Annotated in this window: 51 protein-coding genes (1 of these 51 cut by a window edge); 23 read left to right on the forward strand and 28 right to left on the reverse strand. The window is 67.1% G+C overall.

What is annotated here, in order from left to right; all coding sequences use genetic code 11:
• Positions 1-98 precede the first annotated feature (98 nt).
• The 4 genes from AZG88_RS42460 to AZG88_RS42475 are packed head-to-tail and all read right to left on the reverse strand — an operon-like array spanning position 99 to position 4,354.
• Positions 99-782: a phosphonatase-like hydrolase gene (locus tag AZG88_RS42460; RefSeq protein WP_061043639.1), complete on the reverse strand. Its 684-nt coding sequence runs from the start codon at positions 780-782 to the stop codon at positions 99-101.
• Positions 783-824: 42 nt separating this feature from the next.
• Complete coding sequence (locus tag AZG88_RS42465) at positions 825-2,531, reverse strand: cobaltochelatase CobT-related protein (protein WP_061043681.1); 1,707 nt, start codon at positions 2,529-2,531, stop codon at positions 825-827.
• A gap of 10 nt (positions 2,532-2,541) precedes the next feature.
• A complete protein-coding gene (locus tag AZG88_RS42470; protein WP_061043640.1) occupies positions 2,542-3,510 on the reverse strand; it encodes an AAA family ATPase in 969 nt (322 codons plus the stop codon).
• Between the two features lie 10 nt (positions 3,511-3,520).
• Positions 3,521-4,354, reverse strand: a complete 834-nt coding sequence (locus AZG88_RS42475) for an IclR family transcriptional regulator (RefSeq protein WP_005265605.1) — start codon at positions 4,352-4,354, stop codon at positions 3,521-3,523.
• Positions 4,355-4,553: 199 nt separating this feature from the next.
• On the opposite strand from AZG88_RS42475, the gene xsc reads away from it, so the two are divergent.
• A complete protein-coding gene (xsc, locus tag AZG88_RS42480; protein WP_005249200.1) occupies positions 4,554-6,362 on the forward strand; it encodes a sulfoacetaldehyde acetyltransferase in 1,809 nt (602 codons plus the stop codon).
• Between the two features lie 162 nt (positions 6,363-6,524).
• Positions 6,525-7,280 carry a sulfite exporter TauE/SafE family protein gene (locus AZG88_RS42485; RefSeq protein WP_061043641.1) on the forward strand — a complete coding sequence of 252 codons (756 nt, stop codon included), beginning with the start codon at positions 6,525-6,527 and terminating at the stop codon, positions 7,278-7,280.
• A 51-nt stretch (positions 7,281-7,331) separates the two neighbouring features.
• Here AZG88_RS42485 and AZG88_RS42490 read toward each other — a convergent pair whose 3' ends face one another.
• The 4 genes from AZG88_RS42490 to AZG88_RS42505 form a co-directional block, all read right to left on the reverse strand.
• Positions 7,332-8,699, reverse strand: a complete 1,368-nt coding sequence (locus tag AZG88_RS42490; RefSeq protein ID WP_061043642.1) for an MFS transporter — start codon at positions 8,697-8,699, stop codon at positions 7,332-7,334.
• A complete protein-coding gene (locus AZG88_RS42495; RefSeq protein WP_025433620.1) occupies positions 8,696-9,967 on the reverse strand; it encodes a hydroxyacid-oxoacid transhydrogenase in 1,272 nt (423 codons plus the stop codon). The genes AZG88_RS42490 and AZG88_RS42495 overlap by 4 nt, the downstream gene beginning before the upstream one ends.
• A gap of 183 nt (positions 9,968-10,150) precedes the next feature.
• Positions 10,151-10,933 carry an IclR family transcriptional regulator gene (locus tag AZG88_RS42500; protein ID WP_143548699.1) on the reverse strand — a complete coding sequence of 261 codons (783 nt, stop codon included), beginning with the start codon at positions 10,931-10,933 and terminating at the stop codon, positions 10,151-10,153.
• 100 nt (positions 10,934-11,033) lie between these two features.
• Positions 11,034-12,215 carry a PucR family transcriptional regulator gene (locus tag AZG88_RS42505; RefSeq protein WP_061043643.1) on the reverse strand — a complete coding sequence of 394 codons (1,182 nt, stop codon included), beginning with the start codon at positions 12,213-12,215 and terminating at the stop codon, positions 11,034-11,036.
• Between the two features lie 179 nt (positions 12,216-12,394).
• Here AZG88_RS42505 and AZG88_RS42510 point away from each other — a divergent pair, with 179 nt between their 5' ends.
• From AZG88_RS42510 to AZG88_RS42520, 3 genes are read left to right on the forward strand one after another with little or no spacing between them, the layout of a single operon-like run.
• Positions 12,395-12,652 carry a DUF3311 domain-containing protein gene (locus AZG88_RS42510; protein WP_061043644.1) on the forward strand — a complete coding sequence of 86 codons (258 nt, stop codon included), beginning with the start codon at positions 12,395-12,397 and terminating at the stop codon, positions 12,650-12,652.
• Positions 12,649-14,145 (forward strand): sodium:solute symporter family protein, encoded by a 1,497-nt coding sequence (locus AZG88_RS42515; protein WP_005249208.1) that lies wholly within the window; start codon positions 12,649-12,651, stop codon positions 14,143-14,145. The genes AZG88_RS42510 and AZG88_RS42515 overlap by 4 nt, the downstream gene beginning before the upstream one ends.
• Entirely contained in the window at positions 14,145-15,752 is a 1,608-nt protein-coding gene (locus AZG88_RS42520; protein ID WP_025433619.1) for an amidohydrolase, read from the forward strand. Before AZG88_RS42515 ends, AZG88_RS42520 begins: the two co-directional genes overlap by 1 nt.
• Positions 15,753-15,795: 43 nt before the next feature.
• On the opposite strand, the gene AZG88_RS42525 is transcribed toward AZG88_RS42520, so the two are convergent.
• The 5 genes from AZG88_RS42525 to ald all read right to left on the reverse strand — a co-directional run bounded on the left by AZG88_RS42525 (position 15,796) and on the right by ald (position 20,679).
• Positions 15,796-16,011: a hypothetical protein gene (locus tag AZG88_RS42525; RefSeq protein WP_005249210.1), complete on the reverse strand. Its 216-nt coding sequence runs from the start codon at positions 16,009-16,011 to the stop codon at positions 15,796-15,798.
• Between the two features lie 22 nt (positions 16,012-16,033).
• Positions 16,034-16,624, reverse strand: a complete 591-nt coding sequence (locus tag AZG88_RS42530; RefSeq protein ID WP_061043645.1) for a dihydrofolate reductase family protein — start codon at positions 16,622-16,624, stop codon at positions 16,034-16,036.
• Between the two features lie 104 nt (positions 16,625-16,728).
• Positions 16,729-17,832, reverse strand: a complete 1,104-nt coding sequence (locus AZG88_RS42535) for a hypothetical protein (RefSeq protein WP_231914399.1) — start codon at positions 17,830-17,832, stop codon at positions 16,729-16,731.
• A gap of 152 nt (positions 17,833-17,984) precedes the next feature.
• A complete protein-coding gene (gene pdxR / locus AZG88_RS42540) occupies positions 17,985-19,454 on the reverse strand; it encodes a MocR-like pyridoxine biosynthesis transcription factor PdxR (protein WP_061043647.1) in 1,470 nt (489 codons plus the stop codon).
• 103 nt (positions 19,455-19,557) lie between these two features.
• Positions 19,558-20,679 carry an alanine dehydrogenase gene (gene ald / locus AZG88_RS42545; protein WP_005249214.1) on the reverse strand — a complete coding sequence of 374 codons (1,122 nt, stop codon included), beginning with the start codon at positions 20,677-20,679 and terminating at the stop codon, positions 19,558-19,560.
• Positions 20,680-20,904: 225 nt separating this feature from the next.
• Here ald and AZG88_RS42550 point away from each other — a divergent pair, with 225 nt between their 5' ends.
• From AZG88_RS42550 to AZG88_RS42560, 3 genes are all read left to right on the forward strand, one after another.
• A complete protein-coding gene (locus AZG88_RS42550; protein ID WP_179443263.1) occupies positions 20,905-22,275 on the forward strand; it encodes an aspartate aminotransferase family protein in 1,371 nt (456 codons plus the stop codon).
• Positions 22,276-22,362: 87 nt separating this feature from the next.
• Positions 22,363-23,391 (forward strand): phosphotransacetylase, encoded by a 1,029-nt coding sequence (locus AZG88_RS42555; RefSeq protein WP_061043648.1) that lies wholly within the window; start codon positions 22,363-22,365, stop codon positions 23,389-23,391.
• Positions 23,392-23,440: 49 nt separating this feature from the next.
• A complete protein-coding gene (locus AZG88_RS42560) occupies positions 23,441-24,172 on the forward strand; it encodes a sulfite exporter TauE/SafE family protein (protein ID WP_005249218.1) in 732 nt (243 codons plus the stop codon).
• 7 nt (positions 24,173-24,179) lie between these two features.
• Here AZG88_RS42560 and AZG88_RS42565 read toward each other — a convergent pair whose 3' ends face one another.
• Positions 24,180-25,085 (reverse strand): LysR family transcriptional regulator, encoded by a 906-nt coding sequence (locus AZG88_RS42565; protein ID WP_005249219.1) that lies wholly within the window; start codon positions 25,083-25,085, stop codon positions 24,180-24,182.
• A 101-nt stretch (positions 25,086-25,186) separates the two neighbouring features.
• On the opposite strand from AZG88_RS42565, the gene AZG88_RS42570 reads away from it, so the two are divergent.
• Positions 25,187-26,239, forward strand: coding sequence for a YeiH family protein (locus tag AZG88_RS42570; RefSeq protein WP_061043683.1), 1,053 nt, complete (start codon positions 25,187-25,189; stop codon positions 26,237-26,239).
• A gap of 123 nt (positions 26,240-26,362) precedes the next feature.
• On the opposite strand, the gene map is transcribed toward AZG88_RS42570, so the two are convergent.
• Complete coding sequence (map, locus tag AZG88_RS42575; protein ID WP_025433618.1) at positions 26,363-27,151, reverse strand: type I methionyl aminopeptidase; 789 nt, start codon at positions 27,149-27,151, stop codon at positions 26,363-26,365.
• 96 nt (positions 27,152-27,247) lie between these two features.
• Between map and AZG88_RS42580 the strand changes: the two genes are divergently transcribed.
• Together AZG88_RS42580 and AZG88_RS42585 are read left to right on the forward strand one after the other, a co-directional pair.
• On the forward strand, positions 27,248-27,514 hold the full coding sequence (locus AZG88_RS42580) for a helix-turn-helix domain-containing protein (RefSeq protein ID WP_005249222.1): 267 nt from the start codon (positions 27,248-27,250) through the stop codon (positions 27,512-27,514).
• A gap of 111 nt (positions 27,515-27,625) precedes the next feature.
• Positions 27,626-28,141: a putative immunity protein gene (locus AZG88_RS42585; RefSeq protein WP_061043649.1), complete on the forward strand. Its 516-nt coding sequence runs from the start codon at positions 27,626-27,628 to the stop codon at positions 28,139-28,141.
• 79 nt (positions 28,142-28,220) lie between these two features.
• Here AZG88_RS42585 and AZG88_RS42590 read toward each other — a convergent pair whose 3' ends face one another.
• Entirely contained in the window at positions 28,221-30,575 is a 2,355-nt protein-coding gene (locus AZG88_RS42590; protein ID WP_061701118.1) for an arylsulfatase, read from the reverse strand.
• A gap of 214 nt (positions 30,576-30,789) precedes the next feature.
• Here AZG88_RS42590 and AZG88_RS42595 point away from each other — a divergent pair, with 214 nt between their 5' ends.
• The 5 genes from AZG88_RS42595 (at position 30,790) to AZG88_RS42615 (ending at position 35,091) form a co-directional block, all read left to right on the forward strand.
• Complete coding sequence (locus AZG88_RS42595) at positions 30,790-31,446, forward strand: hypothetical protein (protein ID WP_061043651.1); 657 nt, start codon at positions 30,790-30,792, stop codon at positions 31,444-31,446.
• A gap of 307 nt (positions 31,447-31,753) precedes the next feature.
• Complete coding sequence (locus tag AZG88_RS42600; RefSeq protein ID WP_061043652.1) at positions 31,754-32,971, forward strand: DUF2254 family protein; 1,218 nt, start codon at positions 31,754-31,756, stop codon at positions 32,969-32,971.
• A 509-nt stretch (positions 32,972-33,480) separates the two neighbouring features.
• Positions 33,481-33,804, forward strand: coding sequence for an ArsR/SmtB family transcription factor (locus AZG88_RS42605; protein ID WP_061043684.1), 324 nt, complete (start codon positions 33,481-33,483; stop codon positions 33,802-33,804).
• A gap of 21 nt (positions 33,805-33,825) precedes the next feature.
• Positions 33,826-34,311 carry an SRPBCC family protein gene (locus AZG88_RS42610; RefSeq protein ID WP_005249225.1) on the forward strand — a complete coding sequence of 162 codons (486 nt, stop codon included), beginning with the start codon at positions 33,826-33,828 and terminating at the stop codon, positions 34,309-34,311.
• A 204-nt stretch (positions 34,312-34,515) separates the two neighbouring features.
• Complete coding sequence (locus AZG88_RS42615) at positions 34,516-35,091, forward strand: dihydrofolate reductase family protein (RefSeq protein WP_061043685.1); 576 nt, start codon at positions 34,516-34,518, stop codon at positions 35,089-35,091.
• Between the two features lie 42 nt (positions 35,092-35,133).
• On the opposite strand, the gene AZG88_RS42620 is transcribed toward AZG88_RS42615, so the two are convergent.
• A complete protein-coding gene (locus AZG88_RS42620; protein WP_061043653.1) occupies positions 35,134-35,628 on the reverse strand; it encodes a pyridoxamine 5'-phosphate oxidase family protein in 495 nt (164 codons plus the stop codon).
• Positions 35,629-35,749: 121 nt separating this feature from the next.
• Positions 35,750-36,043 (reverse strand): hypothetical protein, encoded by a 294-nt coding sequence (locus AZG88_RS42625; RefSeq protein ID WP_061043654.1) that lies wholly within the window; start codon positions 36,041-36,043, stop codon positions 35,750-35,752.
• Positions 36,044-36,107: 64 nt separating this feature from the next.
• On the opposite strand from AZG88_RS42625, the gene AZG88_RS42630 reads away from it, so the two are divergent.
• A complete protein-coding gene (locus tag AZG88_RS42630) occupies positions 36,108-37,070 on the forward strand; it encodes an MBL fold metallo-hydrolase (protein WP_005249229.1) in 963 nt (320 codons plus the stop codon).
• Between the two features lie 36 nt (positions 37,071-37,106).
• Positions 37,107-38,762: an FAD-dependent monooxygenase gene (locus AZG88_RS42635; RefSeq protein WP_061043655.1), complete on the forward strand. Its 1,656-nt coding sequence runs from the start codon at positions 37,107-37,109 to the stop codon at positions 38,760-38,762.
• Here the strand turns inward: AZG88_RS42635 and AZG88_RS42640 are convergent.
• A complete protein-coding gene (locus AZG88_RS42640; RefSeq protein WP_063819623.1) occupies positions 38,756-39,337 on the reverse strand; it encodes a helix-turn-helix domain-containing protein in 582 nt (193 codons plus the stop codon). The genes AZG88_RS42635 and AZG88_RS42640 overlap by 7 nt on opposite strands.
• A 109-nt stretch (positions 39,338-39,446) precedes the next feature.
• Between AZG88_RS42640 and AZG88_RS42645 the strand changes: the two genes are divergently transcribed.
• Both AZG88_RS42645 and AZG88_RS42650 read left to right on the forward strand, forming a co-directional pair.
• On the forward strand, positions 39,447-40,796 hold the full coding sequence (locus AZG88_RS42645) for an NAD(P)/FAD-dependent oxidoreductase (RefSeq protein ID WP_231914400.1): 1,350 nt from the start codon (positions 39,447-39,449) through the stop codon (positions 40,794-40,796).
• Between the two features lie 76 nt (positions 40,797-40,872).
• A complete protein-coding gene (locus tag AZG88_RS42650; protein WP_061043657.1) occupies positions 40,873-42,357 on the forward strand; it encodes a peptide MFS transporter in 1,485 nt (494 codons plus the stop codon).
• Positions 42,358-42,390: 33 nt separating this feature from the next.
• Here the strand turns inward: AZG88_RS42650 and AZG88_RS42655 are convergent, their stop codons facing one another.
• Genes AZG88_RS42655 through AZG88_RS42675 form a run of 5 tightly spaced genes read right to left on the reverse strand, consistent with a single transcriptional unit; the run spans position 42,391 to position 48,257 of the window.
• Positions 42,391-44,478, reverse strand: coding sequence for a heavy metal translocating P-type ATPase (locus tag AZG88_RS42655; protein ID WP_061043658.1), 2,088 nt, complete (start codon positions 44,476-44,478; stop codon positions 42,391-42,393).
• A 36-nt stretch (positions 44,479-44,514) separates the two neighbouring features.
• Positions 44,515-44,835 (reverse strand): metal-sensitive transcriptional regulator, encoded by a 321-nt coding sequence (locus AZG88_RS42660; RefSeq protein ID WP_005249239.1) that lies wholly within the window; start codon positions 44,833-44,835, stop codon positions 44,515-44,517.
• The gene (locus AZG88_RS42665) at positions 44,832-47,102 is read right to left on the reverse strand and encodes a heavy metal translocating P-type ATPase (protein ID WP_061043659.1); all 2,271 of its coding nucleotides are present in this window, start codon (positions 47,100-47,102) and stop codon (positions 44,832-44,834) included. The genes AZG88_RS42660 and AZG88_RS42665 overlap by 4 nt, the downstream gene beginning before the upstream one ends.
• Positions 47,102-48,007 (reverse strand): hypothetical protein, encoded by a 906-nt coding sequence (locus tag AZG88_RS42670; protein WP_061043660.1) that lies wholly within the window; start codon positions 48,005-48,007, stop codon positions 47,102-47,104. The genes AZG88_RS42665 and AZG88_RS42670 overlap by 1 nt, the downstream gene beginning before the upstream one ends.
• A gap of 43 nt (positions 48,008-48,050) precedes the next feature.
• Entirely contained in the window at positions 48,051-48,257 is a 207-nt protein-coding gene (locus AZG88_RS42675) for a heavy-metal-associated domain-containing protein (RefSeq protein WP_061043661.1), read from the reverse strand.
• A gap of 167 nt (positions 48,258-48,424) precedes the next feature.
• On the opposite strand from AZG88_RS42675, the gene AZG88_RS42680 reads away from it, so the two are divergent.
• The 3 genes from AZG88_RS42680 to ggh are packed head-to-tail and all read left to right on the forward strand — an operon-like array spanning position 48,425 to position 52,056.
• Positions 48,425-49,852 (forward strand): amino acid permease, encoded by a 1,428-nt coding sequence (locus tag AZG88_RS42680; RefSeq protein ID WP_082764704.1) that lies wholly within the window; start codon positions 48,425-48,427, stop codon positions 49,850-49,852.
• Positions 49,845-50,672 carry a class I SAM-dependent methyltransferase gene (locus AZG88_RS42685; RefSeq protein ID WP_061043663.1) on the forward strand — a complete coding sequence of 276 codons (828 nt, stop codon included), beginning with the start codon at positions 49,845-49,847 and terminating at the stop codon, positions 50,670-50,672. The genes AZG88_RS42680 and AZG88_RS42685 overlap by 8 nt, the downstream gene beginning before the upstream one ends.
• A 46-nt stretch (positions 50,673-50,718) precedes the next feature.
• The gene (ggh, locus tag AZG88_RS42690; RefSeq protein WP_061043687.1) at positions 50,719-52,056 is read left to right on the forward strand and encodes a glucosylglycerate hydrolase; all 1,338 of its coding nucleotides are present in this window, start codon (positions 50,719-50,721) and stop codon (positions 52,054-52,056) included.
• 53 nt (positions 52,057-52,109) lie between these two features.
• Here ggh and AZG88_RS42695 read toward each other — a convergent pair whose 3' ends face one another.
• The 4 genes from AZG88_RS42695 to AZG88_RS42710 all read right to left on the reverse strand — a co-directional run.
• Positions 52,110-53,798: a flavin monoamine oxidase family protein gene (locus tag AZG88_RS42695; RefSeq protein WP_061043664.1), complete on the reverse strand. Its 1,689-nt coding sequence runs from the start codon at positions 53,796-53,798 to the stop codon at positions 52,110-52,112.
• Entirely contained in the window at positions 53,795-54,595 is an 801-nt protein-coding gene (locus AZG88_RS42700; protein WP_061043665.1) for a carbon-nitrogen hydrolase family protein, read from the reverse strand. Before AZG88_RS42700 ends, AZG88_RS42695 begins: the two co-directional genes overlap by 4 nt.
• On the reverse strand, positions 54,592-56,049 hold the full coding sequence (locus AZG88_RS42705; RefSeq protein ID WP_025433611.1) for an amino acid permease: 1,458 nt from the start codon (positions 56,047-56,049) through the stop codon (positions 54,592-54,594). The genes AZG88_RS42700 and AZG88_RS42705 overlap by 4 nt, the downstream gene beginning before the upstream one ends.
• 93 nt (positions 56,050-56,142) lie before the next feature.
• Positions 56,143-56,719 carry the 3' portion of a helix-turn-helix domain-containing protein gene (locus AZG88_RS42710; protein WP_061043666.1) on the reverse strand. The gene runs 44 nt beyond the window's last position, so 577 of the gene's 621 nt are visible here — the last part of the coding sequence; its start codon lies off the right edge, out of view — the gene reads right to left on this strand; the stop codon is at positions 56,143-56,145.

Below are 56,719 nucleotides of genomic sequence, written 5' to 3' on the forward strand. Positions count from 1 at the left end.
TCGCCGAACGCGGCTGGTGACGTAGGTAATCCCGCTCTTCCGACACCACTGTGGGCCGGTTCTGCTGTCGTGCAGCGGAACCGGCCCACAGTTGTCGTTCAGCCCAGCAGTTCGGGAAGCTTCGCCGCGCTCTCCAGGATGTGCGTGTGGGGCTCCGGGCGCAGCGTCGCCGCGTCGTGCGCGCCGGTCAGGACACCCACCACGTACCGCGCCCCGGCGTTCGTCCCCGCCCGGAGATCGTTCGGGGTGTCACCACCCACCAGCACTTCGTCGACGCTCTGCACTCCGGCGAGTTCCATGGCGCGGAAGATGAGATAGGGCGACGGCCTGCTCATCCGCACCTGGTCGCTCGTGATCACACCGTCGATGTCCCGCCCGATCTCCCACCCGACCTGATCCAGCAGCGGTTCCGCGATCTGGCGTGAATAGCCGGTCTGGAGAACGATTTTGATGCCGCGCTGCCGCAGCACACCGAAGGCGTCGTGAACCCCGGGCAGTGCGGTGGGCGGCGTCTTCCGGTACGCAGCCAGAAGCATTGCGGTGAAATCGGATTCGACGGCGTCCAGAACATTCTTCTCGGCCGGCACGCCGCTCTCCCGCAGCAGTCCCTCGATGGCCTGCCGCTTGCCCGTGCCCTTCCACCGGTCGAACCGATCGTCCGGAATCGGCTCGCCGAGGTGCTTCTCGACGGTGTCGCGCAACGCGACGTACACGGCGCCGCCTTCGTCGACGCTCGTTCCGGCAATGTCCAAGGTGACCAGGGAAACCCCGTGTTCGGTCATGGATGTGACTCCTCACTGTTGAGCCACTGGCAGGTGATGCTGTCAGTGGGCGATCATCGACAGCACGTCGGCAATGACGTCGCTGTTGGTACCGCACGACAGATCGAGCGTCCGGCAGCGGTCGTAGTACGGGCTCAGATCCAGCCCGACTCCCAGTCCGTACACCTCGACGGCCCGCTCGTCCTCGTGTCGCTCGACCACGTCCTGCAGGTGGTGGTCCAGGTAGAACTCGTCGTTGGCCAGCGCGGTGGCGCCGTCCAGGGGGCTTCCGTCCGAGATCACGAACAGGAGCCTCCGGCCCTGGGTGCCCCGCATCCGGGAGCACGCCCAGTCGACGGCCTCACCGTCGACGCCCTCTTTGAACAGGTCGTTCTTCAGCAGTCCCGCGATCGCGGGACGGGCTCGGCGCCAGGTAGTCTCGGCGTCCTTGAACACCAGCTGCCGGACCTCGTTGAGGCGTCCCGGGTTGCGCGGACGGCCGGACCGGAGCCAGTCTCGGCGGGCTCGTCCCCCGTTCCAAGCGGCGGTCGTGAAACCCAGGATCTCGCACCGGGCGTCGGCCAGTTCGAGTGCCCGGGCGAACACGTCGACCAGGACCGCAACCGGTTCGCCGAACTCCTTCATCGAACCGGAGCAGTCGATGAGGAAGGTCACGGTCGTGTCGGTCTGCGGCTCGGTGCGTTCGGCCCGGAAGAGTCTGCGCTCGGTGGGCGAGGTGACGAGCTGGGCGAGCCGGCGACCGTCGAGGTATCCCTCTTCCCGGCCGCCTTCCCATCCGTCGGGGACCGGTTTCGAGAGCAGGGCCTTCAGCTGCCGTCCGAGTTTCCGGACGTTGAGGTGCTGCAGGTCGATGCCGAGATCGAGCCGTCGGCGGTACTCCTGGAGCAGCTCGGGCCGGACGAGGGACGCGATCTGTCGTGTCTCGTCGTAGGCGCGGGTGAACACGCGGTATCCGTCTCCGCCCTCCCCCAGCGCGCGACTGCGCCCCGACACCGCGGTCTGGAAGGCCTCGTCGTCGTCGGGTTCGAAGTCGAACAGGAGGGAGAACGCCGCCCGGCCGTCGCTCCGGTCGTCGGCCGAGACGTCCGTGTCGGTGGGTGACTCCAGGTGACGGCCGATCAGCTCCGCGACTGCCTGTGCGTGGACCCCGAAGTCGTTCTGCGAAAAACGGGTTCGACGCAGCCACGGGAGGTGGCCGCCGAGAACGGAGGCGAGAGCGAACCGGGTCGATTCGATCAGGTCCTCGGTGGCCTCGGGTATCGGCTCGGCGGTGATCCGGGCCCGGCACATCTGCGTCACCGTGAACAGCAGCATCCCGTGCACGGTCTCGGTCAGCCCGGACGCCACGTAGTCCTGTGACCACTGCGTGAAGCGGTGCGAGAGGTTGGCGCGCACGCCACCCCATGCGTCGGCGGCCAGCGACTCGACGCGGAACTGTTCCAGGATCTCGAAGATCAGCCGATCCGCGGTGCCGTCCGGGCACAGGCTGCGATGCAGGACGGGGTCGGTGTGGAGGAGACGCGACGCCATGCCGTCCGCCGCGCCGCGGAAGGACGCGAAGTCGGCACCGTCGAACGACGGGTGCAGGTGCGGGGCGGGCATCGGCACGCGCCGATGTCCGCGGTGGAGTTCCGGTCCGCGAAAGTGCAACTCACTCTGCCCCGCGAGAGCACGGATCGTGCCGGCACAGAGTTCGTGAACCTCCTGCTGACGGCGGACCGACGCGGGGCGCACGGGCAGTTCTGTCATCATTGCCTGCTCAGGCCGTGCTCGTCGCGAGCATCGCCGACCGCTCCAGTTCCGAGTCGAAGCATCGCTGGAAGTACTCGGCGACGACGGGCCGCTCGGCCTCGTCGCACTTGTTGACGAACGACAGCCGGAATGCGAGTGCCGGGTCGTGGAAGATCTCGATGTTCTCGGCCCAGGTGATCACCGTGCGCGGCGACATCAGCGTCGACAGGTCGCCGACTCGAAACCCACTCCGGGTCAGGTCGGCCACGGCCACCATCGACCCGATCAGCTCCCGGCTCAGTGACGGCACCCGCGCGGCCACGATCTCGATTTCCTGTTCCGCGGGGAGGTGATCGAGCGTCGCGACGATGTTCCAGCGATCGATCTGCGCGTGATTGAGCCGCTGCACGCCGTGATACAACCCGTTGAGATTGCCCAGGCCGACGGTGTTGGCCGTGGCGAACAACCGGAAGGCCGGATGCGGAGTCAGGACCCTGTTCTGGTCGAGCAGGGTGAGTTTCCCGTCACGTTCGAGGAGACGCTGGATCACGAACATGACATCGGGGCGGCCGGCGTCGTATTCGTCGAGGATGAGGGCGACGGGTCGCTGCAATGCCCAGGGCAGGATGCCTTCCTGGAATTCGGTGACCTGCTTGCCGTCTCGCAGGACCACCGCGTCCCGGCCTATCAGGTCCAGCCGGCTGAGATGCCCGTCGAGGTTGACCCGCACACACGGCCAGTTGAGCCGCGCCGCGACCTGCTCGATGTGCGTGGACTTGCCGGTGCCGTGCAGACCCTGCACCATCACCCGGCGGTTGCGGTCGAACCCGGCGAGCAGGGCCGTCGTCACCGCGTGATCGAACCGGTACGCGGGGTCGATGTCGGGGACGTGGTCGACGGGTTCGCGGAAGGCGCGCACCGTCAGGTCGGTGTCGATTCCGAACAGCTCGCGTGCGGACAGCACGTGGCTGGGTGCCGCAGTGGTCATTTCGGGCATACGCCCTCCTTCAGTTCAGGTCTGGCGAACCGTCGTCCGTGACCTCGTTCTCGATCTCACCGATGGCGTCGGCCGCCCGCCGCAACGCGGGCAGAAGCTTGAGCGCCTTGTCGGGGGTGAGTCGCATGACCGGGGCCTGGACTGCGATGCAGAGGTTGGAATTGCCTGTGGCACAGGGGACGAGCACCGCAGCGCATACGAGGCCGGGAAGGAACTCTTCGTCGTCGATGGCGTAACCGTCACGGCGGACCTGCTTGAGTTCGGTCTCGATCAGCTCGACGTCGGTGACCGTCTTGGTGGTGTACCTCTCGAGCGGCATCCGCGCGAGAAGTCGCCGTCGCTGGGCAGGGCTCAGCTGCGACAGGATCATCTTGCCGCTGGCCGAGCAGTGTGCGGGCACCCGCGATCCCGCATGGAGTGTAAAGCGAAGGGGCTCGGAGGTTTCCACGCGGTCGAGATACACCACTTCGCTACCCGACAGGGTGGTCACGTTGCAGCTCTCGCCGAGTTCCGCGACGAGGTTTCGGAGGATGGCGTGTCGTGCGCCGTGGTGGGTGTCGTTGAGCAGCAGGTTTTCGGCGAAGCGTCGCAGGCGCACGCCGGTGCCGTAATGCCTGCCGTTGTTCTGCCGGGTGAGGAGTCCGGCGCCCTCGAGTTGCTGGAGCATGCGGTGCAGGGTCGGCTTGGCCATGCCCGTCTCTTCGACGAGCCCCTGCAACGTGAACAGCTGGTCCTTGGACGCGATCATCTCGAGCAGTGCGAACAGGCGGAGCGTCGGTGTGTCTCCGGGTAGCTCCGTAGTCGGGTGTCCGTTCGACTCGTCGATCCGGTGAATCTCACCCACGGTTCCTCCTTGGCCGAAACGGCGACGCATTCGCATCGTGTATCGAAAAATCATACATCTCGTTCCAGTTTTAGGAACATTCATTGACGAAGTGTGTGACGTGGCCTACTGTCGTTGCAGATCACAAAATCACGAACGAAACGTTCCGATTTTTGACATTCTCTGCCGGTTCCGGCGCGCCCCTGAAGGAGGATCACACATGAGCAAGAAGAAGAACGGTGCCGATCGCACCGCTGTCTCCGGTGTACAGAAGATGACACCGTCGGAGGCGTTCGTCGAGACGATGGTCGCCAACGGCGTCACCGACATGTTCGGCATCATGGGATCCGCCTTCATGGATGCGATGGACATCTTCGCTCCCGCCGGGATTCGACTCGTCCCGGTCGTGCACGAGCAGGGCGCGGGGCACATGGCCGACGGGTATGCCCGGGTCAGCGGGCGGCACGGCATGGTGATCGGGCAGAACGGTCCGGGTATCAGCAACTGCGTCACCGCGATTGCCGCAGCGTTCTGGGCGCACAGCCCCGTCGTCATCGTCACTCCCGAGGCCGGCACCATGGGAACGGGCCTGGGCGGCTTCCAGGAAGCCAACCAGTTGCCGATGTTCCAGGAGTTCACCAAGTACCAGGGGCACGTCAACAACCCGAAGCGCATGGCCGAGTTCACCGGCCGCTGCTTCGACCGCGCGATGTCCGAGATGGGCCCGACGCAGCTGAACATTCCGCGCGACTACTTCTACGGTGAGATCGAGACGGAGATCCCGCAGCCCACCCGCCTCGACCGCGGTCCCGGTGGCGAGACGAGCCTGAACGAGGCGGCGGAACTGCTGGCGCAGGCCGAGTTCCCGGTCATCGTGTCCGGCGGCGGCGTGGTGATGGCCGACGGTGTCGAGGAGTGCAAGGCACTCGCCGAGCGTCTCGGCGCCCCCGTCGTCAACAGCTACCTGCACAACGACTCGTTCCCCGCCAGCCACCCGCTGTGGACCGGACCGCTCGGCTACCAGGGTTCCAAGGCCGCGATGAAGCTGATCAGCCAGGCGGACGTGGTGCTCGCCCTCGGTACTCGCCTCGGCCCCTTCGGGACGCTCCCGCAGCACGGCATGGACTACTGGCCGAAGAATGCCAAGATCATCCAGATCGACGCCGACCACAAGATGCTCGGCCTGGTCAAGAAGATCTCCGTCGGAATCTGCGGTGACGCGAAGGCCGCTGCCGTCGCGCTCACCGAGCGGCTCGAGGGCAAGGCCCTCGTCTGCGATGGCAACCGCGCGGCACGCGGCGAGAAGATCGACGCCGAGAAGGCCGCGTGGGAGAAGGAACTCGACGAATGGACGCACGAGCGCGATGCGTTCAGCCTCGACATGATCGCCGAACAGGAAGGCGAGGACGGCAACTGGCTGCACCCGCGTCAGGTGCTGCGCGAGCTGGAGAAGGCGATGCCGGAAGACGTGATGGTGTCCACGGACATCGGCAACATCAACTCCGTCGCCAACAGCTACCTGCGCTTCGAGAAGCCGCGCAGCTTCCTTGCCCCGATGAGCTTCGGTAACTGCGGTTACGCCCTGCCGACCGTCATCGGCGCGAAGGCGGCGGCACCGGAACGGCCCGCCATCGCCTACGCAGGCGATGGCGCCTGGGGCATGAGCCTGGGCGAGATCATGACGGCTGTCCGGCACGACATCCCGGTCACCGCCGTCGTCTTCCACAACCGGCAGTGGGGTGCGGAGAAGAAGAACCAGGTCGACTTCTACAACCGCCGCTTCGTCGCCGGTGAGCTCGAGAGCGAGTCCTTCGCCGGTATCGCACAGGCGATGGGCGCCGAGGGCATCGTCGTGGACAAGCTCGAGGAGGTCGGTCCCGCACTGCAGCGCGCGGTCGCCGCACAGATGAACGAGGGCAAGACGACGGTCATCGAGATCATGTGCACCCGCGAACTCGGCGACCCCTTCCGCCGCGACGCGCTGTCGAAGCCGGTTCGCCTGCTCGACAAGTACAAGGACTACGTGTAGTCCGCTCCCTGCGAGCACGTGGCCCCCGGCGCAGACGCCGGGGGCCACGACCCGTGCGTTCCTGGTACCGACGATTCGACGGGGTCTGGACCTGTCGGTTCGCCGCCACGACCCCCACACTTCTGACGGAGACAACGGCGAACGAAAGCGGTGCAACAGGGTATGGCGGCAACGGTGTGGGATCTGTCGTTGCCTGCCCTCCTCTTCGCGCTCGGCGTGGTGGTGGCCGGCGGTGTCGTCCGCGGTTTCGGTGGGTTCGGTGGCGCGATGGTGTGGGTCGCGGGACTCGTCGTCCTCCTCCCGCCGACGTCGGTGATCCCGACCGTGTTCGTTCTCGAGGTCGTCGCGAGCGCGGCGATGCTGCCCCAGGTGTGGCGGCAGGTGCACTGGAAGTCGTTGCGCTGGTTGTTCGCCGGCACCCTGATCGGTATGCCGCTGGGGATGTGGGCGCTCACACAGCTGTCCGGTGACCTGGTGCGCGTGCTGCTGGGAGTCGCGATCATCGGCTCCGCCGTCGCCATGGCCGCCGTCCCCGACCGGCAGTCGCTACCCGGCCCCGGGGTGACCACCGTGACGGGAGTGGCATCCGGTCTCCTCAACGGCGGCTTCGCCCTCGGTGGCCCGCCCGCCGTCCTGATGTACTTCTCCGCGTCCACCCACGTGGCGGCCGGGCGCGCCTCGCTCGTGGTGTTCTTCCTCGTCATCGACGCGTTCGGCGCCGCGGGGTCGGCTGCCGGTGGTCTCCTCACCGTGCCCGTCCTCGCACAGATCGCCCTGTTCACACCGCTCTGCATGTTCGGCGCCGCCGCGGGGAAATGGCTGTTCGACCGCACCACCGCCCAGCAGGTCCGTCAACGGGTGCTGTGGCTACTCGGCCTCCTCGGCGCCGCCGTCCTCGTGCAGGTGGCGTTGCGGTAGCCCGAGGCCCCGCTCTCGATAGACCGAGGCGGGGCCACAGCAGCTTTGGTGTCAGGTCGGGGATACTTGCGACATGGCGGCGTTGTCAGGGTATGAACTGCCGTCCTGGTCCTCCGTGTAGATGTCCCGGCCGCGGATTGCGAGCGTGCACAGCGTGCTGACCGCGCCCACCGCAACGATGTATCCCATGATCAGTGAGAGTCCTCCGCTCGCCGAGCCGAGGAGGGATGCGAGCACGAGCGGCGTCAGACCGGATGCGACGATTCCCGACAGCTGGTAGACGACGGAGATTCCGCTGTAGCGGACTCGGGTGGGGAAGAGTTCCGCGAACAGCGAGGACTCGGGGGCGTAGACGATCGGATAGAGGACGCCGAGGACCAGCACGATCGTGATGACGATGACAGCGGTGTCTCCGGTGCCGATGAGCACGAAAGCGGGATAGGCTGCAGCCGTGAGAATCACGCTGCCCGCCGCGAACACGTGTCTGCGGTCGTACCGGTCGGCGACCTTTCCGAAGACGGGAATGAAGACGATCATGGTCGCGGCCGCCGCCATCACTGCCAGAAGCAGGGTTTGACGGCTGAGGTGCAGCGTGCCGGTGCCGTAGGCGATCGCAAATACCGCCCACGTATTGAAGGCCACACCCTCGGCCCATCGACTGCCCATTCCCAGCACCATGTTTCGCCGTGACTGCGGGCTCTTGATCAGTTCCAGGGCAGGCACGGTGGCCTTCTCCTCCACCGTCTCGAGCTTGCGGAAGGCCGGGGTCTCCATGACCTTGAGGCGGATGAACAGGCCGACCGCCACCAGGATCGCGCTGAGCATGAAGGCGATCCGCCAACCCCAGTCCAGGAAGGCGGCCTCGGACAGGGTCGAGTTGAGTGCCGCGAAGACACCCGTGCCCAACATCAGGCCGATTGCGAGACCGATCTGCGGCAGGCTTCCGTAGAACCCGCGCTTGCCGCGGGGTGCGTATTCGACGGCCATCAGGACTGCCCCACCCCATTCGCCGCCGATTGCGACTCCTTGTGCGAGCCGGAGCACCACCAGCAGAATCGGCGCGGCGATTCCGATCGTCGCGTACGTGGGGACCAGTCCGATCAGGCAGGTCGCCACACCCATGATCATCATGGTCGCGACCAGGGTCTTCTTCCGGCCGATGCGGTCGCCGATGTGACCGAAGATCAGACCGCCGAACGGCCGGGCCATGAATCCGATCGCGAACGTGGCGAACGCGAGCAATGTGCCGACGATCGGATCCGAACTCGGGAAGAACAGCTTGTCGAACACCAGGCCGGCGGCGATGCCGTAGAGGAAGAAGTCGTACCACTCCACAGTCGTTCCGACGATGCTCGAGGCTACGACGGTACGGATCTCGGACTTCGACGGTCCCTGGTCGGTGTCTCGCGGAGAAGTCACAACGACTCCCGGAATATGTGGGTGAGGGCGTTCCTCGTGACCGGTCGGGGCACGACCGCCAGCTGACGCGTCTGCTTCATCGTGCCATCCACCAGCGTAGCCAGGTGCTCTTCCCCGTAGCCGAAGCTTCGCAATCCCGAGGGCATTTCGATGTCGGCCATCAGCTCGCTCAGTACGTGCGCGAGCGCGTCCGCTCCATCGGTGGCCGTGAACGTCCGGCCGGAGAGGAGCTCGGCGGCCCGCAGGTGCCTGCCGGGGTCGCTCGGGTAGGTCCATCGGAAAACTGCCGCGGCAGTGGCGGATACGGCCTGCCCGTGCGGCACCATGGGCATTCGAGGATAGCCCTCGGCCTGGTAGTTCTCGACGGCGCCGGCGACCGGGTACGCATTGGCGTGGGGCAGGTGGGTACCCGCGTTGCCGAACCCTGTTCCGGCGGAGGTCGAGGCCAGCGCCATCTGGTACCGAGCTTCCAGGTCCCGCCCGTTCATCACCGCGCGTCGCAGGTACTTCCCCACCAACGACAGGGCCTGCTCGCACCAGGTGTCACTGATGGGGTTGGAACCGCAGAAGGCGGGGCGCTTCATCGGGTCTTCGGGCGCAGGTTTGGCGTCGAACCGGACGCTGGTGTAGCTCTCGAGCGCGTGAGAGAGCACATCCATCCCGCTCGCAGCGGTGACCTGAGAGGGCAGCGTGACGGTGGTCAGGGGATCGACTATTGCGAGCGTCGGTCGCAACTTGGGATGACTGACCCCGGCCTTCAAGTGCAGGCCGAGGAAGTCGATGACGCAGATCGTCGTCGATTCCGATCCGGTGCCCGCGGTGGTCGGTATGGCAATCAGGGGTTTGAGGGGAAGCCACGGCGCCTTACCTCCCCCGATGGGCGGGGTCACGTAGTCGAGCAGTTCCCCGGGGTGAGTGGTGAGTAGGTTGACAGCCTTCGCGGTGTCGATCGCGGAACCTCCGCCGACTGCGATGTAGGAGTCCCACTCCCGTTCACGGGCGAAAGAGACGGCCTCCTCGATGCTCTGATCTGTGGGTTCCACTGCGACGCCGTCGAATACGTCCGACTTGATTCCTGCGGCGATCAGCTGATCGCGGATGCGGTCGGGGATCCCGGTGTTTCGAACGCCCGGGTCGGTGATCACCAAACAGGATTCCGATCCCAGTGCGGACAGCTCGGCGCCGACCTCGTCCAAAGCGCCGATACCGAATTTCAATGGGGGTGCCGCCCAGGTGAAGACGCTCTCGTTCTCGTTCGATCGGTACATCGTTGAGACTCCTTCGCTGTCACAATGTAGGGATAGTCCCCACACTGTGAACCGACGATAGGCCAGCAACGTGGATATGTGAAGTGCCTCACAAGAAGAATTCGAGGGATCCAGTACATAGCGGATCGCGACGCTACGGAACGGCGGCCGCACCAAACGCCCGGGCCGTGGGAGGTCCTCGGGTCAGTGAGACATCGCCCGGTTGACCGGGACGAATTGGGATACTTCCTTCGCCGCCTGGACAATGCGGTCTCCGAGCGTCCGTACCCTCGACTTGGGCATTCGGACGGTGGGGACCTGAATCACCAGCGCTGCCTGCGCGTTCCCGTCCGCGTCCAGAATGGGTGCGCCTACGCAACGCACACCCTCGACGTTCTCCTGCTCGTCGATGCTGTACCCGCGGACCCGGATCTCCCGGAGTTGCTCCGAGAGTTCACGGGGAGTACTCAAGCTGTGCGGAGTGACCTTGGCGAGCGTGGCCGGAAGCGACTCGACGTACGTCTCGGCGTGTGGCGAGAACGCCAGGATCGCCTTGCCCGAAGCCGTCGTGTACAGGGGAAACCGGGCGCCCGTGTGCTGCTCGAACCGCAACGGGAGCGTCGACTGCACCCGCATCATCACCACCGATTCCGGCCCCTGACGGATGGAAAGGTTCACGGATTCCTGGGTCTCGGAATTGAGCTGCTCCAGGATGGGTAGCGCCTTGTCCATGCCGAACCCGCGCTGGGCGGCCTGGCCGAGCAGTACCGTTCCACTGCCGAGGTAGTAGCTGTCGGACATCGGATTCCGCGCTACGAGACCCTCGGCGATCAGGGCCCGGATGAGTCTGTTGGCCGTACCGGACGACAACTGGAGTTCTGCCGCGATAGCACTGCCGGTGAGTTCGTCGGGTGAAGATGCGAGCAACTTGAGCACGGCCAGCGCACGTCCGACGGATTGTGTGCCCGCAGGCAGTTCTTCGCTCACCACGCAATCCCATCTTCGTCCGACCTGCCGGCGAGTCGATGTTACCCGCTCGGCCGATGACCGAGGCGCAGATCTTGTCGCAGTTCGGGCCGGTAGACCGCTATTCCCCCGCGGTGTCGGAGGGCGTGTCGCCCGAATCACGCTGGAACAGACTCAGACTCGACACCGACCGCTGCAGGCCGTCGAGAGTCCGGGGATCCCAGCCGGTCAGCTGTTGCCAGCGGTCGAGCCGGTAGGTGATCGAGTTCGCATGCAGGTGGATGTCCCGCCCGGCCGCGCTGATGGAGAACTCGTTGCGGGCGAACGCCAATACCGCCTCGACGAGGTGCGGATGGTCCGCGGCGACGGCGACACCCGGCTCCAGCAGCGTGGCGAGCTCGTCGCGATGATCCGCCAGGGTGGCGGCAACCCATTCGTCGGCGAAGCGGACCACCTCACCGGTAGGCGAGGCCAGATGCAGGACCCGGCGCGCGTCCGTGATGCTCATCGCCGCGCCGGCCAGGCCGGGGCGCCCCAATCCGACTCCGACCGTGGTCCCCGGGTGACCGAGCCGGACCTCGCGGATGATGTCGTCGACCGGTGCGCGCTGGCTCAGGGCGATGATGACGGTGCCGTGCCCGCTGCATTGAGTGGTGCCCGGGATCGTGTCCAGGGTGCGTTGCAGCCGTTCGAGCTGCGCTTCCGACCACTCCTCCGCGGCGACGCACACCGCTTGGAACTCGTGCTGCGCGGTGAAACCCAGCGCCTCAGCCAGCTCGCGCACATCGCGGTGGTCGCCGTCGACCGACCGCACGAGGGCCTCGAAGAACCGGTATCGCACCCCCGCGCGGATGGCCTGTTCGCTTCGGGTCGCATCGGTGTGTCCGACGGCGACCGCGCTGGTGGCGGTGTGGACGAGGTCCCACATCATGCCGCCTGCGCGCAGCAGGTCGGTTGTCGGCTCGGCGGCTGTGGCCACCATCGTGTTCCACAATTCGCGGGACGCGATGTGGTACGTCTCGATGACGTCGGACAGTGGCAATCCCTGCATTGCCCGGCGCCGCCCGAGCTGACGCGAACGCTCGAGGACGTCGTCGGCGAGAGGCTCGCTCTCCGCGAGGGCGCGCAACGTCGCCGCGAGCTGCCGACTGATGTATCCGCGCTGCTCGTCGATCGGTACGGCGGCGTACGACTGCAATTCGGCACGGATCTGACCCACCGCTCGGTCGGTTACCGATTCGATCTCCTCCGAGACCTGCCGGCACAGCCGTTGGATCGTGTCTTCACCCACGGACTCGGGCACCCTCTCCCTCGTTTTTCGCACTCCCGTGAAATTCACGAACCGCCTCGACGTTTTCCGGGATTCGCCCATGGCCCGAGAGGAGTGATTCAGACCACACTAGTGCCAGAGTGCACGTCGACCGGCACCGGACCCAACCCGCGACGCCGGTGGACGCAGTCGGAATAGGAGACAAAACAATCATGTCCAACGAGGCAAAAAGCGCCTTACTCGCGATAGGTGTCCCGTTCGCCGGAGTTCTGGGCGGCATCGTCGCCCTGTCCGGATCCACGGCCACGGTCTTCGGAGTCCCCATCCTGTTCGCGTGGTTGTTCCTGTGGATGCCGCTCACCTCGCTGTGCCTCCATCTCGCCTGGAAGCTCTTCGACCGCAAGGACTTCGAAGCTGCCGAGCGCGCCGAATCGGCCGCTACGAGCGCTCGGATGGGAGACCAGTCATGACCGCGGCCTTCTTCACCCTCGTGCTCGTCCTCGCCCTCGGGGCAGGCGTGCTGTCGCGGCGCGGCAGCAAGAAGGAGATCTCCGACTACCTGGTGGGTGGCCGGTCGTTCGGTCCGCTGCTGGTCTTCATCCTGGGGGCGGGCGAGGCGTACAGCATCGGCACCCTGATCGGGTTCCCCGGCGGCGTGTACGCGCACGGGGCGAGCTACGGCGTCTGGTTCATCGGGTACATCCTGCTGGCCTACCCGATCGGATACTTCTTCGCGCCCTACCTCTGGCGCGCGGGCAAGAGATACGGCGCCATGACCCTGCCCGATGTGGCCGGGCGCCACTTCCGGTCGCGTGGGCTGGAATTGACGATCGCCATCGCTTCGGTCGTATTCCTCATCCCGTGGGGCCAGCTTCAGCTCGCCGGACTGCAGATCGCACTGACCGGTCTGGGTATTTCCATCGACCCCACCGTCGCGGTCTTCGCAGGCGCAGCCCTCGCGCTGCTGTTCCTCATGCTGTCCGGGGTGCGCGCCCCCGCGTTCGTGTCGTACGTCAAGGACACCGCCCTGTTGCTCGGCGCCGTCCTGATCGGACTGGCGGCGGTGATCGAGACCGGTGGCACCGAGAAACTGTTCGCCGCGGCGGCAGCCAGTGGTGGCGGCTCGGCCTCACACTCCACGGTCACCGGGTCGTCACTGACGTTCGTCCTGACGACGATCGTGTTCCAATCGGTCGGGTTCTTCATCTTCCCGATCATCGTGCAGGCCGTGCTCGCGGCGAAGTCCGAGGCGACGATCAAGCGGGTCGCCAAGTTCAATCCCCTGTACATGCTCATGTACCCGTTCCTCGTCGCTGCCGCTTTCGGGGCGATCACGCTGCTGCCCACGAAGCTCGAGGGCACGGAATCCGACCAGGTGCTCCTGCAGTTGTCGCGACAACTGTTGCCCGACTGGCTGACCGGAGTCGTCGCAGGCGGCGCGGCCCTCTGCGCGATCGTGGTGCTGTGCGGCGCGGCCCTCGGAATCGGCGCGATCGTGTCGCGCAACATCATTCCCGGGATCCCGGAATCGCGCCAACGGGTCTGGGTGCGCGGCGTCGTCGTGGCGTACCTCGGGATCTCGCTCCTGCTCACCCTCGCGACACCTCAGCTCCTGCTCACCCTGGTCAACACGGCGTACTACGGCGTCACCCAGGCCGCGGTGGTCTTCGCGACGATGGTCTTCGGATGGAAACTGCGCCCCGCTGCCCTCGCCATGGGCGTGGTGCTCGGCGACGTCGTGGTGCTGTGGCTGTATCTCGACAAGCACGGCCCGGTGTCCGTCTGGCTCGCCGAGCACGGTGTCAATCTCGGCGCGGCCGCCCTGGTCCTCAACATCCTCTTCGTGGTGTCGACGCGGGTGTTCTGGCCACCCACCGATCCCGTTCGCGGCCTTCGCGCCGACGGCCGAACGTCCGGCACCGCCGCGGGATCCGTGGCCGCACGCAGCGAAGTGGGTGCCTGATGTCCAGGACACTGCTCACCGCCGATTCGATCCACACCCAGGACCCGTCGTCGCCGACTGTCGAGGCGCTGGTCATCGACGGAGCCGACGTGATCGCCACCGGCACCAGGAAGGACATGGCGGATCGCGCCGGAGTCGGCGCCCGCCGCCTCGACCTGCCCGGGGCCACGGTGATCCCGGGTCTCATCGAATCGCACATCCACCCCACCTACGCCGGCCTCACCGACGGCTGGGCGGACTGCCGGACACCCCCGTGCCGGTCGATCGCCGACATCCAGCAGGCGTTGCGTGCCTCGGCCGCCGGCAGCGGATGGATCAGGGGGTGGGGTTACGACGATACCCAGATCGCCGAGGGGCGGCATCCGACCCGGACGGATCTCGACGCCGTCAGCACCGACCGTCCGGTCATCGTCCTGCACATCTGCGGGCACTTCGCCGTCGCCAACACCGCCGCACTCGCGGCCGCAGGCATCGACGAATCCACGGTGCCGGTGGACGACCCGCTCTTCCCTCGCGGCGCCGACGGTCGACTGACCGGGATGGCGTGGGAAATCGATGCGGTGGCGAGGCTCACCGCGGCGGTTCCCGCGCTGACCGAGCAGGAGGTCAACGGCGCCTTGCTTCGCAGCCTGCTGTCGGCGCGGTCGCGGGGCATCACCACGATCCACGATCTCGGGGTGGGTCTCTCGGCCGGCGAGCAGGAGCTGACCGCCTACCGCTCGCTGGACGCGTCGGGTGAGCTGCCGGTGCACGTCGTCGGGTTCCTGCGCGGTGACATGGCGCTCGAGGCCCTCGACGACCGGGGAGTCACGTTCGAGCACGCACCGGCGGCCGGCGCACGCTTCCGGCTGGCCGGCGCGAAGTTCTGGGCCGACGGATCGATCCAGGGGCTGTCCGCCGCACTCCGCACGCCGTACGCATGCGACCCCAGCCATCACGGCGACCTGCTCTACCCTCAGGCGCAGCTCGACGAGATGATCCTGCGGGTGCATCGTGCGGGTGGCCAGGTCGCCGTGCACGCCAACGGCGACGCGGCGGTCGGTGCCGCAATCACCTCGCTGAGGAGGGCGCAAGCCACCGACGGACGGGTGGGACGGCACCGCATCGAACACTGCCAGGTGAGCGCACCGAGCGACCTGGCCGCGATCCGGGAAGCCGAACTCGGGGTGAGTTTCTTCGTCAACCACGTCTTCTACTGGGGCGACCGCCACCGCGACCGGTTCCTCGGTGCCGAGCGTGCCGCCGAGATGGATCCCCTCGCCTGCGCCGACGAGCTGGGGCTGCGATTCGGACTGCATTCGGACTGCCCGATCACCCCGATGGATCCGCTGGCGACCATCAGGACCGCGGTCACCAGGATGACGAGGGGCGGCACCGTGCTCGGCGGAAACCAGCGGATCGGAGTGGATCGCGCGATCCGGGCCATGACCATCGACAGCGCGTACCTGGTCCACGACGAGACCCGTGTCGGCACCTTGACGGCCGGCCGTCGTGCGGACCTGGTGGCGCTCGACGGCAGCCTCGGGGATCTCGCGGACGGCACCACCGAAATCCCCCGTCCCACAATGGTCATGATCGACGGAGAGTCGGCGGACATCGCGTCGTAACCACCGGCGATGGCAGCGCTCGAGCGCTGCCATCGCCGGCGGTTCAGGAGGTCGATATCGGTGACGTGGATTCTGATTGCGCTCGGATTGGCGCGGTGCTGGTTTTGTTCTCGAGGGTGAGTGCGGCGACGAGCGATATTGCTGCGGCTGTCGTGATGTAGGCGGCCGGGATGACGGTGTTTCCGGTGGTTTGGACGAGCGCTTGGAGGACCAGGGGGGTGGAGCCGCCCATGAGGGAGATGATGACGCTGATGCCCATGGATACGCCGTTCGCAGTCCGCTCAGATCGGTCGACGGCGAACCCGATAGCGCAGGTGAAGCACCCGGTTGCCCTGAATCACCTCGTCAGGATCCTCCAATAGGTGCTGCGCGTGGACCGACCCGAAGTAGCGCTTGCCGGACCCGAACACGACGGGTACGACGTCCATGCGCACCTCGTCGATCAGGCCCGCGGCAAGCACCTGGCCACCGACGTCGCCAGCGGCGACCTCGACGATGCGGTCACCCGCAAGTTCCTGCGCCTTGGCCACGGCTGCCTCGACGCCGTCGACGAAGTGAAACGGCGCCTCGGGGTCCCAGCCCTCGGGTTCCGGCCGGTGCGTCACGACGACCACGTGGTCGATCCCGCTCGGAGGCTTTCCGTCCCAGCCGTCCGTCATGTCGAAGACGTGGCGGCCGACGAGTGTCGCCCCGATCTGGTCCCAGTACGGCCGGGTGTAGTCGTAGGACGTCTGCGACACCTTCACCTCGCCGCTCTCGTCCAACGGGACGTCACCGCTGGTCAACCAGTCGAACAGCGGTCCGGGCTGGTCGTGCTCGTCCGCGATGAAGCCGTCCACCGACACCGAGCTGTACATGACCACCTTGCCCATGGGGCTCTCCTCTACGTAGGGGTGCCCCAAATTTAGCGTGTCGCGTGGGGATTCCCGCCGGCATCACGTTCGCGGATCCGCCTGCGGCTCAAGGACAGCAGTCCTCAGCGGTGAGTTTCGCCGACCCAGGAAGGATGTCTTCCATTGGTGTCGCACACCCAGGTCCGGGAATCGTCACTGTCGAGGTTGGCGGTGTCGGTGAGCCAGTAGGTGTCGTCGGGCGCCCATCCCGCGATGACACTCGCGCTGTCGGCGTCGACGGCGATCGCGGTGCCCGCCGCGGCGAGGTATCCCGCCACGGTGAGATGGACGCCCTCATACAGTTCGGAGAGCCGCGGCCAGTCGGGAATGACCCATCGTCCTGATCGTCCGGTGGTGCGGTACCAATCGTGTCGTTTCTGCGCGGTGACCTCGACGGGAAACTGTCTGCACAGTTCCGCCCACGCCTGCGCACCGTCGACCTCGTACACGCGAGCGCCGGCGGGGATGTTCATTCGTCGCGTGATGGCGCGCTCCCATCCCATGCTGTCCTCGACGAACCACAAACCGGCCGGGGTCCCGTCTAACAGCCGCCGGGACGAACACCGTGTGGGTGGAGTCGACCACCACCAGCCGGACCAGTTCGCCGACGGATCCGCCGGACGATCGCGTTCTGCTCGCACTTCCTCCGCGGCAGTCCGATCACGGTAGTCACGTAACAGTTCTGCGGTAGTGGAGTCAATGCGATCCGTACCGTCCTCGCTCCAGCCCACCGACCACTGATCGGTCGCAGCGGGCGTCGTCCACCACTTCGCATGCGGGGATCGTGCGATGTGCTCGGCGACCCGTCGAAGCTCACGGCGCACCGGTTCGGCGGCGACGAGGATGTCTTCACCGTCCGGGTCCTGCCAGTAGCGCGCCGCGTCCACCGCGTCGGCGAGAGCCGAACGGAGTGCAACCGCGGTCACCTCGGGAAGCGGCACCTGGGACAGGCGGTGCGCCGCATCGTCTGCGGTGAGGACGGTCCGCCGAGCCTCTTCGGCGCCGGGCCCGAACAGCACGCGTGCGCCTTCGCGACCGGACTCGAGGTGATACGACGCCAGAAATACGGCGTGATCGAACAAGTCACTGCGGAACTCGGAGTGCAGAGTTCGTTCGGCGTCTCTCGCGTAGGCGAGCAGCATCCGACGCCCACGTGGGCCGGCCAACAAGGCTTCTGCGGTAGTCATGTGCTGACCACCCTAGAGCCCCCGAGCCGACGCGCCTCCAAATATGTCGACCGCGGGCCGCGGGCCGTGGGCCACTGCGGCTGCGAGGAAGCCGGCCGAACAGGCCGCCGCCTGGGCGGCAGTATGCGCGCAGGCGCGGGTGTTGTCGGGGTCTACCTGCCAAAGCGGAAACTCGCCTGGCACGCCTGGCCGAGAAGTGCGATGCCTTCTTCGATGGACCGCAGGGGGATCGCGCCGTAGCCGATGCGGAAGTGGTTGCGGGGCGGGACCGGCTGCGTGAAGAAGATGTCGCCCCGTTCGATGAGCACACCGCGGGCTTCCGCCTCGCGCACGAGCACCCGGCAGTCGAGGTTCTCCGGTCCGGTCATCCACAAGCTGACGCCACCGGGCGGATAGGGTTCCTGCGGCCACGGGAGATACTTGTCGACGGCCGCACACAGACGCTCCCATTTGTGTTTCATCTGGGTGCGGTGATGGCGCAGCGCGCGGTGGTACTCCCCACTGTCGATGAGCATGGCCAGGGCCCGTTGCTGGTGACCCGGTGGATGACGGAGCACGTACCGTCGGGCCTTCCGCAGTTCGCGCACCAGGTCCGCAGGTCCGACGAGGTAGCCCAGACGCAGACCGGGGGCCAGGAATTTCGAGAACGTGCCGAGGTACACGGCGTCGCCGCTGGAATCGAGCGCTTTCAGCGCCGGGCTGGGGCTGCCGTGATAGCGGAACTCGCTGTCGTAGTCGTCCTCCACGATCACCGTGCCGGACTCCGCGGCGAGCTGCAGCAGACGCTGACGACGGTCGATGCCGAGCGTCGCGTTGGTCGGATGGTGATGGCTCGGTGTCAGATACATCAGGTCCGTGCCGCGCAGCGTCTCCGGCGGGCGCAGGCCGTGGTCGTCGACGTCGATGCCGTACACCTGGGCGCCGGTGCGCAGGAAGATGTGTCGCGCATCGAGATAGCCGGGATTCTCGATGGCAACCCGATGTTCGGGTCCGAGCAGCACCCGGCCGACGAGATCCAGGCCCTGCTGGGAACCGACGGTCACGAGAACCTCGTCCGCGCTCGCCTCGATGCCGCGGGAGGGCAGCAGATGCTGGCGGATCATGTCGATCAGCATCGGGTCGTCCGCACCGACGCTGTCCTGGAGGCTCGCGTAGGCGTGCGGTTGATACAGCGCGTCGCGGAGACAGCGCACCCACGCGCGGGCGGGGAAGCTGCGGATGTCGATCTGCCCGGCCAGGAACGGGTACGGATAGCTGTGCCAGTCGACGTTCTTCTCGATGTGCGGGACGTCGGCGTCGGGGTAGCGCCGGATGCGGGACGACCAGTCGATGCGCGGGATGGTCGCGCGGGCGTCCGTTGCGAGCGTCTCGATCATGTCGGGATTCACGAACATGCCCGAGCGCTGGTGGCTTTGAACGAGTCCCTCGGCGATCAGTTCCTGATACGCCAGGTTGATCGTGTTCCGGGAGATCGCGAGATCGACCGCGAGTTCACGCGAACTCGGAAGGCGGTGTCGTGGATCGAACAGCCCGTTGGCGATGCCGTGTTCGATCGCCCGTCGAACCTGTCGGTAGAGCGGTTCGGCGGAATTGCGGTCGACCTCGATCAGTGTTCTCGGCACGCATCGCCTCCTGTGGATCCAAGAGTGGCCAGAGGTAGGCCGACCCGGCACGCCGAGAAGTTCTCGAACGAGCACTTCTCAGTATGCCGGGCCGGCGGCGAAATCAAACCAGGTTGAGCGCGTCGTCGACGCTGACCGACTCGATCCCGAGTGCCTCACCGACGGCATCGTTCGTCAGGCGCCCGGCGACGGTGCTGACACCGGCGCGGAGTGCGGCATTCTCCCTGGCCGCGCGGGCGAGGCCCTTCTCGGCGATCTGCAGGGTGTACGGCAAGGTCACGTTGGTGAGTGCGTACGTCGACGTGTGGGGCACCGCTCCCGGCATGTTCGCCACGCAGTAGAACACCGAGTCGTGGACCTTGAACGTGGGCTCCGCGTGGGTGGTGGGACGCGAATCCTCGAAGCAACCGCCCTGGTCGATCGCGATGTCGACGAGGACGCTGCCCGGCTTCATCCGTGAGACCAGCGAGTTCGAGATGATCTTCGGTGCCTTGGCGCCCGGGACGAGCACGGCACCGATGACGAGGTCGGCCTGCATGACTTCCTGCTCGATCGAGTAGGCGTTCGCGGCGAGGGTGCGAATCCGGCCCTGGTACATCCGGTCGGCGGCGCGCAGCTTGTCGACGTTCTTGTCGAACAGGACGACGTCGGCCCAGGTGCCTGCGGCGACGGCGACGGCGTTCATACCCGATACGCCCGCACCGATCACGACGACGCGAGCCGGCAGCACACCGGACACGCCGCCGATCAGTACGCCTCGGCCACCTTCCGGTCGCATGAGTGCCTGCGCACCGACGAGCGGTGCGAGCCGGCCGGCGACCTCACTCATCGGGAACAGCAGGGGCAGCGAACCGTCGGGAAGCTGAACGGTCTCGTACGCAACGGAATTGGTGCCGGCGGCGAGCAATGCCCGGGTGCACTCTTCACCCGCAGCGAGGTGCAGGTAGGTGAACAACGTGAGGTCCGAACGCATCCGGTGGTATTCCTCGGCGATGGGCTCCTTGACCTTGAGCAGCAGTTCCGCGCTCTGCCACACCGCGTCGGCGGAGTCGAGGATCTTCGCGCCGGCGGCACCGTAGGCGTCGTCACCGATCGACGAGCCCTCCCCCGCACCGCGTTCCACGAACACGTCGTGCCCGTGGGCGACCATTTCGTGGACACCGGCGGGAGTGGCCGCCACCCGGTACTCGTGGTTCTTGACTTCCTTGGGGATACCGATCCTCATCTGAGACCTCCGTTAGCTGGGGCTGTTCGCCGCTCCGACCACATGTCGTGGTGCCCGAGCGATTCGATACCGAAGTCTGGATCACTCTGGCATGGGACCAGAAGGACCAGTTGAGCGCCTTCTACGGGGACCAGACTGGACCCATCGAATACCGCTCTTCTGGCCCTGACCTGCGGTCTGCCTCGTCGGTATGTTGTGGATCACAGCCATTCGACAACGAAGGAGATGGTCGTGGACGTCACCGAATTGCGAGCACGGGCCCGCCGGCACCTCGGACCTCATTTCACCCGTAAGGACACCTGGGAAAGCGACTTTCCGGTGTTCGTTCGCGGCGAGGGAAGCTATCTGATCGACACCGAGGGGGACCGTTTCCTCGACGGTCTGGCAGGCCTGTTCTGCGTGAACATCGGTCACGGCCGCGACGACATCGCCAAGGCGGCGAGCGAGCAGATCGGAACGCTGGCGTACGCCTCCAACTGGGGCAGCGCCCACATTCCCGCGATCGAGGCGTCCGCGCTCATCGCCGACCTGGCGCCCGGTGATCTCGGGACGACCTTCTTCGTCAACTCGGGTTCGGAGGCCGTGGAGACGGCCGTCAAGTTCGCCCGGCAGTACCACCGCAGCCAGGGCAACCCGCAGCGCACCAAGATCATCAGCCGCGAGATGGCGTATCACGGAACCACTCTCGGCGCCCTCTCGGTGACACAGCTGCCCAAGATCAAAGACCCGTTCGGACCGCTGCTGCCCGGGGTCCGCTCCGTACCCAACACCCTCGGTTACCTCGGCGACTGCGGCCCGGCGAACGAGCTCGACTGCATCGCCGCGATCGAAGCCGTCATCGAGGAAGAGGGCGCCGAGACCATCGCCGCCGTGTTCGCCGAGCCGGTTCAGAACGGGCGCGGCGCCCTCGTCCCGCCGGACGGATACTGGGCCGCGCTGCGCGCGCTGTGCGACAAGCACGGGATCCTGCTGGTCTCCGACGAGGTGATCTGCTCGTTCGGCCGCCTCGGACACTGGTTCGGGCACGGGCTGACCGGTGTGGTTCCCGACATGATCACGTTCGCGAAGGGCTCCACGTCCGGATACGCGCCGCTCGGCGGCCTGATCGTGCGTGAGCAGCTGGTTCGCGAGCTCTACGACTCCCCCAAGGGCGGCGTGTTCACGCACGGCGCGACGTGGGGCGGACACCCGGTGTCGACGGCGGTGGCGGTCGCGAACATCACCGCGATGCGCGACGAGAACGTGCTGGGCAACGTGTCCGCGCGCGGACCGAAGTTGCGGTCGGCACTCGACTCGCTGATGAGCGCGCACCGCTGCGTCAAGGACGTGCGCGGCACCGGATTCTTCTACGCGATCGAATTGATGGCCGACAGCGACAGCGGCCGCGAATTCACCGAGCAGGAGTCTCTGACGGTGTTGCGCAAGGTGCTTCCGGAGGCGTTCGCCCGCACGAAGGTGATCCTCCGCGGCGACGACCGCGGTGCCACGATGCTGATGATCTCGCCGCCACTCGTCGCCGACGACGAGGTGCTCTCGGAACTGCTCCACGGAATCGACAGCATGCTCACCGACATCGAAAAGGCAATCCAGCCGTAGGGAACGATACGTTCCCCGTTCCAGCGGGTGGCGGTCGTCGAGATCGACGACCGTCACCCCTCTACGTAGTGATGGGAGAGCGAGGCCATGGCCCCGGGCGTCACCGCTGTACCACCCACCGACGCTGCACGACTGAATGATTCGTCGCTGATCGACCACTGGACCGCCACGCTGCGTGGGGAGAATCGCGTCGTCGGTCTCGCGGACGGAGAAGACGAACGCGCGATCCGTGCCGCCCACCATCTGCACCACAAATGTGTCGTTTCCCCGCGGCTGTTCGGGCGGCGGGACGTCATCCGGCGCATCGCCGAGGCCGCGGGTATCCCCCTGACCGAGGAACTCGTCGTCGACCTCGCCGAGGCGGCTGCCGACCCCGCGATCCGCGACGCCGTCGAATCGGGGTTCGCCAAATACCCCGACCGGGTCGAGTCTGCGCTGTCCGACCCGGTGTGCCTCGCCGCGGCGGCACTGCGCGCCGGAGTGGTCGATGCCTGCGTCGCGGGTGCGAGTAGGCCGACGTCCGACGTGCTGCGGGCCGGGCTGCGCATCGTCGGTCTCGCGCCGGGTTCGAGCATCCTGTCGAGCTCGTTTCTGATGTTGCTGTCGGACGGCAGGCAGTTGACGTTCTCCGACTGCGCCGTCGTACCCGACCCCACGGTCGAGGAACTGGTCGACATCGCGCTGGCTGCCAGCGCCACCCACTTTCAGCTCACCGAGCAGACTCCGATCGCGGCGATGCTGTCGTTCAGCACCCAGGGCAGTGCCAGCCACCCGCGGGTGGAGAAGGTCCGCGAGGCCGCGGACCTGGTGCGCGTCCGGGACCCACAATTGCACGTGGACGGTGACCTGCAATTCGATGCCGCGCTGGTCGCCGAGATCGGCGCATCCAAGGCGCCCGGTTCGCGGGTCGCCGGCCGCGCCAATGTGCTGGTCTTCCCCAATCTCGACGCCGGCAACATCGGGTACAAAATTGCCCAGCGGCTCGGGGGTGCAATAGCCTTGGGTCCCATCCTGCAAGGCTTGGCCGCACCGTGGAACGACCTGTCCCGAGGATGCACCGGCAGTGACATCGAACTGATGGCTCTGGTGAGCGCAGTCCAATCCCTGGCCACCTGAACTTCACACCTGCACGGGAACGTGCCGCCCGATCGAGAAGGGAGTCGCGATGACGATGCTCCTCATCGGTGCCCTGTGCATCGGCATCGCGTCCGTCATCGGCGGCGCCACCGGGTTCGGGACGGCACTGATCGCGACACCGGTGATGTTGATGGTCGGATTCGCCGTTCCCGAAGTGGTATTCGTCAATCTGGTGGCAGGACTGATCACGCGGATCGGCGCGGCATATCAGTTGCGGGAACACATCAGCTGGGGGCGGGTGGCACTGCTCGGTGGCGGTAGCCTGCCCGGCGCCTGGCTGGGCGCGGTCACTCTCGGTCTGATGCCGGAGCAGTATCTGAAGCCGGCAGCGGGAGCCGTGGTGATGCTGTGCGGGCTCGCGATGGCACTGCCCACCCGCGCGGACGCCACGCGTGTGCCCTCCACGACCGCGCACGTCCTCACCGGATCGGTCGGTGGCTACCTCGGAACGACGACGTCGCTCAACGGACCGCCACCGGTCCTGTTGCTCATGCGAGCCCGGTTGCCACCGATGGCGTTCATTGCCGATCTCGCAGGCTATTTCATCGTCGCGAACGTCATGGCTCTCGCTGTCCTGTGGTTCCACGACGAGATCACGGAGTCGATGTTCTGGCCGCGCCTCCCGGTGTTCGTCATCGCCGCGCTGATCGGCAACGTCACCGGGCTCGCGATCGCCCGCCGACTGCCGCCGGGGGTGTTTCGTTCCGCGGTCATCGTGCTGGTGATCGCCGCCGGTGCGGCGACCTGCCTTCTCGGATGACAGCCGCTCAGGGCTCGGCACCGACCCGTCGGACCAGACGCACCAGTTCGCCCGCGGGACCGTCGAGCTGACGCGCGCCCCGCCACACGGCCCGCAGCACCCTGTCGAGCTCGAGGCCGTCGACGTCGATCACCTTCAGTTCTCCGGCGCCGACCTGCTCCGCCACCGCGAGGGTACTCATCACCGCGGGGCCGACTCCGGCCAGCACGCTGGTGCGAATCGCGGCGGCGCTGCCCAGCTCGAGAAGCGGTGCCGCCCGGTCGTATTCCTGTAGTGCCACGTCGAGGGTGGTTCGCGTGCCGGATCCCGGCTCGCGGACCAGGAGCGGTGTCAGCGCCAACTCGGCGACGGTCAGCGCCTTCCGTCGCCGCGCCCACGGGTGGGTGGGATGAACGACGACGACCAAGCGGTCACGCGCCACAGTGAGACTCTTCAACGGTCGCGGCACCGTCGGCGATTCGACGAACCCGACGTCGCAGATCCTGCTGTTGATCCGCTCGAACACCTGAGTCGAGTTGTGCACCTGCAGGTGAATGGTCACGTCGGAGTGCAAGCGGCGAAACTGCCCCAGCCATCCCGGCATCAGGTGTTCCGCGACCGTCATGCTCGCACCCACCGTCAACTCGGCGGCGCGTTCCGCGCGCAGTCCCTCGGCCACGTCGAGCAGCCGGCGCGTATCGGAGAGCACCCGGCGTGCCCAGTGCGCGATCACGGTTCCCTGCGGTGTCAGTATCGAGCCCGTCGGGCTGCGCTGCAGCAGTGTCATGCCGAACTGACGCTCGAGTTGCTTGATGGCGCGACTGGCATTCGGCTGCGCCATTCCGGCGAGTCTGGCGGCAGCGCTGAGGCTTCCGTGGTCGTCGACGCCGACGAGCAACTCGAGAACGGGGAACTCGGGCCATCTGCGGGACATGCATCGAGTATATGACCCTGGCGCAAGACATATCACGTTGATATGTGTTCATGTCGAGATGACGGCTACCGGAGACGGCCGCGGTGACGGACCGTGAATCCATGAGTAGTCAACTGAGCGAGAAGTCCGAGGAACAGCGCGTCGAGAGCCCGGCAACGCTGCCGCGACTGCAGACCGCCACGGCCACTCTCCTGCCGGGTCTGGGGCTGTGCGCCGTCGCCACCGCCGTCGCCATGGGTGTCGGCCGGTTCCTTCCGACGGTGAGCCCGCTGCTCATCGCCATCGTGCTCGGCGCCGTGCTGTCGAACGTCGTGCACCTGCCCGAACGCCTGCGCCCGGGCCTGCAGTTCTCCGCCAAGAAGCTGTTGCGGGTGGGCATCGCCCTCCTCGGACTCCAGTTGATGCTGAGCGACATTCTCGGACTGGGCTGGGGCGTCATCGTCGTGGTGGTGTCGATCGTCTGTCTGGGCATCGTGGGAACGATGTTCGTGGGCAAGCTGCTCGGACTCAGCTGGACCCAGCGACTGCTCATCGCCTGCGGATTCTCGATCTGCGGCGCGGCCGCGGTGGCGGCGGTGGACGGTGTCGTGGACGCCGACGAGGAAGAGGTGATCACCGCGGTCGCGCTCGTCGTCATCTTCGGCACGCTCATGATCCCGGCGATCCCACTGCTGTCGCGGGCGCTGGGACTCTCCGACACCGACGCCGGCCTGTGGGCGGGCGGATCCATCCACGAGGTCGCCCAGGTGGTCGCCGCGGGCGGCGCGATCGGTGGTGCCGCATTGGGCGTGGCCGCGGTGGTCAAACTCGCCCGCGTCCTCATGCTCGCCCCGGTCATGGCCGTCCTCAGCGTGCGCCAGCGCAGGCTCGCCGGCACCGACGCCGACGTGAAGCGGCCGCCGCTCGTCCCGCTCTTCGTCCTCGCCTTCCTCGCCTGCGTCGGCCTGCGGTCGTCGGGCCTGCTGCCCACCGGCCTGCTCGCCGAGGCCAAGATCGTGCAGACCGCCCTCCTCACCGCCGCGATGTTCGCCCTCGGCGCCGGCGTCCAGATCGCCACGATCAAGAAGGTCGGCGCACGACCCTTCGTGCTCGCAGGCATCTCCACCGTCTGGGTCGCGTCGATCGCCCTGGTCGGTGTCCTGCTCGCGGGGTGATACCGCTACCCACCCCCTTCGCCCCCGTCGCCTCCCCCGCCGCGACGAACGGGACGCTCGTTGCGTCGGATCGAACGAGCGCCCCGTTCGTTCGGCGGGGGCCGTCGTCCGGGGGCCTGGCCATCACAGTGCAGTTGCAGCGACCTGTTCCCGGCGCGTCAGCACGAGCGGCGCGCCGTCGGTGATTGCGATGGTGTGCTCGCTGTGCGAGGTGCGCGATCCATCCGCGGAGCGGATGGTCCACCCGTCGGGGTCGTAGACGATCTTGTCAGTACCGGCGGCGAACCACGGTTCGAGGGCGAGGGTCAGCCCCGGGCGCAGTGTGAGTCCTCGGCCCGCACGTCCTGTGTTCGATACGTGCGGATCTTCGTGCATGGTCCGCCCGAGCCCGTGACCACCGAATTCGGTGTTGACCGGGTACCCGTACTCGGCGGCGACCGCGCCGATCGCCGCAGACACATCGCCCAGCCGGTTGCCGGGTACCGCGGCGGCGATTCCGGCTGTCAGGGCCTTTTCGGTGGCTGCGATGAGGCGCTCGTCCTCGGGTCGTGGATTGCCGACGATGATGCTGCGGGCACAATCGGCGACCCACCCGTCGATGGAGACTGCGATGTCCATGGTCAGCAGGTCCCCGTCCTGCAGCACGTAGTCGTGCGGCAGGCCGTGGAGTACCGCGTCGTTGACCGACAGGCAGATGACGTTGCGGAACGGTCCGCGCCCGAATGACGGCGCATAGTCCCAGTAGCACGAGGTGGCGCCGCGCTGGGCGATCAACTGCCGGGCTCGGTCTTCGAGCTCGAGCAGATTCACGCCCGGTTCGGCGCGGTGTTCGAGATCGTCGAGCAACTCGGCGATGAATGTGCCGGTGACGTCCATCGCGGCGACCTCGCGGGGTGTTTTCAGTTCCAGCACCAACTGCTCCTCTTCGTACGCACAAATTCGGTATTAAAATACCACCCTAGACTGCGGGCTGGGATTTTCATACCGCTGCAGGGTTAGACTGCTCGCATGGTGCGTCTCCCTCTGACCCCGGAACAGCTGGCCGCAGGCAAGCGCCTCGGTCATCAGCTACGGCAGGCACGGGGTGATCGCACCCTCGCCGAAGTTGCGCAGGAGGCCGGGATCTCTCCGGAGACTCTTCGAAAGATCGAGACCGGGCGGATGGCGACACCCGCATTCACGACCGTCGCGGCGCTCGCCCGGGTGCTTCCCCTGTCGCTCGACGAGCTCGCCGACATCTGCCTTGCCCATACCGACCTCCGGCAAACCGGGTAGCAATTCTCCAGCTCGAGCAGAGCTGCCCGCACACAGGATTCAGATCCGGGGCACGAGTCATGCGCAGCTTTCGGGTGCTGTGGCCGGATGCAAGTGATAGAAGTTCTAGCCATGATCCTCCCGAAGGTCCGAGACCCTCGCTTCGTCACGATCCGCCGCGGTGGGACGCTCACCGACTCGGATCATCAGCTTCTGGCCCTGTGGGCGGCATCGTGCGCGGAGCACGTCCTCAACTTGTTCGAGTCGGCTCGGCCTGAGGACACACGACCGCGTGAGGCGATCGAGCATGCCCGCGCGTGGGTGCGGGGGGAGGTCGAGATGATGCAGGCCCGCGCGGCGGGAGGCCATGCGATGGGCGCGGCCAGAGACCTGCGCGGAGCGGCACGGCATGCTGCATACGCGGCGGGGCAGGCCGGAGCCGTCGCGCACGTTGCGGCGCACGAACTCGGTGCTGCCGCCTATGCGATCAAAGCCGCACGCGCTGCCGCGCCGGAGGGTGAGGGCGAGGCAGCCGGACGACGTGAGTGCCGGTGGCAGCGTGACCAGCTCCCTGAGGCGATTCGCGAGCTCGTACTCGACGACCAGCGGTTGCGGAACGACATCTGCTGGTCGGTGTTCGACTGCTGACGGCGCCTCGGGGCGCGGCCCGGAAGCCCCACCCTCCACCGGGCGTCGTGCACGGCACGGCACCTGGTTTGCCCAGTGCCTAGTCGATCATGAACCAGCCCCGGACCTGTGCCTCGTGGTCGACGTATCGTTCGCCGGAGACGTCGACGACGACCTTGTCGATGGTGCCGCCGGTGAACGGGAACGGTGCGGTGTAGTCGGCGGTGACCGGGGAGGCGCTGTCGCGTCCCACACAGATACCGTCGCCGACGAGGCAGAACACGCCGGGCTGGGTGACGATCTCGCTGCTGGCGACCTGTTGGTCGTCGAGGTAGAGGTCGAGGGTGCCGGCGAATCCAGGCATGGTCGGGTCCTCGTTCTTGCCTTTCACGGTGAATTCGGCGGTGCACACGTGGGCGCCCGCGGTGAGGTCGCGGTCGGCGGCGACGTCCTCGATGCGGGTGCCGAGCCAGTTGAAGGTGTAGCGGAGTCGGTGATCCTTGACGTAGAGGCTGTGTCCGCCGGCGACTCCGCCGTGCGCGTAGAGCACACCCTCGGCGTCGGGGGTGTCGACGTGGACTCCGGCCGCGATGGTGAAGGAGCGGCCGGTGATGGCGGCCCCGGCGCTTTCGGGGACGTCCGCACAGTTCGGGTAGTAGATGTAGTGGTCGCGGGGCTTGCCGGGGTGTGGGCGGTCGGAGAGGACTTGTTCGAGGGTGTTGCGGTCATCGAGTGGGAGGCCCTTGAAGATGCCGGCGTAGTAGAACCAGAGTTCTTTCATCTCGGCGAGGCGGTCCGGTTCGGTGTCGGCGAGGTTGTGGGATTGGGCTCGGTCCTCGTCGAGATGGTAGAGCTCCCAGACGTCGTGGTGAAAGTTGCCCCAGCCGGAGATCGGCGGGTGCAGCGAGCAGGCGAGCCATCCCTCGTGGTACAGGGATCGCTGGCCGAGCATTGCGTAGAACTGGGTTGCCTTCCCCGGGGTGGTGGGGTCGGTCAACGACGCGGCGAAGCTCTCGCCCTCGATCGGGCTCTGTGTGTAGCCCTTGAGTACCGCGGGCGGTTCGATGTCGAGGAGTTCGTAGATGGTGGGAACGACGTCGACCGCGTGAATGTACTGGTGCAGCGGTTCGGGGCGGGGCGCCAGCTTCGCCGGCCAGGAGATCATGCACATGTCGGCGATGCCGCCCTCGTAGCCGGCCCACCGCTTCCAGTACGGGAACGGGGTGTCGAATGCCCAGGCCCATCCGGTGTTGTAGTGGTTGTAGGAGGCGGGGCCGCCGAGTTCGTCGAGGTGCGGCAGTGTCACCTCGGTGGTGTCGGCGACGCCGTTGAAGAAGCGCCATTCGTTGAACGACCCGTTCGGGCCGCCCTCGCCGCTTGCGCCGTTGTCGGAGATCACGATGAGCAGGGTGTTGTCGAGTTCGCCGGATTCGGCGAGGAAGTCGATCACTCGGCCGAGCTGATCGTCGGCGTAGGAGATGAATCCGGCGAACACCTCGGCCATCCGGATGAACAGGCGCTGTTCGTCGGCGGTGAGCGAGTCCCACGGGCGGACGGTGTCGAGGATCGGCCAGAGCTGACCGTCCGGGCCGGTGGTGTTCGGCTCCCCGTGCGGGTTGATCGGCGACAGCTCGGTGCCGGGCGGCAGCAGGCCCAGTTCCTTCTGGCGGGCGAGGATCTCGGCGCGGATGGCCTCGTAGCCCTGGTCGAATTTGCCCTTGTATTTGTCGGCCCATTCGGAGGGGACGTGGTGCGGGGCGTGCCCGGCCTGCGGGGCCAGGTACATGAAGAACGGTTTGTCCGGGTCGATGGCTTTGGCGTCGCGGATGAACTGGATCGACTTGTCGGACAGGTCCTTCGACAGGTGGTAGCCGTCCTCGGGGGTTCCGGGTGCCTCGATCGGGTGGTTGTCGTAGACGAGGTCGGGGTACCAGCTGTTGGACTCGCCGCCGAGGAAGCCGTAGAAGCGTTCGAAGCCGCGGCCGAGCGGCCACCGGCTCTTGACCGCCGACATGTTGCATTCCTCGCTCGGGGTCAGATGCCATTTGCCGACGCAGTAGGTGTTCCATCCGCGTTCGGCCAGTACCTCGGAGATGAATCCGTTCTCGAAGGGGATGTGGGTCGAGATGCCGGGGAACCCGGAGCTGAGTTCGGCGACCGTGGCCATCCCGTTGGAGGTGGCGTTGCGGCCGGTCAACAGCGACGCACGGGTGGGCGAACACAGCGCCGTGGTGTGGAAATTCGAGTAGCGCACACCTGCGTCGGCGATGCGCCGCATGGTGGGGGTCTCGATGGGACCGCCGAAGACGTCCATGCTGCCGTAGCCCACGTCGTCCCACGCAATGATCAACACGTTCGGGGCGCCCTCGGGGGCCGGGGTCGGCAGGTACGGCGACCAGTCCGCCACCGAGTCTCGAATGTCGACCGCGATCTTGCCCTTATGGTTCGTGGCCATGGTGGTGCTCCTCCGGTCGACGGCCCGCTGCGCACTTCTCGGCATGCGGAACCCCACCTTTCAGCGTTCCCGGTGTGGTGTCGGGGCGTCTTCGCATCACAAGCACAAGCCGGGCGGGACTTATTCGCGCACGGTGCAGCAGAGCGCACCGCGGCCGCGGCGAGGTTCGGTGGCCCGCTGGCTTCCCGAACCCGAGTTCGGCCATGATGGACCCATGGCCGATACGCGCGGCGAGGCCCAATACCGCCAGCTGCGGACGCCGCGGTCTGCGGCGGTCGCGGGCATCGTCTTCGGCGCGCTGTTCGCCACCAGCATCGTCCTGCTGGTCACGGCGATGCCGTCCACCGCTGCGACGCCCTGGGTGCGCGGTGGCTCGAAGATCACCACCGCCCTGTTCCTTGCCCCGATCGCGGGCATCGCGTTCTTGTGGTTCGTCGGTGTGCTCCGCGACCAGTTCGGCAACCTCGAGGACCGCTTCTTCTCGACCGTCTTCCTGGGTAGTGGGCTGCTGTTTCTCGCCATGACCTTTGTCTCGATGGCGCTCGCGGGCGCACTGCTCGCCGTTTCCCGGCACTCGTCGGATGTCGTCGAGACCGACATCGTCTTCTTCGGTCGGGAGGTGATGCTGCACATCAACAACGTCTACTCCGTGCGCATGGCCGCGGTGTTCATGATCTCCCTGGCCACGATGTGGCTGCGGACCAGGCTGATGCCGAAGCCGCTGGTGATCGGGACGTATCTGCTCGCCGTGGTGCTGCTGGTGGTCGTCAGCTTCAGCTTCTGGGTGGCGCTGGTCTTCCCGGCGTGGGTGCTGGTAGTCAGCGCGTACATCCTCGCCACCGAGCACCGACAACCCACCAGTCCGGGCTGAGACCTGCGGTGCCAGCGCGGCGATTGGCCGACCTGGTTCACCGTCCTGCCAGCGGGTCGTACTTCGCGCCCCACTGCCGAGCTGCGCGACCGAAGCTCTCGGCGAGGTCAGCGCGCTGTTTCTGATCCGCCGCGACCGACCGTGCGCACGCATCGAACCGCTCACACGCCGACCCCGAAGACCGTCATTCGCCGACTCGGCGCAACGGGTTATCACCGCAGCTCTGGCCGACCTCGGCCTCGGAGTGCTTTGGTGGAACAAGAGAGAGACGAACCCGATCGAGAGAGGAGCCGGTCATGGCCACGCCGTGCAGAAGCACTGGCCGGTCACGGCCGGGTACCTGATGACCAAAGCCCCCGCCGGTGATGCCTACCGTCATCGACGGATCCTGTACGCCGAACTCGCCCAGCTGCTGTACATCCTCGTCGGGCTGGGCCTCGGGCTGACCGTGCCGAGAATCCGGCGCGGACCCGACCTGCCGGCCCAACAGGTGATCGGGATCCTGACCACGATCGGACTCGGCGTGCTCGGCCTGGTCGCGGTCATCTACTCGCTGGGGATCCTGGTCGTCCGGTGGGTGGCCTCGAACTACAGCCCCCGCCTGACCCAATTCCGCGACACCCCGATCTTGCGGCAGACCTTCGCCTTCGCCCTCGGCGTGACCGTCTTCTGCATCTCCGCGGCCTTCACCATCGGCCCCCGCGCCCGGGTCTCGATGGCCGTCCTGATCACCGCCATCGTTCTGCTCGTCGTGATGGCGGCCCTGCTCCGCACGCTCCAGGTGACTGTGGCAACCGCCATTCAACTCTCGCCCGTCCTGAACTCCATCGCGGCCCACGGCCGCGACGTCCTCGACTCGGTGTATCCCCGAGACGCTGGCACGACGGTCTCACCCGCACCGCCTCTGCCGGAGCCGTGCACGACGGTCACCTGGCCGAATCCACCTGCCGTGCTGCAAAGAATCCAGTTCGACCGTCTCGTCGGCGCCGCCCGGGCCGCGGACGCGGTCATCGTCCTGCGCGAATCCCCTGGCATCACCCTGCAGTGCGGCATGCCCGTCGCCGACATCCACGGACAGCTCCCCGCCTCGGTTGTCGTCGGTGGGCTGGTCGTCGGCAGCGAGCGGACGTTCGAACAAGACCCGCTGTTCGCGTTCCGGTTGCTGACCGACATCGCGCTACGCGCCCTGCGGCCCAATGACCCGGCAACCACCGTCCAGGCCTTGGACTACCTCGAGGACCTGCTCGGCCGGGCCGCTGCGGCACCGACCGAACCCCGCCGCGTCACCGACGACGACAACGCTCTGCGCCTGGTGATCGCGCGACCGGGCTGGGACGAGTTCGTTCGGACCAGCCTCGACGACCTCATCACCTCGGCGGCGACCACGCCCAGTGTCCTGCTCCGCATCCAGAAACTGCTCGAACGCGTGCAGAGCCGGGCTCAGCCGGACCGCCACGAGGTGCTCACCCCGCGGCTGACCCGGGTGAACGCATACCTCGCCACACTCTTTCCCCCGCCCGCGTGAACGCCGTCGGGGCGCAGTTCACCTCCGGGCGGGTTCCACTGCTTCCGGACTCCCGGCGGGATATCGGCGAAGAACTTTGGGCTCGAATGGGTTTCGCTCCCAAGCGGGGGCTGCCGGAAGCTTCGCGCGAGCGACCATGAACCGGCGGCGGCCTGGAAGAACCCGAGGTGGGTAAGTCACGAGGTAGCGATGCAAGGTGAGGACATCATGACTGCTCATCAGCTGAGGCCATAGGTCAGCTGATGACGGAGGCGCATCGGTTTCCCTGCACCAGTTCATGGGACGGCAATGGCGAGATCGCCGCGGTGAACACCGTGTTCCTCGACGCCCGGTTGATCAAGACTGCGAGGGGTGTCGTTAGTGCATACCCGAGCGGCAAACATTTCGGCAACTGACGTCGATCGGGGCGCCGTCGGCCCGCGTTGTCGAAGGTGCCATCCGCCGCCGACTCGCATCCTGAAAGTCGAAGCAGCCTTGCACATACAACCAATCGGTTGTATGTTCTGAGTGTGTCAGAAACAGAAGAGGATCAGGCCGATGCCCTGTTCCACGCGCTGTCCGACAGAACGAGGCGCGACATCATGCGTCGCGTGCTGGCCGGCGAGCATTCCGTCTCGGCACTGGCAGCGAATTACGACATGAGTTTCGCTGCGGTACAGAAGCACGTCGCCGTCCTCCAGAAATCCGGCTTACTCGTCAAACGACGCAGCGGCCGTGAACAACTCGCCACGGGCGATGTGGAAGCAGTCCGCGCGGTGTCGTCCATGCTGGCCGAGCTGGAACAGGTCTGGCGTGGGCGTATCGCACGCATCGACGAACTGATCGCAACGTAACTCCAACGGAAGGAATGAACGATGCCTGTCACCAATGTCAGCCACGACATCGATGCACTGACCTTGACCATCACCGCCGAGTTCGCCGCCCCCCGAGCGCGGATCTGGCAGATCTATGCCGATCCTCGCCAGCTCGAAAAGATCTGGGGTCCACCGACGTACCCGGCGACAGTGGTCGACCATGAGTTCGCCCCCGGCGGTCGGGTCACCTACTATATGACCGGGCCCGAGGGCGACAAGCATGCGGGTTTTTGGAACATCATCTCCGTCGACGAGCCGACCGGCTTCACCTTCACCGACGGGTTCGCCGACGCGGATTTCACCCCGATCGAGTCGATGCCCGTGTCCACCAACGAGTTCTCCTTCCAGGAAAGGGACGGCAGCACCATCGCCACCTACGTCAGCACCTACGCAACCGCCGAAGGTCTCCAGCAGGTGCTCGACATGGGCGTGGTCGAGGGTGCCTCGCAGGCGATCGGCCAGATTGACGATCTCATCAAGGGTTGAGCCTGCCGGTTCACCGCACAGGGCGATCTCGCCGCCTCGCCCTCCACGCGCGAGGCGGCGAGTCGGCAAAAGGGCGCGGCACTCCTGTTGCGACCACGCGTCGTAGGCCTGCACAACGCTGTGGTCAGTCCGGCGGCGATGAGTTTCGCAGTGGTTGCCAGTCTGTACCTACACCGATCGACAACCGTACTCGAGGAGAACGACATGACCGCGACCTACACCTTCGACGTCTTTTCCAGCCTCGACGGCTACGGCGCCGCCAGTGCCGACTGGACCGGCTACTGGGGTAAGCAAGGCCCCGAGTTGCTCGACCATCGTCTCGACCTGTACGGCGCGGAGCAGCGGATGGTCTTCGGAGCCAACACGTATCGGGTATTCGCGCAGATGCTGGCCGCGAGCACCGAGGAATCCGACGTGCGCGATCCATGGGTCACTCGGATGAGGAGCCTGCCGGCAACGGTGGTGTCGACGACACTGGAAGGACCCCTCGACTGGCCGGACGCGACCGTCGTGAGCGGTGACGCCGTCGACGTCGTCGCCAGTCTCAAGGAGGAGTCCGAGGTGCCGTTGCGCTCGCACGGCAGCCTGTCGATGAATCGGGCGCTGATGGCCGCCGGCCTGGTGGACCGCGTGCAGGTGACGCTCTTCCCTGTCATCACCGCTCGGACCGGGCTGGACCCGATCTTCCGGGGTGGGGCCGACTTCGACCTGGAGCTGCTCGAGAACCGGACGCTCGACGGTCACATCCAAGAGCTCATCTACCGGCCCACCCTCCATTGACCTGTACTCACCTGCCCGGGGCCGGGTAACCGTGCCACACCGTCATCCCCCGGTTCGCTCGACCAGCTCCTGCAGGAATCGTGGAAGTCGGCCGGCGCCGAAGTCGTAGTAGCGCACCCAGTGCGGTGTGATCGCGATACGCGCCATCTGGTCGTACAGCTCGCGGCAGTTCTGCTCGAACTGGGCCGCCGCCTCGGCGTCCATCGTCTTCCTGGCGCTGGCGAGGTATTCCTCGGTCACCCCGTCGACGATCCGGATACTCGCCCGTCCGCGAATCGACAGGGCTCGGGCTTCGCCGGGCGTGTCGCCGCTGTCGATCGTCAGGGCAACGTCCGGGCGGGCTGACAGCGCCGCGACCTTGGGTGCGGTCGCGGCGGTGGAGACCACGACCTGGTCGCCAGTCCAGTAGAAGCCGATCGGGATCACCCGCGGGGTTGCGTCCATTGCGAGGTACGCCAGGCGGGCCATCGAGCTGCACGTGAGCAGCTGCTGCGCGCCGGTGCCGGCGAGTTCGTCGTCGATCTCGTGCCGCTCCATGTGTGTTCGCCTTCCGTCGTGGCGCGACCCTCATGGCCGCGCTCACATCGGGGACGGCGCCGACCGCGGGTTCTCGACATCGAGCGGTGGAGGAATTCGCATCGCATTCGGGCCGCGCCGTTCAGCACCATCCCCTTCCCTCACCAAGGCACGCCGACGGCGGATCGGGTGAGCACGCCGTCTCGATCAGGTCGAGCGGGACGTTTTCGGTGACCGGCGGCAGGAACGGCGCGCCGCCACCGACGACGACCGGATTGCGGAATATGCGCAGCTCGTCGACGAGGCCGAGCTCGATAACTCGACCCTGATACCCACCCCCGTCTACCCACCCCCGTCGCGACGAACGGGACGCTCGTTGCGTCAGATCGAACGAGCGTTGCAGGGTGCCCAGGCAAATTTTGATCAAGGCTTTCATTATTTTGTGATCCGGGTTACTGTGGCCACCATCAATCAAACCTTTGATTAGTTAGGTGGATCGCATGAGCCCCACAAGTTTCGCTTCGTCGGCCGACCTCGGTGAGAAGGAGCAGACCCTCGAGGTCCTCGCCGACGGCGTGTACGCCCTCACCGCCGAGGGGGATCCCAACATCGGCGCCATCGAGGGCGAGGACTTCGTCGTCTGCTTCGAGGCGCTCGCCACCCCGGTGGCCGCCCAGGACTGGTTGCGCAAGCTGCGCGAGCACACCGACAAGCCGGTCCGGTACCTGGTGCTCTCGCACTACCACGCCGTCCGCGTGCTCGGCGCGTCCGCGTTCGACGCCGAGACCATCGTCTCGCACGAAACCACCCGCGCCCTCATCGAGGAGCGTGGAAAGGAAGACTGGGCAAGCGAATTCGGACGCATGCCGCGGCTGGCCAAGGCCGCCGACTCGGTGCCCGGACTGACGTGGCCCACCCTGACGTTCGCCGACAAACTCACCATCGACCTCGGCGGCGGACGCGGTGACCTCGTGCTCCAGCACTTCGGCCGCGGACACACCGAGGGCGACATCACCGCGTGGCTGCCGAAGCAGAAGATCCTCTTCGCCGGCGACCTCGTCGAGGCGCAGGCCGCGCTCTACACCGGCGACGCCTTCCACCGCGACTGGTCCACCGGCACCCTCGACCGGATCAAGGCGCTCGGCGCGGAGGTCCTGATCGGCGGACGCGGCGCCGTCTCCCACGGGCGGGAGGCCGTCGACGCCGCCATCGAGCAGACCCGCCACTTCATCGAGGTCATGTTGGCCGAGGTCGGGGCGGTGCAGCAGCGCGGCGGCACCCTGAAGGAAGCGTTCGAAGCCACCCACGCCGCACTGAACGAGCAGTACGGGCACTGGCCGATCTTCGAACACTGCCTCCCGTTCGACGTCTCCCGCGTGTGGGACGAGCTGTCGGGCATCGAACGGCCCGTCATCTGGACCGCCGAGCGTGACCGCGAGGTCTGGGACCAGTTGCAGGGCTGAAGTCCGTCACCGTTTCACACTGACAAGGCGAGGATCATGGGAAGACGACACACCCGCGGCGGCACGGTCACCGTCGTGGGCAACGGCCCGGTGGGGCAGACGACGGCGTTGCTGCTGGCACGCTGGGGCATCCCGGTCACGTTGCTCGACGCACGGGCCGAACGCGACCCGATCGGATCGAAGGCGATCTGCCAGCAGCGGGACGTCCTCGAGGTGTGGGACGCGATCGGCGTCGGCAGGCAGCTGGCCGACGAGGGCGTGACGTGGGGGTGCGCCCGCACGTTCCACCGCGACCACGAACTGTTCGCGCAGACGTTCGTCGACCGCGGCATCTCGTCGTTCCCGCCGTTCGTCAACATCTCCCAGGCACGGACCGAGGAACTGCTCGACGAGCGGATCGCGGCCACGTCGTCGATCGACGTCCGGTGGGGATACGAGGCCACGTCGGTGGATCAGGACGAGACCGGCGTGACCATCACCTGCCGCACCGGTTCCGGGGAGGAGGCCGTCACCTCGGACTACGCGGTGGTGGCCGTGGGGTCGCGGGGCAGTGCGATCCGGCGGCAGCTGGGCGTCACGTTCGACGGTCGCTCGTTCGACGACAAGTTCCTGATCTGCGACATCGCCGCCGACATTCCGGGCTGGGCCGACGAACGCCGCTTCTACTTCGACCCGGAGTGGAACCCGGGCAGGCAGGTGCTCATCCACCCGTGCCCGGACTCGACGTTCCGCATCGACTGGCAGGTGCCCGGCGAGTACGACCTCGAGGCCGAGGAGAAGTCGGGTGCACTCGACGCGCGGATCCGGAAGATCATCGGCGACACCGACTACCGGATCGTGTGGAAATCGGTGTACCGCTTCCACTCCCGGGTCGCGAACCGGATGCGCGTCGACCGGGTGCTACTGGCCGGCGACGCCGCGCACATCGTGTCACCGTTCGGGGCGCGCGGCCTGAATTCCGGTGTCGCCGACGCCGAGAACGCGGCGTGGAAGCTCGCATTCGTCCTGCGCGGCTGGGCCGACGAAGCGCTGCTCGAGACGTACCACACCGAGCGGCACGCGGCGGCCGTCGAGAACATCGCGGTCACCACGGCGACGATGGATTTCCTCGTGCCGCAGTCCGAGGGCCAGCACCGGCACCGGCGCGACGTGCTCACCGCGGCGGTCACCGACCCGCAGGCCCGGGTGAAGGTCGACAGCGGTCGCCTCGCCGAGCCGTTCTGGTACATCGAGTCACCCTTGACCACAATCGATCCGGAACGGCCGTTCGCCGGGCGCCCCGAGCGTGGCTGCACCCCAGCCGCGGCGCCGGGAATCCTCGTGCCCGACACCCCGGTGACGCTGCGCGGTGGTGCCGGCACCCGGCTCCGCGACATCGCCCGGTGCGGAATCCTTCTCCTGCTCGGTGACGGTGTGGACGTCGACGAGATCCGCAGCGCGGCCCTCGGCGCGGTGCACACACCGATCCGCCTCGTCCGGCTGTCGGAGATCGACAGCACCGGCGTCCTCACCGCCGCGTTGGACGCGAAGCCCGGCGAGGTGTGGGTCATCCGCCCCGACGCCTACATCGCGGCGGTCACCCACACGGTCGACGGGCTGGTGTCCGCGCTGCACCGGATCACCGAACCCGTATTCGCCGCAATGGAATCCCTCGTGGATCCAGATCGAGTCGTCGCAGCAGCTCCTCAGTAGCTCGGCGGCGACATCATCCAGAGCGCAACGGCGGGGTTGCCGTCGATCTCCCGGGCGCGGTGCGGGCGGGAGCTCGAGTACGCGACGCTGTCGAGTGCGTTGAGCACGTCGGTGTGCTCACCGATGGTGACCTCGATGCGGCCGGAGATGACGAGCAGAACTTCTTCGGAGTCGCCGTGTGCGTACAGCTCGTCGCCGGTGGTCCCGTACGGGTCGAACTCCCCGATGAACGATTCGAGCTGGCGATGGGTCGTCGGGGTGATGCGGACCTTGCGCGCGTTGGTGCCGAAGGCATTGAAATGGGCGGTGCGGTACCGGTGCACGGCGGTGGAGGATGCCTCGGTGAACAGCTCACCGACGTTCATCTGCAGGGTGGCGCAGATCCTCTGCAGGGTCGCGATGCTGGCCGTGTTGCGGTCCCGTTCGAGCTGGCTGAGAAACCCCTCACTGACCTCGGCTTTTGCAGCGACCTCGGCCAGCGTCAATCGCAGCGCGCGTCGTCGTGAGCGCAGCCGCGCACCCAGTGAGTGGGGATCGACCGCTGGGGAACCGTCGTCCGTCGATGCACTTGACATACCTCAGAAAGTACATCAGCCTTTGGTTGTGATCAAGATAACTTGATCTTAGGTAAAGAAAAATTGACCGTGGAGTCTCTCCATGCGAAACGGCCACCTTTCCCACTGGATGTCGCGAGATGATCTCGACACTCCGGCGACAGTCCCCTTGGACCGCGACCAAGAAGTCGATGTCGCGATCGTGGGCGGTGGACTCTCCGGTTTGTGGACCGCGTGGGCACTGACTCAGGCCGACCCCACACTGTCCGTCGCCGTGCTCGAAGCCGAGCGCCTCGGATTCGGAGCCTCCGGACGCAACGGCGGCTGGTTGTCGGCCAAACCCGTTGGAATCCGCGATGTTCTGGCACGTGAACACGGCGGTCGTGCCGGAGTCCTCGAGATCGAACAGCGACTGGAAGAATCCATACACGACGTCGTCGACGTGCTCGGCGCCCAGAACATCGACGCCCGCCACGGCGGCTGGATGCAGGTGGCCCGCTCGGCCAGCGAGCAGAACCGAATCGAAAGCTACCTTGCCAAGAGCCGTAGCTGGGGCATCGACGAAGGACACCTTCGCCTCCTCACCGCCGCAGAGGCGAGTGAGCGGGTGAATATCGCGGGTGTGACGGGCGCCCTGTACTCACCGGACAACTACTGCGTGGATCCCGTCAAGATGTTGCTCACTCTGGCGCGGACCGTTCAACGGGCCGGGGTGCGCATCTACACCTCGTCGCGCGTGGACACGATCGAGCCCGGCCGACTCTCCGTCGGCGCTCACACCGTGCGGGCACGTCGGCATGTCGTGGTCGCCACCGAAGGCTATTCCTCTCGCCAGCGGGGACAGCGCCGACGGATGCTCCCCCTCAACAGCGCGATGCTCGTGACCGATCAGCTCACCGACGATCAGTGGGAGCAGATCGGCTGGGCGCACGGTGACGGAGTGTCGGGTGCAGCCCACACGTACTTCTACGGCCAGCGAACGCCCGATGGGCGCATCGCGATCGGCGGCCGCGGCAAGCCGTACCGATTCGCCTCCGGCTTCGACCGTGACGGTGAAGTCGACCAGCACACCATCGCTGCACTGACCAACCTCCTGGCGAACCTGTTCCCGCACGTTCCCCTCGCTCCGGCCCACGCGTGGTGCGGCGTACTCGGGGTGTCCCGCGACTGGTCGCCGTTCATCGACAACGACCCCAGCAGCAAGATCCTGCGCGTGGGTGGCTACGCCGGCCAGGGGCTGACAGCCGCCCATCTCGCCGGCCGCATCGCCTCCGACCTGATCCTGCAGGGCGATACCAAGCTCCCCACACTGCCCTGGGTTCGCCAGATGCCCAGACGTTGGGAACCCGAACCGCTTCGGTGGATCGGCGCACACGGCCTTTATCGCGTCTACTCGATCGCCGACATTCTCGAGGCCCGGTCGGCCCGCCCTCGAACCTCCCGACTCGCGCTGCTGGCCGACAAGATCGCCGGGCGCTGATCTCTCGCCACCAGCACGCGCTCAGCGCCGAGGCACCGGTGCGCACTTCACCCCTTCCCCGAACACAGGGAGAGACATGACCGAGATCGACAAGAGCGTCGCAACCGAGGACCGCCCCACGGTGGAGCGGAAGAGGTCCGAGTCGCTCGGGCAACCCAAGGGTCTATGGAACCTGGCGTTCACCGAACTCTGGGAGCGTTTCAGCTTTTACGGCTTGCAGGGAGTTCTCAGCTTCTATCTGTTGTACTCACTCAGCGACGGCGGCCTCGAACTTGCGCCGGCGACCGCGGTCAGCATCGTCGGAGCCTACGGCGGCTCGGTGTACCTGTCTCAGATCCTCGGCGCATGGATCGCCGATCGGCTGATCGCGCCACGCAGAATGGTCCTCTACGGCGCCGTCATCATCACCGCCGGGCACCTGGCACTCGCGGTCCTCGACGGCCTCGGGGGTTTGGCTGTCGGGCTCGCGCTGATCGTTCTGGGCACGGGCGCTTTGAAGACGAACATCACGTCGATAGTGGGCATGCTCTATGCGAACAATCGCGCCGCACGCGACGCCGGTTTCTCGTACTTTTACATGGCCATCAACACCGGTTCCGCAGTCGGACCGCTGCTCACCGGATTCACTCAGAGCCGATGGGGATTCCACGCAGCCTTCGGCCTCGCCGCCATCGGGATGGTTGGCGCGCTCATCCAGTACTCGTGGAAGATGCGCGACCTTCCCGCCGAGGCCGGTGTCGTCAAGAATCCCATCGCTCGCACGCGCCTGCCCTACGCGTTCGCCGCCGTCGCTGCCGTGACTGCGTTCGTGGTCGCCCTCTGGCAGCTCGGGCTCGTAGACAACACCAACCTTTCGCAATTCGTCGGGGTCGTCATCCTCGTCGCCGCGATCATCTATTTCACCGTGATCCTGCGTTCGCGGAACGTGACACCGGCGGAGAAGCGTCGTATGAGGGGCTTCATCCCGCTGTGGATCGCAAGCCTGCTGTACTTCGGATTCCTGTTCCAGAAGTTCACCACCATCTCGGTGTTCATCAAGGATCGGGTTGATCTCGACGTCGGTGGCTGGCAGGTCCCCGCCCCCTGGCTGACCACCATCAGTCCGGTCTCCGCGGTCCTGCTCACCCCTCTCGTCGCCATGTTGTGGACGAAGCTCGGTACTCGCCAACCGACTACGTCCGCGAAGTTCGCCATCGGCCTGACCATGGTCGGCTGCGCCTACCTACTGCTGTTGCTCTCGCAATTCTTTCCTGACAAGACCGTGCCACCGCTGCTGGTTCTCGTCAGCATGGCCATTGCCGGTTCATCCGAAATCTTCGTCGGCCCGGTCGGACTCGCACTGGCAACGCGCATCGCACCCGATCGGTTCAAGGCGCAGAGCGTGGCACTGCTCTTCCTGACCCTCGCCGGTGGATCAACGCTCTCCGGCCTACTCGGCGGACTGTTCACCACAATCTCCCCGGGAACCTTCTTTCTCCTCGTCGGTTCCGGGGCCGTCCTACTGGGAGCAGTACTGCTCGCCGTCTCGCGCAACATCGAAGCACTGACCGACAGCAGATAGTGAGGGCACTGGCACGGTCGACGTAGACCGCGGTCAGTTCCGGCTCAGCCGTGCGGGATCCAGATCCAGTCTTCGCAGCAGCTGGGCGTTGAGGGCGACGACGATGGTGGAGACGGACATCAGGATCGCCGCCACGGCGGGTGAGATCGCGACCCCGGCGAACGCGAGGACCCCGGCGGCCAGAGGGACGGCAATGACGTTGTATCCGGTGGCCCACACCAGGTTCTGCCACATCTTGCGGTAGCTCGCCTGCGACAGGTCGATGATCGAGAGGACGGCGCGGGGGTCGTCGGCGGCGAGGACGACGCCGGCCGATTCGATGGCGACGTCCGTGCCGGCGCCGATCGCGACGCCGACGTCCGCGCGGGCGAGTGCGGGCGCGTCGTTGACGCCGTCGCCGACCATCGCCACCCGGTGACCGCGCGCCTGGAGTGCGGCCACCTCGGCGTCCTTGTTCTCCGGGAGCACGTCGGCGAACGCTTCGTCGATCCCGAGATCGGTGGCGACGGCGTCGGCGACCTGGCGGGCGTCGCCGGTGATCATCGCGACCTTCACACCGCGCTCGTGCAGGGCGTCGATCGCCTGCCGCGACTCCTCTCGGACGGCGTCCTCGAGCGCCACCGCGCCGAGCACCCGCCCGTCGCGGACCAGGTGGAGGACGGAGGCGCCGCGCTCGACCCACCGTTTCGTCTGCGCCGCAACGTCACCGGGGACCGTCATGTTCAGTTCGGCGAGCATCGCCGGTCCGCCGACGGCCACTTCCATGCCGTCGACGTTCGCACGCACCCCGCGTCCGGGCAGTGACCGGAAGTCGGACGCGGTGCGCCGCTCGTCCGCAGGCACGTTCGCGGCCGCCTCGGCGACGATGGCCCGCGCGACCGGGTGCTCGCTGTCGGCCTCCACGGCGGCGGCGAGCGCGAGCAGTTCGGTCTCGGTGACGCCCGCGGTGGTGACCACCCCGGTGATGGCGTGCCTGCCCTGGGTCAGTGTGCCGGTCTTGTCGAACAGGACGACGTCGACGTTGCGCATGCGTTCGAGCGCCAGCCGGTCCTTCACGAGGACACCGGCCTTCGCGGCGCGTTCGGTGGAAATAGCGATCACGAGGGGTATCGCCAGGCCGAGCGCGTGCGGGCAGGCGATCACCAGAACGGTGACGGTCCGCACCACGGCCTCGTCCACGTTGCCGAGCAGCGACCACACCACGAACGTGAGAAGCCCTGCGATCGAGGCGAAGTAGAACAGGAACGCCGCGGCGCGGTCCGCGAGGGCCTGTGCCCGGGACGAGGAGGACTGCGCGTCGGCGACCAGTCGCTGGATGCCGGCGAGGGCGGTGTCCTCCCCCACCGCGCCCACCTGGATGCGCAGCGCGCTGTCGGTGGCGACGGTGCCGGCCACCACGGTGTCGCCGACCGACCGTGGGACAGGGTTGGACTCGCCGGTGATCATCGATTCGTCGACCTCCGCACGGCCGTCCTCGACGGTGCCGTCGGCGGGGATGCGGCCACCGGCCCGCACCAGCACCAGGTCGCCGGTGGCGAGTTCGGAGACGGGCACTTCGGTGACGCCGTCGTCGGTGACCCTGTCGGCGGTGTCCGGCAGCAGCGCGGCGAGCGCGTCGAGGGCACCGGACGCCGACCCCAGCGCCCGCATCTCGAGCCAGTGTCCGAGCAGCATGATGACGATGAGAAGCGCCAGCTCCCACCAGAAGTCGAGGTTGAATCCGCCGATCTGCAGGGTCGTCACCCACGACGCGAGGAACGCGACCGTGATCGCCATGCCGATCAGCAGCATCATGCCGGGCCGCCGCGACTTCAGTTCACTCCACGCGCCGGTGAGGAACGGCGCACCGCCGTAGAAGAAGATCGCGGTGCCGACCACCGGCGGAATCCACGACGCACCGGGGAAGTCGGGGACGGTGTAGCCGAGGAGGTCGGCGAACATGTGGCTGAACACCACCACCGGCACCGACAGCGCGAGGCTGATCCAGAATTTCTGCCGGAACACCTCACCGTGCGCCCCGTGACCGGCGTGCCGATCCGTGTGGTCACCGTGTGCGTCGTGTCCGGCGTGTCCGGTGTGCCGGACCTGTTCCACTTCCTGCTGCTGATGATCGTGAGACATGCCTGCTCCCTCGGAAGCTGCTCTCGTGGTCTGGTTTCAGGAACGCACCAGTCGTGCGATGGCGTCGGTGGCTTCCTTGATCTTCGCGTCGGCCTCGGTGCCGCCGGCGACGGCGGCGTCGACGACGCAGTGGCTGATGTGGTCTTCGAGCAGACCCAGCGCCACGGCCTGCAGCGCCTTGGTCATCGCGGAGACCTGGGTGAGGATGTCGATGCAGTACTTCTCGTCCTCGACCATCCGTTGCAGACCCCGCGCCTGGCCCTCGATGCGGCGCAGGCGCTTGAGGTAGTCGTCCTTGGCGCTGATGTACCCGTGGCCGTTCGTGTGGTCGTGGTCGGTGGTCGGTTGCTCGGTCATTGTGATTCCCCTCGGGTGGGAGTGGTCAGGGGCTGGAAGCGGCGCAGTCGCAGGCTGTTGCTCACGACGAACACCGATGAGAATGCCATGGCGGCACCGGCCAGCATGGGGTTGAGCAGGCCCGCCGCCGCCAGTGGCAACGCCGCGACGTTGTAGGCGAAGGCCCAGAACAGGTTGCCCTTGATCGTGCTCAACGTCCTGCGCGACAACCGGATTGCGTCGGCCGCGGCCCGGAGGTCGCCGCGTACCAGCGTGAGGTCGCTGGCCTCGATGGCCACGTCCGTGCCGGTTCCCATGGCGAGACCGAGGTCGGCCTGAGCGAGGGCGGCGGCGTCGTTGACCCCGTCGCCGACCATCGCGACCACCTTGCCCTCGGCCTGCAGACGCTTGATCACGTCGACCTTGTCCTGAGGCAGCACCTCGGCGACGACGTCGCCGATACCGACCTGGGCGGCGATCGCCCGGGCCGCGGAATTGTTGTCGCCGGTGAGCATGATCGGGGTGAGGCCCAGTTCGCGGAACTGCGACACTGCCTCGCGCGACGTCGGCTTCACGGTGTCGGCGACCACGAGCACGCCGCGCGCCTGGCCGTCCCAGCCGATACCGACGGCGGTCTTGCCCTCCGACTCCGCCGCGTCGACGGCGCGCTGGAGTTCCGTGGTGAGGCGCAGCGACCAGTCGCGGAGCAGTTTCGCGCGGCCGATGACCACCGCGTGTCCGTCGATCATGCCCTGGACGCCGAGTCCCGCGATGTTGGTGAACTGTTCGACGTCGGGCAGCGTCGTCAACCGGTCCCGTGCCGCGCGGGTGATCGCCCGTGCGATGGGATGCTCGGACGCGTCCTCGAGGGCGCCGGCGAACCGCAGAACCTGCTCCGCGTCCTGGCCGTCCGCGGCGACGACGTCGTGCAGCGACATGGTGCCGGTGGTGACGGTGCCGGTCTTGTCGACGACCACGGTGTCGACTCGCCGCGTCGATTCCAGAACTTCCGGTCCCTTGATCAGGATGCCCAGCTGGGCCCCGCGTCCCGTGCCCACCATGAGTGCGGTCGGGGTGGCGAGTCCGAGCGCACACGGGCACGCGATGATCAGGACGGCGACCGCGGCGGTGAACGCGGCGGCGACCGAACCGCCGGTGCCGATCCAGAAACCGAGGGTCGCGACCGACAACGCGATCACGATGGGGACGAAGATGCCGGAGATTCGGTCGGCCAGGCGTTGCACCTCGGCCTTGCCTGTCTGCGCGTCCTCGACCATCCACGCCATCTGCGCGAGCTGCGTGTCGGCTCCGATCCGGCTGGCGCGAACCACGATTCGGCCGCCGACGTTGACCGTCGCACCCGCCACCTCGGCGTCCGGTGACACCTCGACCGGCACGGATTCACCGGTCAGCATCGACGCGTCCACCGCCGACGAACCTTCGACGACGACGCCGTCGGTGGCGATCTTCTCGCCCGGCCGGACCACGAAGAGGTCGCCGACCTCGAGCTGGTCGATGCCGATCAGCTGTTCGGTGCCGTCACGCAGCACCGAAACCTCTTTGGCGCCCAGTTCGAGCAGCGCCCGCAGTGCCGCTCCCGCCCGCCGTTTGGCGCGGGCCTCGAAGAAGCGGCCGGCGAGGATGAACGTGGTGACGCCGGCGGCGGCCTCCAGATAGATGTTGCCGGTGCCGTCGACCCGCGCGATCGTGAGCTCGAACGGGTGCGTCATCCCCGGCATGCCTGCGGTGCCCCAGAACAGGGCGTACAGCGACCAGCCGAACGCGGCCAGCGTGCCCATCGACACCAGGGTGTCCATGGTCGCGGTGCCGTGCCGCAGGTTCGTCCAGGCGGCCTTGTGGAACGGCCAAGCACCCCAGACCACGACCGGGGCCGCGAGGGTGAGCGAGAGCCACTGCCAATTCGTGAATTGCAGCGCCGGGATCATCGCCATCGCGATGACGGGGACCGTCAGCACCGCCGACACGAGCAGCCGCTGTCGCAGTTCCGCCGCCGGGTCCTCTTCCTCCGGGGCCGGGGGCTTCACCTCGGGCAGTCGCGCCGTGTATCCGGCCTGCTCGACCGTGGCGACGAGGTCTTCGGGCGAGACGTCGGCGGCGTCGTAATGGACGCGGGCCTTCTCCGTCGCGTAGTTGACGGTCGCGGTGACGCCGTCCAGTTTGTTCAGCTTGCGCTCGATGCGGTTGGCGCACGACGCGCAGGTCATTCCGCCGATGGCCAGTTCGATCTGGGAATCGGGCGGTGCCGCGATGTCGGTCGAGGGGGTCATCACTTCTCCTCCGGTCCGGCGGTGGCGGTGAACTCCGCGGTGTGGACGGCACCGGCGTGCTGGAAGTCCAGGAACAGCCGGTAGTCGCCCGGACTGGGCGCGGTGACGGCGAAGTCGATCCCGGGGCCCGCCGCGGTGACGCCGTCGCCGGGATGTCCGTCCGGGTGCACGTGCAGGTATCCGAGGTCGGTGGTGCGCAGCGCCACCAGGTGACCGTATGCGCCGAGGTACGGCTGCAGATCGGTGACGGGCTGACCGTCGCGGCTCACCGAGAGCGCCACGTTCGACGTCTCCCCCGGCCGCAGCGCGCCGTCGAGCGTGACGGTGTACCCGTCCACGGTGGCGGTCGCTGCGGGAGCGGGCAGTTCCTGTGGGTCGTAGGTGCCCGCGACGCGCAGGTCCGTGCCCAGGGTGACGCCTTCCCCGCCTGCCGGGGTGAAGTCCGCGAACACGCGGTAGTCGCCGCCGCGGGTGAGGTCGAGGGGGACGCTCCACGTTCCGGTCGCGTCGAGCGTCGGGTGGACGTGCTGGAACCCGGCGAGATCCCGGCGCACGACGATCAGGTGCAGCAGTTTCTCGTGCTCCACGGTGTAGTCCGTCACGGGTACCCCCGAGTGGTTCGTGATCCGGAACTGCACCGGGACCGCGGCACCGGCGGTGACGTGGTCGGATGCCAGTTCGAGGGTGTAGCCGTCGGCAGTGGGCGTCAGTCCGCCCGGGGTCGCGTCGGCGACGGCGTCGTGGCTCGAGGTGTCATGGCCTGTCGCGCCGTGTCCGTCGTCCTCGGCCGTGTGCGCGGCGGGCTCGGCGACGTCCGGGCCGGCAACCGACCCGAGAGCGAGCGCGGCGCCGAAGATCACGACGAGGCCGACGGTGAATCCGGCGAACTTGCCGGTTGCGTTCATGGTGGGGCTCCTGTGGTGGAGTGGCTGCGCTGGAGATACCGGCTCAGCCGGCGACGGAATATCCGGCTTCTTCGACCGCACCCGCGACGGCACTCGGATCGAGGTCCGCGGTGCTGTCGATGACGACCTTGCCGGTGGCCAGGTCGACGTCCACGGAGGTGACGCCGGGGAGGGCGCTGATCTCCTCGGTAACCGAGGACACGCAGTGGTTGCAGGTCATGCCGGTCACGGTGACGCTCGAGGTGCTCACAGTTCTGCCTCTCTTCGGGATGTCGATGCTGTATTCGATAACTACCATACCCCCCTACCGTATTCCCGCAAGTGTGTGCCGAGTCCCGCGTTCCTCTCACACACACGCCCGGAAAAGTGATTGAGTGAGGTACCGCATCTCACCCCACTGGGAAACGGAGCCTGGCAATGTCGATGGACAAGTTGCGCAGCCAAATGCTGCGCCGCAAACCCCTCACCGAGGTCGAGGACGACACTCCGCCCGACGAACGGCTGACCAAATCGCTCGGCCTGTGGCAACTCACCGCGATCGGCGTCGGCGGCATCATCGGCGCCGGCGTCTTCTCACTCGCCGGTTCGGTCGCGCATTCCGTCACCGGTCCGGCCGTGCTGATCTCCTTCCTGATCGCCGGCATCGCCAGCGCCGCGGCCGCACTGTGTTACGCCGAGTTCGCCGGAATGATCCCCAAGGCCGGATCGGCCTACACCTACGGTTACGTGGCGCTCGGCGAGATCGTCGGCTGGTTCATCGGCTGGGACCTGCTGCTCGAATACATTGCGGTGGCGGCCGTCGTCGCCATCGGCGTGTCCGGGTACTTCCGGTTTCTCCTCGAACAGATCGGCATCAGTCTGCCCGACTGGATGATGGGCGCGCTGGGCACCGGTGACGGGCACGTGTTCGACGTCTTCGCGGCCCTGTTCTGCCTCGGCACCGCCTGGGTGCTCTCGCGCGGAATCCGCAGTGTCGGTCGATTCGAGACGATCGCGGTGGCGATCAAGGTCGCGCTGGTCGTCCTCATCATCGCGCTGGGCGTCTTCCACATCGACAGCGCCAACTACACCCCCTACTTCCCGTTCGGCACCGCCGCCGTCTTCACCGGTGCGGCCACCGTGTTCTTCGCGGTGTTCGGATACGACGCGATGAGCACGGCCGCCGAGGAGTCGAAGGACGCCACCAAGCACCTGCCGAAGGCGATCCTGTATTCCCTCGGCATCGCGATGACGCTGTACGTCCTGGTCACCCTGGTGCTGACCGGAATGCAGAAGTACACCGAGATCAGCCCCGAGAGCGGGTTCTCCACCGCGTTCGAATCGGTCGGCATGCCCGGGGTCGCGAACATCATCGCGGTCGGGGCCATCGTCGGCATCATCACCGTCGTGCTCACCTTCATGCTCGGGGTGACCCGCGTCTGGTACGCGATGAGCCGGGACGGCCTGCTCCCGGAATGGTTCGCGAAGACGCACCCGGTCCGCAAGGTGCCGACCCGGGTCACCTGGATCGTGGGCGTCGGGTCGGCTCTGCTGGCCGGGTTCTTCCCCATCAACACCGTCGCGGAACTCACCAACATCGGGATCCTGTCGGCGTTCATCGTCGTCTGCATCGCGGTCGCGGTGCTCCGGCGCACCCGCCCCGACGTCCCCCGCTCCTTCACGCTTCCGTTCATGCCGGTGGTCCCGATCATCGGCGTCGTGTTCTCCGGCTGGCTCATCCTGTCGCTGCCGTGGGAGACGTGGCTGCGGTTCGGGATCTGGCTGATCCTCGGCCTGATCGTGTACTTCTTCTACTCCCGCACACACTCCAAGCTCGAAGTGGCAGAGCCGGTGCCGCGTGGCTGACGAAAACCGGAAACGGGTGGACGCGACCACCCTGACCGGTGTTCCCGCGACGATGATGTGGACCCTCCGCAACCGTGCCGTCGAGGCGTCGCGTCCCGACGGCACGTTGGTCGACCCGCTCGCCGTGACGCTCTACGAGACACTCGACTATCCGTACGAGAACTTCGGGAAGCCGAGCCAATCCCACGCTCTGCGCGCTCGGGCCTTCGACGACGAGATCCGGGCGTTCCTCGCCGATCACCCCGGCGGAACGGTCGTCGCGCTCGGCGAAGGGTTGCAGACCAGCTACTGGCGGATCGATGACCCCGACGTCCGGTGGGTGTCGATCGACCTGCCCGAGGTGGTCGCGCTACGCAGGCAACTGCTGCCAGGCGAACCGAACGTCACCACACTCGCCGTGTCCGCGCTGGACCGTTCGTGGATGGACCACGTCGACACCGGCCGGGCCGTGTTCGTCTCGGCGGAGGGCCTGCTGATGTATCTGCCCGCCGACGAGTCGCTGTCCCTGATCGGCGACTGCGCCCGGCGTTTCCCCGGCGGCCGGATGATGTTCGATTCGGTGCCGAAATGGGTCAGCCGCAAGACGCAGAAGGGAATGCGGATTCACGGCGACTACACCGTCCCGCCGATGCCGTTCCACCTCTCCGCCGGCGACGCGGCGGACCTGCCCGGTCAGGTGCCGGACCTCGCGTTCACCCGCGAGGTGATGCTGCCCCTCGGCCGGGGCCTGTGGGGGTCGACCCTGCTCCGCAGGCTGTCGGATCTGCGGCCGCTGCGCGACTCGCGTCCGACGCTGACCCTCTGCGGATTCGCGGGCTGAACCCCTCCGACGAGCGATGTGGGCCGACCCGCAGCAGAATGGTGCAATGGCGGACCGCGGATTCACCCCGACACAGCTCGCGGCACGTGCCGCGTACCTGCTTCGCGGCAACGACCTCGGCACGATGACGAGTGCCGCGCCGCGCCTGTACCCGCACATGTGGAGTTGGGACGCGGCGTTCGTCGCGGTCGGCCTGGCGCCCCTGAGCGTGGAGCGGGCGGTCGTCGAACTCGACACCCTGCTGTCGGCGCAGTGGAAGAACGGGATGATCCCGCACATCGTGTTCGCGAACGGCGTCGACGGATACTTCCCCGGTCCCGGGCGCTGGGAGTGCGGGACCCTCGCTGCGCACGCGCCGAGCGGCACGCAGACGTCGGGGATCACCCAGCCGCCCGTGCACGCCATCGCGGTGCAGCGCATCCTCGACCACTCGCGCAGGCACGGTCGCAGCACCCGCGCCGTCGCGGAGGAGTTCCTCGACCGGCGCTGGCCCGACCTCGTGCGCTGGCACCGCTGGCTGGCCAACGCCCGCGACCTCGACGGCAACGGCCGGATCGCGCTGTACCACGGCTGGGAGTCCGGTATGGACAACTCGCCGCGCTGGGACCACTCGTACGCCAACGTCGTGGCCGGGGTGATTCCCACGTATCTGCGCGAGGATCTGTCCCACGTCGCCGACACCGGACAGCGGCCGTCCAACGGCGAGTACGACCGCTACCTGTGGCTGCTCGAGGAGATGAAGACGGTCCGCTACGACGACACGGAACTGGCCACCGCCATGAGCTTCGCGGTGGAGGACGTGTTCGTCAGCGCCGTGTTCTCGATGGCGTGCGAGGTGCTCGCGACCATCGGCGAGGAACACTCGATGCCGAACTCCGACGTCCGGGAACTGCACGGGTGGGCGGCCCGGTTCCGGCAGGGCGTCCTCACCACCACCGACCAACGGTCCGGGGCGGCACGCGATTTCGATCTGCGCAGCGGCCGGTGGATTTCCACCGAAACCCTCGCCATGTTCTCCCCCCTGCTGTGCGGCGGCCTGAGCCGGGACGCCGAACGCGCCCTGCTCCGCACGTTCGAGGGACCGAAATTCTGCGGCCACCCCGACCTCCGGTACGCCGTGCCGCCGTCGACGTCGCCGGTGTCGGGCGACTTCCGCCCGCGCGAGTACTGGCGCGGTCCGGTGTGGCCGGTGATGACGTGGCTGTTCTCCTGGGCGTTCGCCCGGCGCGGGTGGGCCGAGCGCGCCCACCTGCTGCGGTCCGAGGGGCTGCGGCAGGCGAGCGACGGCAGCTTCGCCGAATACTACGAACCGTTCACCGGTCAGCCCCTCGGCAGCATGCAGCAGTCGTGGACGGCCGCCGCGGTCCTGGACTGGTTGGGCTAGCGCCACCCGTGAGTACTTATTAACCGCGGGACGTTAATAAGTACTCACAGGCGCTAGTCGCACAGCCGGATCGGGCCGAGGTCTGCGTATCGGTCGCCGGGACCGGGGTTGTCGGCCGGGGTGGCGCCGCCCAGATGGTGCATCACGCCCCAGACGGCGTTGAGCGCGGTCTGCACGGCGCCCTCCGCCCAGCCCGCGGTCCACGAGATGTCGTCGCCGGCAAGGAAGATGCCGCGGTGCCGCGGGTCGAGTTCGTCCTGGACGAAATGACTGAACAGCCGCTCCTGGTAGCGGTAGTGGCCGGGGAGGTTCGCCTTGAACGCACCCATGAAGTCGCGTTCGGTCTCCCAGGACAGCGTGACCGGAGTCGAGATGATGTGACTGCGGAAGTCGACTCCCGGGTAGATCTCCTCGAGCGACTTGATCATGAGGTTCATCCGCTCCGTCGCGTCGAGCGGCAGCAGCTTGAGCGAATCGTCGGACCACGTGTAGGACAGGCAGATCAGGCCGGGCTTGTCGTCACCGTGGTCGAGCAGGTAGGTGCCGCGGCTCATCCGGTCCGTCAGGGTCATGCTGACGAGGTCGCGGCCGGTGACCGGATCCTTGTCCTTCCAGAACGGACGATCCACGAGGGCGAACACCTTCGTCGACCCCATGTAGTGGGTTCGCTCGATCGCGGTCCAGTGGTCGATCGGGAACAGGTCGTCGTCGCAGTGAATGTTGTTGAGCAGCATCCAGCTCTGCGCCGTGAAGACGGCGGCGGGGTACGTGCGGATTTCCCCGGACGAGTCGGTGACCGTCACCTGGTGCGGTGCGGTCCTCCGGACCTCGGTGACCCGGGGACGGGTGCTTCCGCCGTTCAGTGCGCGCACCGACGTGCCGTCCGGCCAGTGCGCCATGCCCGTCGGGGTGTCGGTCCACAGGCGCAGGGGCAGCTGCTGCGACCCGCCGACGATGCCGCGGTGGTGATCGTCGGCGGCGGTGATGACGACGCGCAGGATCTCGAGAATCGAGTTGGGGAAGTCGGTGTCCCAGCCGCCCGTTCCGAAACCGACCTGCCCGAACACTTCCCGATGCCGGAACGACGCGAAGTGCTTGGACGAGGCGAGGAAACCGTAGAACGTCTGATCGTCCAGCCGGACCACCAGGTCGTTCCAGATGCGCTTGAGTTCGGCGGTGTCGCGGTCGCGGATCGCTTGCTGGAGCGGAATCAGCTCGGCGTGATCCTCGAGCGTGCGCTGCCACGCATCCGACACCTCCCGGAACACGGGCGGCAGGTCGTCGAGGTGCTGCGCGTAGTAGCTTTCGCCCTTGAGGTCGATGACCGTGCTGGGGGTGCTGTCGGCGAGCGGGTTCGGGAACGCCTCGGTCCGCAGTCCCATGGCGTCGAGGTAGTGGAACAGGGTGGTCGACGACGGTGGGAACCGCATCGCGCCCATCTCGGCGACCACGTCCGGGTGCCCGTCGAACGGCTGCGACCGCATCCGGCCACCGATCTGATCGGCTTCGTAGACAATCGGTTTCAGGCCGAGCTTCATCAGCTCGTACGCCGTGACCATCCCCGACAGTCCGCCGCCGATGACTGCCACCTCGGTGCCGTGGCGGTCGGCGGGCACCGCGCCGAGACCCGAGCGGTGCGCGATGTAGTCGTCGTAGGCGAACGGGAAGTCGGGGCCGAACATGGTGAGCGGCCGGGGATCGGTGTCCGCGGCGGTGCTGTCCGGGGTGACGGGGATCGTCATGAAGTCTTCTCCTGCATGAAGGGGTAGAGGTCGACGCGTCGGTCGTCGAGGTGGGTGTTCTCACGGCGGGATCGGTGGAGGACGTCGAGTTCGAGGTCGACGATCGCCAGCTCTTCGTGGCGGCCGGCGCGGGCGAGTTCGGTGCCGTCGGGCGCGATCGCACAACTGGATCCGCAGTAGTCGAGGTCGGCTTCGGTGCCGCACCGGTTGACGTACGTGACGAACAGCTGACTCTCGTACGCACGGGTCGGGACGACGCTCTCCGCGATGAATTCGTACGGGCTCATCAGGCCGGTGGGGACGACGAGCCACTGTGTTCCCCGGTCGGCATGTGCGCGAACGGCTTCCGGAAACTCGACGTCGTAGCAGATCAGGAGTCCGCACCGGATTCCGGCGTGGTCGAACTGGACCACCAGTTCGTCGCCCGCGGCGAAGTGCGACCGGTCGAGTTCGCCGAACAGGTGGGTCTTGCGGTAGTTCGCGAGCGACGTCCCGGACGGGTCGAACACCTGCACGCTGTTGTAGACGACGCCTGCGTCCGCCTCGGGGTATCCGTAGACGACGGCGATTCCGGACTCGCGTGCGATCTCCGAGATCCGCGCCGCGATCGGTCCGTCGGCGGGTTCGGCCCGCTCCGCGATCAGGGATCCGATGTTGTAGCCGGTGGCCGCCATCTCCGGGCAGACCAGGATGGACGCCCCGGACGCCGCCGCCGTCTGCGCGGCCGACGCGATAGCGGAGAGGTTCGCCGCGACGTCGAAGGAGAGTTCGGGACCTTGGAACAGTGCTGCCCTCATGGTGCCGGCACCCTTTCCGGGCTGTTGCGGAGTTCGGACTTGCGGACGCCGTACGCGAAGTAGATCGCGAGCCCGACTGCCATCCACAGCGCGAACGCCACCCACGTCGAGACGCCGAGACCGAACAGCAGCAGCGCGCAGAACACGACGCCGAGGACCGGCATCAGCGGGAACAGCGGGGTCCGGAAGCTGCGGTGCAGGTCGGGGTGGCGGCGGCGCAGGATGATCACGGCGATGTTGACGAGCATGAACGCGAACAGCGAGCCGATGCTCGTCGCGTCGGCCAGTTCGCCCAGCGGCACGAATCCGGCGAGCGCGGAGACGACGCCACCGACGACGACGATGTTGACGACCGGCACCCGGGTGCGCGGGTTGACGCGCGAGAAGACCCGTGGAACGAGACCGTCGAGCGACATCGCGTACAGGATCCGGGTCTGCCCGTACATCACGGCGAGGACGACGCTGGCGATGGCGATCACCGCGCCCGCCGACAGGAGGATGGCGGGCCAGGTGCTGGTGGTCGCGGCATTCAGGATGGTCGCGAGTGCGGCGCCCTCACCCGCGATGTCCTGCCAGGGCATCGCGCCGACGGCCGCGATCGCGACCAGGCAGTAGAGGATCGTGACGATCAGGAGCGAGAGGATGATGGCCCGGGGAAGGTCGCGTTTCGCGTTCTTCGCCTCGTCGCCTGCGGTCGAGGCGGCGTCGAACCCGATGTAGGCGAAGAACACCTGGGACGCCGCGGCCGTCACACCTGCCGCGCCGAGGGGGATGAACGGCGTGAAGTTTCCGGCGCGGAACGCGGTGAACGCGACAGCGCAGAAGAACACGAGGACGAGGATCTTCAGTGCGACCATGACCGTGTTCACCAGGGCGCTCTCGGACGCTCCCCGGGTCAGCAGTGCCACCGCGACGAGCACGATGATGATGGCGGGCACGTTGACGATGCCGCCCGCTCCCGGTGATTCGCTGATCGCGGCGGGTAGCGAGATACCGAACATGCCGTGGAGTAGTTCGTTGATGTACTCGCCCCAGCCGACGGCGACGGCCGCGACCGAGACACCGTACTCGAGCATCAGGCACCAGCCGCAGATCCACGCGAAGAGTTCGCCCATCGTCGCATAGGTGTACGAGTAGGAGCTGCCGGAGACGGGGATGCTGCCTGCGAGTTCCGCGTAGGAGAGGGCGGAGAAGAGGGCGGTGAACGCCGCGAGCACGAAGGCGAGGACCACGGCGGGGCCGGCCTTGGGTGTCGCCTCGCCGAGGATGACGAAGATGCCCGTCCCCAGCGACGCACCGATGCTCAGTGCGGTGAGGTGCACCAGGCCCATCGACCGCTTGAGGCCGTGACCGGGTTCCTGGTCGTTGCGCGCCACGATCGCCTCGACCGATTTGCGGGCGCGGAGTGCGCCGGCCAGTCCCGGCGGGCGCGGAGAAATCTTGGTGATGTCCAACGTTGAGCTCCTGAGCGGTGGAGTGATGTGGACAACAATGAACGGGCGAGCCGTGACTGTCAACACATGTTTCCTAAACCGCTTGACGGTTTCCTAGCGGGAGGTGGGTCGGACGTCGTCCGGTAGTGCGGGGGCCAGAATCCACAGAACGGTCGCGGTGTCGTCGCCGAGCGCGCGGAAGCTGTGTGGCAGCTGGGGCGAGAAGGTGAACGCGTCCCCGGTCGCGAGCGACACGTCCTCCCCGGCCCCCGGACCGTTGAAGGAAATGCAGATCCGGCCCGAGACGACGTAGACGAAGGCGACGTCGACCGGCAGTTCGTACGTTTCCGAGCCGCTCCCGCCGCCGGGCTCGATCAGGCTCAGGAGCGACTGGATGCGGCGCTCACCGAACGGTGTCAGCAGGAACTCGGCCATGCGCTCCCCGCCGAAACTGATCGGCGGGTAGTTGTCGGCCCGTACCACCTCACCTGCGGCGGAGCTCTCGAACAGCGACCCGACCGGAATGTTCAAGGCGGCGCAGATCCGCACCAGCGTGGCGACGGAGGCGCTCGCGTGGTCCCGTTCGATCTTCGACAGGTAGCCCTTGGTGATGCCGCAGCTCGCGGCCAGGTCGTCGAGGGTGAGGCGCTGGGCCTGCCGGGCCGCCTTGAGCCGGGGGCCGATCCTGGGC

The sequence above is a fragment of the Rhodococcus sp. LB1 genome (assembly GCF_001583455.1).
Lineage (GTDB): Bacteria > Actinomycetota > Actinomycetes > Mycobacteriales > Mycobacteriaceae > Rhodococcus_F > Rhodococcus_F opacus.

Excerpts from the sequence above, each read along its gene's own strand:
- AZG88_RS42615 (WP_061043685.1), top strand. The coding sequence starts at position 34,516 with ATGACCGCGACCTACACCTTCGACGTCTTTTCCAGCCTCGACGGCTAC.
- AZG88_RS42560 (WP_005249218.1), top strand. The coding sequence starts at position 23,441 with ATGACGATGCTCCTCATCGGTGCCCTGTGCATCGGCATCGCGTCCGTC.
- AZG88_RS42510 (WP_061043644.1), top strand. The coding sequence starts at position 12,395 with ATGTCCAACGAGGCAAAAAGCGCCTTACTCGCGATAGGTGTCCCGTTC.
- AZG88_RS42680 (WP_082764704.1), top strand. The coding sequence starts at position 48,425 with ATGTCGATGGACAAGTTGCGCAGCCAAATGCTGCGCCGCAAACCCCTC.
- AZG88_RS42485 (WP_061043641.1), top strand. The coding sequence starts at position 6,525 with ATGGCGGCAACGGTGTGGGATCTGTCGTTGCCTGCCCTCCTCTTCGCG.
- AZG88_RS42495 (WP_025433620.1), bottom strand. The coding sequence starts at position 9,967 with ATGTACCGATCGAACGAGAACGAGAGCGTCTTCACCTGGGCGGCACCC.
- AZG88_RS42550 (WP_179443263.1), top strand. The coding sequence starts at position 20,905 with ATGGTCGTGGACGTCACCGAATTGCGAGCACGGGCCCGCCGGCACCTC.
- AZG88_RS42465 (WP_061043681.1), bottom strand. The coding sequence starts at position 2,531 with ATGACAGAACTGCCCGTGCGCCCCGCGTCGGTCCGCCGTCAGCAGGAG.
- AZG88_RS42555 (WP_061043648.1), top strand. The coding sequence starts at position 22,363 with ATGGCCCCGGGCGTCACCGCTGTACCACCCACCGACGCTGCACGACTG.
- AZG88_RS42640 (WP_063819623.1), bottom strand. The coding sequence starts at position 39,337 with ATGTCAAGTGCATCGACGGACGACGGTTCCCCAGCGGTCGATCCCCAC.
- AZG88_RS42585 (WP_061043649.1), top strand. The coding sequence starts at position 27,626 with ATGATCCTCCCGAAGGTCCGAGACCCTCGCTTCGTCACGATCCGCCGC.
- AZG88_RS42660 (WP_005249239.1), bottom strand. The coding sequence starts at position 44,835 with ATGACCGAGCAACCGACCACCGACCACGACCACACGAACGGCCACGGG.
- AZG88_RS42670 (WP_061043660.1), bottom strand. The coding sequence starts at position 48,007 with ATGAACGCAACCGGCAAGTTCGCCGGATTCACCGTCGGCCTCGTCGTG.
- ald (WP_005249214.1), bottom strand. The coding sequence starts at position 20,679 with ATGAGGATCGGTATCCCCAAGGAAGTCAAGAACCACGAGTACCGGGTG.
- AZG88_RS42695 (WP_061043664.1), bottom strand. The coding sequence starts at position 53,798 with ATGACGATCCCCGTCACCCCGGACAGCACCGCCGCGGACACCGATCCC.
- AZG88_RS42650 (WP_061043657.1), top strand. The coding sequence starts at position 40,873 with ATGACCGAGATCGACAAGAGCGTCGCAACCGAGGACCGCCCCACGGTG.
- AZG88_RS42515 (WP_005249208.1), top strand. The coding sequence starts at position 12,649 with ATGACCGCGGCCTTCTTCACCCTCGTGCTCGTCCTCGCCCTCGGGGCA.
- AZG88_RS42590 (WP_061701118.1), bottom strand. The coding sequence starts at position 30,575 with ATGGCCACGAACCATAAGGGCAAGATCGCGGTCGACATTCGAGACTCG.
- AZG88_RS42525 (WP_005249210.1), bottom strand. The coding sequence starts at position 16,011 with ATGGGCATCAGCGTCATCATCTCCCTCATGGGCGGCTCCACCCCCCTG.
- AZG88_RS42565 (WP_005249219.1), bottom strand. The coding sequence starts at position 25,085 with ATGTCCCGCAGATGGCCCGAGTTCCCCGTTCTCGAGTTGCTCGTCGGC.
- AZG88_RS42700 (WP_061043665.1), bottom strand. The coding sequence starts at position 54,595 with ATGAGGGCAGCACTGTTCCAAGGTCCCGAACTCTCCTTCGACGTCGCG.
- AZG88_RS42535 (WP_231914399.1), bottom strand. The coding sequence starts at position 17,832 with ATGACTACCGCAGAAGCCTTGTTGGCCGGCCCACGTGGGCGTCGGATG.
- AZG88_RS42610 (WP_005249225.1), top strand. The coding sequence starts at position 33,826 with ATGCCTGTCACCAATGTCAGCCACGACATCGATGCACTGACCTTGACC.
- AZG88_RS42645 (WP_231914400.1), top strand. The coding sequence starts at position 39,447 with ATGTCGCGAGATGATCTCGACACTCCGGCGACAGTCCCCTTGGACCGC.
- xsc (WP_005249200.1), top strand. The coding sequence starts at position 4,554 with ATGAGCAAGAAGAAGAACGGTGCCGATCGCACCGCTGTCTCCGGTGTA.
- AZG88_RS42635 (WP_061043655.1), top strand. The coding sequence starts at position 37,107 with ATGGGAAGACGACACACCCGCGGCGGCACGGTCACCGTCGTGGGCAAC.
- AZG88_RS42630 (WP_005249229.1), top strand. The coding sequence starts at position 36,108 with ATGAGCCCCACAAGTTTCGCTTCGTCGGCCGACCTCGGTGAGAAGGAG.
- AZG88_RS42530 (WP_061043645.1), bottom strand. The coding sequence starts at position 16,624 with ATGGGCAAGGTGGTCATGTACAGCTCGGTGTCGGTGGACGGCTTCATC.
- AZG88_RS42595 (WP_061043651.1), top strand. The coding sequence starts at position 30,790 with ATGGCCGATACGCGCGGCGAGGCCCAATACCGCCAGCTGCGGACGCCG.
- AZG88_RS42620 (WP_061043653.1), bottom strand. The coding sequence starts at position 35,628 with ATGGAGCGGCACGAGATCGACGACGAACTCGCCGGCACCGGCGCGCAG.
- ggh (WP_061043687.1), top strand. The coding sequence starts at position 50,719 with ATGGCGGACCGCGGATTCACCCCGACACAGCTCGCGGCACGTGCCGCG.
- AZG88_RS42460 (WP_061043639.1), bottom strand. The coding sequence starts at position 782 with ATGACCGAACACGGGGTTTCCCTGGTCACCTTGGACATTGCCGGAACG.
- AZG88_RS42580 (WP_005249222.1), top strand. The coding sequence starts at position 27,248 with ATGGTGCGTCTCCCTCTGACCCCGGAACAGCTGGCCGCAGGCAAGCGC.
- AZG88_RS42655 (WP_061043658.1), bottom strand. The coding sequence starts at position 44,478 with ATGTCTCACGATCATCAGCAGCAGGAAGTGGAACAGGTCCGGCACACC.
- AZG88_RS42625 (WP_061043654.1), bottom strand. The coding sequence starts at position 36,043 with ATGAAAGCCTTGATCAAAATTTGCCTGGGCACCCTGCAACGCTCGTTC.
- AZG88_RS42570 (WP_061043683.1), top strand. The coding sequence starts at position 25,187 with ATGAGTAGTCAACTGAGCGAGAAGTCCGAGGAACAGCGCGTCGAGAGC.
- AZG88_RS42470 (WP_061043640.1), bottom strand. The coding sequence starts at position 3,510 with ATGCCCGAAATGACCACTGCGGCACCCAGCCACGTGCTGTCCGCACGC.
- AZG88_RS42665 (WP_061043659.1), bottom strand. The coding sequence starts at position 47,102 with ATGACCCCCTCGACCGACATCGCGGCACCGCCCGATTCCCAGATCGAA.
- AZG88_RS42520 (WP_025433619.1), top strand. The coding sequence starts at position 14,145 with ATGTCCAGGACACTGCTCACCGCCGATTCGATCCACACCCAGGACCCG.